The 54,836-nt window shown below is 64.7% G+C and carries 57 protein-coding genes and 1 tRNA gene (2 of these 58 running past the window's edge); 25 read left to right on the plus strand and 33 right to left on the minus strand.

The window, feature by feature from the left end:
* Window positions 1-70: the start of an L-aspartate oxidase gene (nadB, locus tag RAM60_RS14125; RefSeq protein ID WP_369026234.1), read on the minus strand. The gene continues 1,517 nt to the left of window position 1, outside the view; the window shows 70 of its 1,587 coding nt (coding positions 1-70); the start codon lies at window positions 68-70; its stop codon lies off the left edge, out of view.
* Window positions 71-403: 333 nt separating this feature from the next.
* Window positions 404-1,342 carry an ABC transporter ATP-binding protein gene (locus tag RAM60_RS14130; protein WP_369026233.1) on the minus strand — a complete coding sequence of 313 codons (939 nt, stop codon included), beginning with the start codon at window positions 1,340-1,342 and terminating at the stop codon, window positions 404-406.
* Window positions 1,343-1,397: 55 nt separating this feature from the next.
* On the opposite strand from RAM60_RS14130, the gene RAM60_RS14135 reads away from it, so the two are divergent.
* The 3 genes from RAM60_RS14135 (at window position 1,398) to RAM60_RS14145 (ending at window position 3,615) form a co-directional block, all read left to right on the plus strand.
* Window positions 1,398-1,658: a zinc-finger domain-containing protein gene (locus RAM60_RS14135; RefSeq protein WP_369026232.1), complete on the plus strand. Its 261-nt coding sequence runs from the start codon at window positions 1,398-1,400 to the stop codon at window positions 1,656-1,658.
* A 40-nt stretch (window positions 1,659-1,698) separates the two neighbouring features.
* Entirely contained in the window at window positions 1,699-3,123 is a 1,425-nt protein-coding gene (tldD, locus tag RAM60_RS14140) for a metalloprotease TldD (RefSeq protein WP_369026231.1), read from the plus strand.
* A 75-nt stretch (window positions 3,124-3,198) separates the two neighbouring features.
* Window positions 3,199-3,615 (plus strand): hypothetical protein, encoded by a 417-nt coding sequence (locus RAM60_RS14145; RefSeq protein WP_369026230.1) that lies wholly within the window; start codon window positions 3,199-3,201, stop codon window positions 3,613-3,615.
* A 72-nt stretch (window positions 3,616-3,687) separates the two neighbouring features.
* On the opposite strand, the gene RAM60_RS14150 is transcribed toward RAM60_RS14145, so the two are convergent.
* A complete protein-coding gene (locus tag RAM60_RS14150) occupies window positions 3,688-4,140 on the minus strand; it encodes a CHRD domain-containing protein (RefSeq protein WP_369026229.1) in 453 nt (150 codons plus the stop codon).
* A 140-nt stretch (window positions 4,141-4,280) separates the two neighbouring features.
* On the opposite strand from RAM60_RS14150, the gene RAM60_RS14155 reads away from it, so the two are divergent.
* On the plus strand, window positions 4,281-5,249 hold the full coding sequence (locus tag RAM60_RS14155; RefSeq protein ID WP_369026228.1) for an oxidoreductase: 969 nt from the start codon (window positions 4,281-4,283) through the stop codon (window positions 5,247-5,249).
* On the opposite strand, the gene RAM60_RS14160 is transcribed toward RAM60_RS14155, so the two are convergent.
* Complete coding sequence (locus tag RAM60_RS14160) at window positions 5,233-5,943, minus strand: endonuclease III domain-containing protein (RefSeq protein ID WP_369026227.1); 711 nt, start codon at window positions 5,941-5,943, stop codon at window positions 5,233-5,235. The genes RAM60_RS14155 and RAM60_RS14160 overlap by 17 nt on opposite strands.
* A gap of 88 nt (window positions 5,944-6,031) precedes the next feature.
* Between RAM60_RS14160 and RAM60_RS14165 the strand changes: the two genes are divergently transcribed.
* Entirely contained in the window at window positions 6,032-7,282 is a 1,251-nt protein-coding gene (locus RAM60_RS14165) for a cytochrome P450 (protein ID WP_369026226.1), read from the plus strand.
* A gap of 10 nt (window positions 7,283-7,292) precedes the next feature.
* Here RAM60_RS14165 and RAM60_RS14170 read toward each other — a convergent pair whose 3' ends face one another.
* From RAM60_RS14170 to guaA, 3 genes are all read right to left on the minus strand, one after another.
* Complete coding sequence (locus RAM60_RS14170; RefSeq protein WP_369026225.1) at window positions 7,293-8,528, minus strand: MFS transporter; 1,236 nt, start codon at window positions 8,526-8,528, stop codon at window positions 7,293-7,295.
* A 62-nt stretch (window positions 8,529-8,590) separates the two neighbouring features.
* The gene (locus RAM60_RS14175) at window positions 8,591-9,394 is read right to left on the minus strand and encodes a kinase (RefSeq protein ID WP_369026224.1); all 804 of its coding nucleotides are present in this window, start codon (window positions 9,392-9,394) and stop codon (window positions 8,591-8,593) included.
* The gene (gene guaA / locus RAM60_RS14180) at window positions 9,391-10,965 is read right to left on the minus strand and encodes a glutamine-hydrolyzing GMP synthase (RefSeq protein WP_200981961.1); all 1,575 of its coding nucleotides are present in this window, start codon (window positions 10,963-10,965) and stop codon (window positions 9,391-9,393) included. Before guaA ends, RAM60_RS14175 begins: the two co-directional genes overlap by 4 nt.
* A gap of 112 nt (window positions 10,966-11,077) precedes the next feature.
* On the opposite strand from guaA, the gene RAM60_RS14185 reads away from it, so the two are divergent.
* Window positions 11,078-12,298 carry a TCR/Tet family MFS transporter gene (locus RAM60_RS14185; protein WP_369026223.1) on the plus strand — a complete coding sequence of 407 codons (1,221 nt, stop codon included), beginning with the start codon at window positions 11,078-11,080 and terminating at the stop codon, window positions 12,296-12,298.
* Window positions 12,299-12,594: 296 nt separating this feature from the next.
* Here the strand turns inward: RAM60_RS14185 and RAM60_RS14190 are convergent, their stop codons facing one another.
* The 7 genes from RAM60_RS14190 to RAM60_RS14220 form a co-directional block, all read right to left on the minus strand.
* Complete coding sequence (locus RAM60_RS14190; RefSeq protein ID WP_369026222.1) at window positions 12,595-13,113, minus strand: hypothetical protein; 519 nt, start codon at window positions 13,111-13,113, stop codon at window positions 12,595-12,597.
* A 29-nt stretch (window positions 13,114-13,142) separates the two neighbouring features.
* Window positions 13,143-15,179 (minus strand): TIR domain-containing protein, encoded by a 2,037-nt coding sequence (locus tag RAM60_RS14195; RefSeq protein ID WP_369026221.1) that lies wholly within the window; start codon window positions 15,177-15,179, stop codon window positions 13,143-13,145.
* 101 nt (window positions 15,180-15,280) lie between these two features.
* The gene (locus tag RAM60_RS14200) at window positions 15,281-16,837 is read right to left on the minus strand and encodes a class I adenylate-forming enzyme family protein (protein WP_369026220.1); all 1,557 of its coding nucleotides are present in this window, start codon (window positions 16,835-16,837) and stop codon (window positions 15,281-15,283) included.
* Between the two features lie 39 nt (window positions 16,838-16,876).
* Complete coding sequence (locus tag RAM60_RS14205) at window positions 16,877-17,803, minus strand: cation diffusion facilitator family transporter (protein WP_369026219.1); 927 nt, start codon at window positions 17,801-17,803, stop codon at window positions 16,877-16,879.
* Window positions 17,800-18,231, minus strand: a complete 432-nt coding sequence (locus RAM60_RS14210) for a hypothetical protein (protein WP_369026218.1) — start codon at window positions 18,229-18,231, stop codon at window positions 17,800-17,802. The genes RAM60_RS14205 and RAM60_RS14210 overlap by 4 nt, the downstream gene beginning before the upstream one ends.
* 63 nt (window positions 18,232-18,294) lie before the next feature.
* A complete protein-coding gene (locus RAM60_RS14215) occupies window positions 18,295-19,701 on the minus strand; it encodes a M20/M25/M40 family metallo-hydrolase (RefSeq protein ID WP_369026217.1) in 1,407 nt (468 codons plus the stop codon).
* Between the two features lie 22 nt (window positions 19,702-19,723).
* Window positions 19,724-21,106, minus strand: coding sequence for an L-serine ammonia-lyase (locus RAM60_RS14220; RefSeq protein ID WP_369026216.1), 1,383 nt, complete (start codon window positions 21,104-21,106; stop codon window positions 19,724-19,726).
* Between the two features lie 105 nt (window positions 21,107-21,211).
* On the opposite strand from RAM60_RS14220, the gene RAM60_RS14225 reads away from it, so the two are divergent.
* The 4 genes from RAM60_RS14225 (at window position 21,212) to RAM60_RS14240 (ending at window position 25,711) form a co-directional block, all read left to right on the plus strand.
* Window positions 21,212-21,637 (plus strand): PIG-L family deacetylase, encoded by a 426-nt coding sequence (locus RAM60_RS14225; RefSeq protein ID WP_369026215.1) that lies wholly within the window; start codon window positions 21,212-21,214, stop codon window positions 21,635-21,637.
* 63 nt (window positions 21,638-21,700) lie between these two features.
* The gene (locus RAM60_RS14230) at window positions 21,701-22,009 is read left to right on the plus strand and encodes a hypothetical protein (RefSeq protein ID WP_369026214.1); all 309 of its coding nucleotides are present in this window, start codon (window positions 21,701-21,703) and stop codon (window positions 22,007-22,009) included.
* An 82-nt stretch (window positions 22,010-22,091) separates the two neighbouring features.
* Window positions 22,092-24,617, plus strand: coding sequence for a DNA topoisomerase (ATP-hydrolyzing) subunit B (gene gyrB / locus RAM60_RS14235; protein ID WP_369026213.1), 2,526 nt, complete (start codon window positions 22,092-22,094; stop codon window positions 24,615-24,617).
* Between the two features lie 17 nt (window positions 24,618-24,634).
* A complete protein-coding gene (locus RAM60_RS14240) occupies window positions 24,635-25,711 on the plus strand; it encodes an AI-2E family transporter (protein ID WP_369026212.1) in 1,077 nt (358 codons plus the stop codon).
* On the opposite strand, the gene RAM60_RS14245 is transcribed toward RAM60_RS14240, so the two are convergent.
* The 11 genes from RAM60_RS14245 to RAM60_RS14295 form a co-directional block, all read right to left on the minus strand.
* Complete coding sequence (locus RAM60_RS14245; RefSeq protein ID WP_369026211.1) at window positions 25,708-27,660, minus strand: hypothetical protein; 1,953 nt, start codon at window positions 27,658-27,660, stop codon at window positions 25,708-25,710. The two genes, RAM60_RS14240 and RAM60_RS14245, sit on opposite strands and share 4 nt — an antisense overlap.
* Complete coding sequence (locus tag RAM60_RS14250) at window positions 27,657-28,091, minus strand: hypothetical protein (protein ID WP_369026210.1); 435 nt, start codon at window positions 28,089-28,091, stop codon at window positions 27,657-27,659. The genes RAM60_RS14245 and RAM60_RS14250 overlap by 4 nt, the downstream gene beginning before the upstream one ends.
* Before the next feature lie 82 nt (window positions 28,092-28,173).
* The gene (locus RAM60_RS14255; protein WP_246449846.1) at window positions 28,174-28,800 is read right to left on the minus strand and encodes a hypothetical protein; all 627 of its coding nucleotides are present in this window, start codon (window positions 28,798-28,800) and stop codon (window positions 28,174-28,176) included.
* A 79-nt stretch (window positions 28,801-28,879) separates the two neighbouring features.
* On the minus strand, window positions 28,880-29,677 hold the full coding sequence (locus RAM60_RS14260) for a DUF1295 domain-containing protein (RefSeq protein ID WP_369026209.1): 798 nt from the start codon (window positions 29,675-29,677) through the stop codon (window positions 28,880-28,882).
* Window positions 29,674-30,294 (minus strand): lysophospholipid acyltransferase family protein, encoded by a 621-nt coding sequence (locus RAM60_RS14265; RefSeq protein ID WP_200981975.1) that lies wholly within the window; start codon window positions 30,292-30,294, stop codon window positions 29,674-29,676. The genes RAM60_RS14260 and RAM60_RS14265 overlap by 4 nt, the downstream gene beginning before the upstream one ends.
* Before the next feature lie 96 nt (window positions 30,295-30,390).
* Window positions 30,391-30,966, minus strand: coding sequence for a hypothetical protein (locus RAM60_RS14270; protein ID WP_369026208.1), 576 nt, complete (start codon window positions 30,964-30,966; stop codon window positions 30,391-30,393).
* Window positions 30,967-31,040: 74 nt separating this feature from the next.
* Window positions 31,041-32,648 carry a carboxyl transferase domain-containing protein gene (locus RAM60_RS14275; RefSeq protein WP_369026207.1) on the minus strand — a complete coding sequence of 536 codons (1,608 nt, stop codon included), beginning with the start codon at window positions 32,646-32,648 and terminating at the stop codon, window positions 31,041-31,043.
* Window positions 32,645-33,637: an alpha/beta hydrolase gene (locus RAM60_RS14280; protein ID WP_369026206.1), complete on the minus strand. Its 993-nt coding sequence runs from the start codon at window positions 33,635-33,637 to the stop codon at window positions 32,645-32,647. Before RAM60_RS14280 ends, RAM60_RS14275 begins: the two co-directional genes overlap by 4 nt.
* 26 nt (window positions 33,638-33,663) lie before the next feature.
* The gene (locus tag RAM60_RS14285; protein ID WP_369026205.1) at window positions 33,664-34,833 is read right to left on the minus strand and encodes an isovaleryl-CoA dehydrogenase; all 1,170 of its coding nucleotides are present in this window, start codon (window positions 34,831-34,833) and stop codon (window positions 33,664-33,666) included.
* 108 nt (window positions 34,834-34,941) lie between these two features.
* A tRNA-Leu gene (locus RAM60_RS14290) sits at window positions 34,942-35,028 on the minus strand.
* A gap of 92 nt (window positions 35,029-35,120) precedes the next feature.
* On the minus strand, window positions 35,121-35,993 hold the full coding sequence (locus RAM60_RS14295; RefSeq protein WP_369026204.1) for a zinc-ribbon domain-containing protein: 873 nt from the start codon (window positions 35,991-35,993) through the stop codon (window positions 35,121-35,123).
* Between the two features lie 157 nt (window positions 35,994-36,150).
* On the opposite strand from RAM60_RS14295, the gene ftsE reads away from it, so the two are divergent.
* Genes ftsE through RAM60_RS14320 form a run of 5 tightly spaced genes read left to right on the plus strand, consistent with a single transcriptional unit; the run spans window position 36,151 to window position 39,565 of the window.
* Window positions 36,151-36,876, plus strand: a complete 726-nt coding sequence (gene ftsE / locus RAM60_RS14300) for a cell division ATP-binding protein FtsE (RefSeq protein WP_369026203.1) — start codon at window positions 36,151-36,153, stop codon at window positions 36,874-36,876.
* Complete coding sequence (locus RAM60_RS14305) at window positions 36,873-37,805, plus strand: cell division protein FtsX (protein WP_369026202.1); 933 nt, start codon at window positions 36,873-36,875, stop codon at window positions 37,803-37,805. The genes ftsE and RAM60_RS14305 overlap by 4 nt, the downstream gene beginning before the upstream one ends.
* On the plus strand, window positions 37,802-38,332 hold the full coding sequence (locus RAM60_RS14310) for a YdcF family protein (protein ID WP_369026201.1): 531 nt from the start codon (window positions 37,802-37,804) through the stop codon (window positions 38,330-38,332). Before RAM60_RS14305 ends, RAM60_RS14310 begins: the two co-directional genes overlap by 4 nt.
* Window positions 38,333-38,340: 8 nt before the next feature.
* Window positions 38,341-39,021 (plus strand): lysophospholipid acyltransferase family protein, encoded by a 681-nt coding sequence (locus RAM60_RS14315; protein ID WP_369026199.1) that lies wholly within the window; start codon window positions 38,341-38,343, stop codon window positions 39,019-39,021.
* Window positions 39,014-39,565, plus strand: a complete 552-nt coding sequence (locus RAM60_RS14320) for an MOSC domain-containing protein (protein WP_369026197.1) — start codon at window positions 39,014-39,016, stop codon at window positions 39,563-39,565. The genes RAM60_RS14315 and RAM60_RS14320 overlap by 8 nt, the downstream gene beginning before the upstream one ends.
* On the opposite strand, the gene RAM60_RS14325 is transcribed toward RAM60_RS14320, so the two are convergent.
* Window positions 39,562-40,467: a prephenate/arogenate dehydrogenase family protein gene (locus RAM60_RS14325; protein WP_369026196.1), complete on the minus strand. Its 906-nt coding sequence runs from the start codon at window positions 40,465-40,467 to the stop codon at window positions 39,562-39,564. The two genes, RAM60_RS14320 and RAM60_RS14325, sit on opposite strands and share 4 nt — an antisense overlap.
* Entirely contained in the window at window positions 40,464-41,564 is a 1,101-nt protein-coding gene (gene hisC, locus RAM60_RS14330; protein WP_369026194.1) for a histidinol-phosphate transaminase, read from the minus strand. The genes RAM60_RS14325 and hisC overlap by 4 nt, the downstream gene beginning before the upstream one ends.
* Before the next feature lie 94 nt (window positions 41,565-41,658).
* Here hisC and metX point away from each other — a divergent pair, with 94 nt between their 5' ends.
* Both metX and metW read left to right on the plus strand, forming a co-directional pair.
* The gene (metX, locus tag RAM60_RS14335; RefSeq protein ID WP_369026192.1) at window positions 41,659-42,747 is read left to right on the plus strand and encodes a homoserine O-acetyltransferase MetX; all 1,089 of its coding nucleotides are present in this window, start codon (window positions 41,659-41,661) and stop codon (window positions 42,745-42,747) included.
* Window positions 42,744-43,328: a methionine biosynthesis protein MetW gene (metW, locus tag RAM60_RS14340; protein ID WP_200981989.1), complete on the plus strand. Its 585-nt coding sequence runs from the start codon at window positions 42,744-42,746 to the stop codon at window positions 43,326-43,328. Before metX ends, metW begins: the two co-directional genes overlap by 4 nt.
* On the opposite strand, the gene fghA is transcribed toward metW, so the two are convergent.
* Window positions 43,325-44,167, minus strand: a complete 843-nt coding sequence (gene fghA, locus RAM60_RS14345; protein WP_369026190.1) for an S-formylglutathione hydrolase — start codon at window positions 44,165-44,167, stop codon at window positions 43,325-43,327. The two genes, metW and fghA, sit on opposite strands and share 4 nt — an antisense overlap.
* Before the next feature lie 102 nt (window positions 44,168-44,269).
* Between fghA and RAM60_RS14350 the strand changes: the two genes are divergently transcribed.
* On the plus strand, window positions 44,270-45,397 hold the full coding sequence (locus RAM60_RS14350) for a serine hydrolase domain-containing protein (RefSeq protein ID WP_369026189.1): 1,128 nt from the start codon (window positions 44,270-44,272) through the stop codon (window positions 45,395-45,397).
* Here RAM60_RS14350 and RAM60_RS14355 read toward each other — a convergent pair.
* From RAM60_RS14355 to RAM60_RS14365, 3 genes are read right to left on the minus strand one after another with little or no spacing between them, the layout of a single operon-like run.
* Window positions 45,390-45,896: a prolyl-tRNA synthetase associated domain-containing protein gene (locus RAM60_RS14355; protein WP_369026187.1), complete on the minus strand. Its 507-nt coding sequence runs from the start codon at window positions 45,894-45,896 to the stop codon at window positions 45,390-45,392. The two genes, RAM60_RS14350 and RAM60_RS14355, sit on opposite strands and share 8 nt — an antisense overlap.
* A gap of 6 nt (window positions 45,897-45,902) precedes the next feature.
* Complete coding sequence (locus RAM60_RS14360; protein WP_200981993.1) at window positions 45,903-46,283, minus strand: VOC family protein; 381 nt, start codon at window positions 46,281-46,283, stop codon at window positions 45,903-45,905.
* A 54-nt stretch (window positions 46,284-46,337) separates the two neighbouring features.
* Entirely contained in the window at window positions 46,338-47,450 is a 1,113-nt protein-coding gene (locus tag RAM60_RS14365) for an S-(hydroxymethyl)glutathione dehydrogenase/class III alcohol dehydrogenase (RefSeq protein WP_200981994.1), read from the minus strand.
* Window positions 47,451-47,549: 99 nt separating this feature from the next.
* Between RAM60_RS14365 and RAM60_RS14370 the strand changes: the two genes are divergently transcribed.
* The 3 genes from RAM60_RS14370 to RAM60_RS14380 all read left to right on the plus strand — a co-directional run bounded on the left by RAM60_RS14370 (window position 47,550) and on the right by RAM60_RS14380 (window position 49,188).
* Window positions 47,550-47,936 carry a hypothetical protein gene (locus RAM60_RS14370; RefSeq protein WP_369026186.1) on the plus strand — a complete coding sequence of 129 codons (387 nt, stop codon included), beginning with the start codon at window positions 47,550-47,552 and terminating at the stop codon, window positions 47,934-47,936.
* A 73-nt stretch (window positions 47,937-48,009) separates the two neighbouring features.
* On the plus strand, window positions 48,010-48,441 hold the full coding sequence (locus RAM60_RS14375; protein WP_369026185.1) for a hypothetical protein: 432 nt from the start codon (window positions 48,010-48,012) through the stop codon (window positions 48,439-48,441).
* Window positions 48,442-48,516: 75 nt separating this feature from the next.
* A complete protein-coding gene (locus tag RAM60_RS14380) occupies window positions 48,517-49,188 on the plus strand; it encodes a glutathione S-transferase family protein (RefSeq protein ID WP_369026184.1) in 672 nt (223 codons plus the stop codon).
* On the opposite strand, the gene mutM is transcribed toward RAM60_RS14380, so the two are convergent.
* A complete protein-coding gene (gene mutM, locus RAM60_RS14385) occupies window positions 49,189-50,004 on the minus strand; it encodes a bifunctional DNA-formamidopyrimidine glycosylase/DNA-(apurinic or apyrimidinic site) lyase (RefSeq protein ID WP_369026183.1) in 816 nt (271 codons plus the stop codon).
* A 58-nt stretch (window positions 50,005-50,062) separates the two neighbouring features.
* Between mutM and RAM60_RS14390 the strand changes: the two genes are divergently transcribed.
* The 4 genes from RAM60_RS14390 to RAM60_RS14405 all read left to right on the plus strand — a co-directional run bounded on the left by RAM60_RS14390 (window position 50,063) and on the right by RAM60_RS14405 (window position 54,564).
* Window positions 50,063-50,794 carry a class I SAM-dependent methyltransferase gene (locus tag RAM60_RS14390; RefSeq protein WP_369026182.1) on the plus strand — a complete coding sequence of 244 codons (732 nt, stop codon included), beginning with the start codon at window positions 50,063-50,065 and terminating at the stop codon, window positions 50,792-50,794.
* A 4-nt stretch (window positions 50,795-50,798) separates the two neighbouring features.
* Entirely contained in the window at window positions 50,799-52,361 is a 1,563-nt protein-coding gene (ubiB, locus tag RAM60_RS14395; RefSeq protein ID WP_369026181.1) for a 2-polyprenylphenol 6-hydroxylase, read from the plus strand.
* Between the two features lie 65 nt (window positions 52,362-52,426).
* Entirely contained in the window at window positions 52,427-53,473 is a 1,047-nt protein-coding gene (locus RAM60_RS14400; protein ID WP_369026180.1) for a hypothetical protein, read from the plus strand.
* The gene (locus RAM60_RS14405) at window positions 53,470-54,564 is read left to right on the plus strand and encodes a hypothetical protein (RefSeq protein WP_369026179.1); all 1,095 of its coding nucleotides are present in this window, start codon (window positions 53,470-53,472) and stop codon (window positions 54,562-54,564) included. Before RAM60_RS14400 ends, RAM60_RS14405 begins: the two co-directional genes overlap by 4 nt.
* Here RAM60_RS14405 and RAM60_RS14410 read toward each other — a convergent pair.
* Window positions 54,527-54,836 carry the 3' portion of a hypothetical protein gene (locus tag RAM60_RS14410; RefSeq protein WP_369026178.1) on the minus strand. 80 nt of this gene lie beyond the right edge of the window, so only the last 310 of its 390 coding nucleotides appear in the window; its start codon lies beyond the right edge, outside the window; its stop codon occupies window positions 54,527-54,529. The genes RAM60_RS14405 and RAM60_RS14410 overlap by 38 nt on opposite strands.

A 54,836-nucleotide genomic window follows, 5' to 3' on the forward strand; every position in this document is an offset into this window, starting at 1 on the left:
GTGCCAGCGCGGCGGTAAGCCCGGCGGCACCGGACCCGATGACGAGGACGTCATGAGTAGTTTCGGTCATGCTTGCGTCATGCCTCTGGCATCGGCGCGCGGCAAGGAAAGAACGACTCGCCGAAAGCCGGCTTCACAAGCGCGAAAACACGGTTAACCGGCGAATCGCAGGGGATAAAAAGACGGGAAGGGTCGTGGTTTTATGAAATTGGGCATGATTGCCTGCGCGCTCGGTCATCATCGTATCGATCGTGGGGACACCAAGCGCGTGCATGGCGGACACGTCGGGCGTTGCCGCTGCTGCCGGACTCCGATGGAGGAGGTGGAGCCGCACCTCTGGGTGGTCCAGCGCGTCCGCGACGCAGGCCTGACGCACCGCATGCGTTGAGCGCTGCGGGGCGGCTCAGCCCGCCCCGGTCAGCTGTACGAAGACGTCTTCGAGGTCGGCCTCGCGCGTGGTCACGTCCTCGATGGCATAACCGTGCGACTGCACGACGGCGAGCACCTGCCCGGCGCTCGCCTTGTCGCGGTCGTAAGTGATCTCGAGCTTGCGCGGCTCGACCACGTCGGCGCGCACGAAGCCGTCTTCCATGATCGGTCCGGACAGGTCCTTGTCGACCGTGACCGCGACGACCTTCTCGCGCGCCATCCCGACCAGCTCGCGGGTCGGCTTTTCCGCTATCAGTTCACCATGGTTGATGATCGCGATGCGATCGCACAGCTGTTCCGCTTCCTCGAGATAGTGCGTCGTCAGTACCACGGTCACGCCCTCGCGGTTGAGCTCGGTGACGAGCTCCCACAGCTGGCGGCGCAATTCGACATCGACGCCGGCAGTAGGCTCGTCGAGCACCAGGATCGGCGGCGAATGCACCATCGCCTTCGCAATCAGCAGGCGGCGCTTCATGCCGCCCGAAAGCGTGCGCGCATAGGCGTCGCGCTTGTCCGCCAGGTGGACTGCCTTGAGCAGTTCCTCGCTGCGCCGTTCGGCCTTGGGGATGCCGTAGAAGCCGGCCTGGTTCTCCAGCACCTCGAACGGGGTGAAGAAGGGATCGAAGACGATTTCCTGCGGCACGATTCCGATCGAGCGCTTCGCGTTGCGCGGGTTCTCGGTGATGTCGAAACCCCAGATCTCCGCGCTGCCGGACGTCTTGCGTACCAAACCAGCAAGGATGTTGATCAGCGTCGACTTGCCCGCGCCATTGGGGCCGAGCAGGCCGAAGATCCCGCCCTGCGGCACGTCGAAGCTCACGCCCTTGAGCGCCAGCTTGGGCGGTTCGCCGGGGCCGGGCGGGGCATATTCCTTCACGAGATTGTCGATGCGGATGGCAGGCGGCGTGGTCATGGCCGTTCACCTAGGCTCTTGAGCGCCTCGGTCAAACCCATTATCGGCGCAGGCCATGAGCCTGCCTCCTCCCGAAGTCACCAAGGTCACCACCGCCCGCGTGTGGTGCGACGGCGCAACCGACATCCGCACGGGCGAAAACTACAAGCCCGCCGCGCTCGGCCATCCCAAGGTGTACCTGCAGATCGACGAGCATGGCTATGTCGACTGCGGCTATTGCGACCGCCGCTTCGTGCTCGAGGGCGGCCCGGCAGACGGCGTCGACCAGGCGAGCCTGCAGGACATTTCCGAAGGCGGCGACCCGGGCCACGCCTAGGCCCTGTTCGCCGGGGCTTTGCGTGCCTACATAGGTTCGCATGACGCAAGCGAGTGATCCTTTCGCCCTGCTCTACGGCAGCAAGCTCAACCCCGACGAAGCCAAGGCGCTGTCTTCGCGCCTGCTCGCGCCCTGCGACGATGGCGAACTCTATCTCCAGTTCACCGCGTCGGAGAGTTTCGCCTTCGACGACAGGCGGCTGAAGACTGCCGACTACAGCCGCGATTCCGGTTTCGGCCTGCGCGGGGTCTCGGGCGAGACCACCGGCTTCGCCCATGCCAACGAGATTTCCGCCGCAGCGATCGCGCGGGCTGGCGAGACGCTCCAGCTGCTCGATCCGACGAAGCAGGCGCATACCGCTCCGCCGGAGCGCACCAACCGCCACCTCTACACCGACATCAGCCCGCTCGACCTCGTGCCCTTTGCCGAGAAGGTCGCGCTGCTTGAAAAGATTGACGCGGTCGCCCGCGCCAAGGATCCGCGTGTCGCGCAGGTCAGCGCGAGCCTGGCGGCGAGCTGGAGCGCGATCGAGATCGTCCGCGCGGACGGCTTTACCGCGCGTGACCTTCGCCCGCTGGTACGCCTCAACGTCTCGGTCGTCGCCGAACAGAACGGGCGGCGCGAAACCGGGAGCTTCGGCTTCGGCGGGCGCTATCTCTATGATCGCCTGTTCGACGAAGGCGCCTGGCTGCGCGCGGTCGACGAGGCGGTGCGACAGGCGCTGGTCAATCTCGAAAGTGTCGAGGCTCCGGCGGGTGAGCGCACCGTGCTGCTCGGCCCCGGCTGGCCGGGCGTGCTATTGCACGAAGCGGTCGGCCATGGGCTCGAAGGCGACTTCAACCGCAAGGGCACGAGCGCCTTCTCTGGCCGGATTGGCGAGCGCGTTGCCGCCGAGGGTGTCACCGTGGTCGACGACGGCAGCATCGTCGACCGCCGCGGTTCGCTCTCGATCGATGACGAGGGCACGCCGACGAAGGAGACCGTGCTGATCGAGGACGGCATCCTCAAGGGCTACATGCAGGACCGTCTCAATGCCCGCCTGATGGGCGTCGAGCCGACCGGCAACGGGCGCCGCGAAAGTTACGAGCATGCGCCCATGCCGCGCATGACCAACACCTTCATGCGTGGCGGCAGCGACGATCCGGCAGAACTCCTGAGCCGTGTCGACGACGGCATCTATGCGACCAGCTTCGGCGGTGGCCAGGTCGACATCGTCAGCGGCAAGTTCGTCTTCGCCTGCACCGAGGCCTACAAGGTCGAAAAGGGCAAGATCGTCGCGCCGATCAAGGGCGCGACGCTGATCGGCGACGGACCGACCGTCCTCACCAGGGTGATCGGTATCGGCAACGACATGGCATTGGACGAAGGCATCGGCATGTGCGGCAAGGGCGGGCAGAGCGTGCCTGCGGGCGTTGGCCAGCCGACCTTGCTGATCAACGGGATTACCGTCGGCGGGACTGCCTGATCGGGCCGAGGCGCGACTCATCGCAGGTTCAGCATTTCTGATGTATATGCCGATGGTTCGCACAGGAGACTCACCATGCTGAAGTCCGTGATTGCCGCGAGTGCTGCCCTTACCCTGTTTGCTGTTCCGGCCGTGGCCGAAGAGCATGGGGACATGGCCATGACCAAGGGCGAAGTGAAGCTGGCGAAGATGCTGGAAGGCCGCGTCGCGGGCGAGCCGCGGAGTTGCATCCGCACTATCGGCAGTCGCAACCTGATGCAGATCGACGATACGGCGCTTGTCTATCGCGACGGTCGAACGCTGTGGGTCAACCGCACGCGTAACCCAGGGAGCATCGATGATTCCGATGTCATGTTGATCAAGCGATTCTCAGGCACCAGCCTGTGCCGCACCGATCAGATCGACATGATCGACCGCTATGCCGGAATGCTCACCGGCGTGATCTTCCTCGACGACTTCGTTCCCTATCGCTTGCCCGAAGAAGAGGGCTGACGATCCAGTCGAACTATTGAAAAGGCCCCCGCCGAACCAGTCGGCGGGGGCTTTTCATTGGTAGTCGCGAGTTCAGTCGCGCAATTGGCCGCGGATCGCCCCGCCCGGGTATTCGGCCGTATGGACGTTGACATAGAACGCTTGCGGATTGCCCTCGATGCGGTTCTGGGTCCATTCGACGGCGCTTTTGCAGCCCTTCCAACCGCCTTCGTTGGCGGCGTTTAGCGTAAAGACCGGCGGGCCGTTGCTACCTGCGGCGCCGACATGGATATGTGCTGCAGTGATCGTGCCGATATTGCGGATGTTGTTGAGGTCCCAGCAAACCTGGTTGAGTTCGTCGGACACCGTGATCTCGGCCTGGCCGGAACCGTCGGGATCACCACCGCCGACTTCCTGCGCGCCAGTCAGGTCTGCGTGGTAGGTCTTGGCTCCCAGCTCGCCGAGGCCTTCTTCCAGCGTGGCGCAGGCACCCAGCGCGGCGATGCCGACGACGGCGGCCAGTGCCTTGATTTGTGTGCGATTCATTTCGTCTCTCCTATCGGCCACCTGCCCTGGTGGCTGCTCCTCCACCTTCTCCCAACGTCCTGACGACGCATGGGTTTCCGCTTGGCACTGGCGCGGGGCATGGAGGTAGCGCATAGGCTTCGCCCCAGAGGAGATTGCACATGACCAGCACCCAGGCCCCCATCGGATCACCCTTCGGCTATCGTTCGACTGCGCGGGAGGTTGCTGCTGCGGGCAAGGTTGCCGGCAAGACGGTGGTGGTGACCGGCGGCTATTCGGGCATCGGGACCGAAACCGTGCGGGCGCTGGCGGGCGAGGGCGCGCGGGTCATCGTCGGCGCGCGGCGCACCGGCCAGGCGCATGAGGTTCTGGACGGCTTCGAGGGCGACATCACAATTCTCGAGCTCGACCTCTCCGATCCCGCCTCGATCGACCGCTTTGCGCAAGGCGTGGCGGGCGAGACCGATCACATCGACATCCTCATCAACAATGCGGCCATCATGGCGAGCCCGCTGGCGCGCGATGCACGCGGATACGAGGCACAGTTCGCGACCAACCACCTCGGCCATTTCCAGCTGACCGCGCGCCTGTGGCCGCTGATCCTCGCTGCTGCACCGGGTGCGCGCGTGGTCACGCTGTCGAGCATCGGGCACCGGCTGCAAGGCCTCGACCTGGACGATCCCAATTTCGAGCGGCGCGATTATGACAAGTGGCTCGCCTATGGGCAGGCCAAATCGGCCAACGCGCTGTTTGCCTTGCAACTCGACAAGCTGGGCGAACCCAAGGGCGTGCGCGCCTTTGCCGTCCATCCGGGTGGCATCGCGACCCCGCTGCAGCGCCATCTTACCATGGACGAGCAGCGTGCGATGGGCTGGTACGACGAGGAGGGCAACGTCCACGAGGCCTTCAAGTCGACCGAGGAAGGCGCATCGACTTCGGTGTGGTGCGCCACCTCACCGCTGCTTGAGGGCATGGGCGGCGTCTATTGCGAGGACTGCGACATCGCGAAACCGGCCGATCCTGAAAATCCGCGTGCGGGCGGCGTCTGGCCGCATGTCCGCGACGAGGGCCTGGCCGAAGCGCTGTGGCGCAAGTCGGAGGAGATGACCGGGGTCAGCTTCCCGGGCTGACGCGACCCGTCGCGCACAGGGCCTGCGCCGGGCAGGTCGCGCAATCGGGCGCGCTCGGACGGCACCAGGTCTGGCCGAGCTTCTTCATCAGCAGGTGATGTTCGTCGAATTCGGCCGCGCTCCACTCCTCGGGCATCACCGGCATGATTGCCTCGAAAGTGCGCGCCGTGTCGGCCTTGGCAGGGACCAGCCCCATGCGCTGGAGGATGCGGCGGTGGTGGCTGTCGAGCACCAGCGCGCGTCGGTCGAGCGTCGATGCATTCATCACCCCTGCAGCGATCTTGCGTCCGATGCCGGGCAATTGCTCGAGCCAGTCCATGGCAGCGCCTGTCTCCATGGTCGCCAGGTGCGAAAGGTCCACTGCGCCCCGCAAGCCGACCAGCGCGGTGAGGCTGCTCTTCAACCGCTCTGCCGCGATATTGGGATAGGTCTGCGTCACCAGTTCCGCCTGGAGTTCTTCCAGCGGGGCGGCAGCGACCGCCTCCCACGAACCGTAGCGGCACAGGAGCCGGTCGGTCGCGGCATTCGATACCTCGGACTTGGTCCGCGCGCCGATGACCCCCTGGACCAACACCCATTCCGGCTGGCGCCATTCGGCGGCTGCTCTCTCGATGCGTCCGAAGCGCTGGACGAGCAACGCCTGCAGGCGGCGCAGGACGTCGGTGCGCGGGTCGGGGCCGAGGGGAAGCTGCATGGAGCCGCGAGATAGGCACGATCGAGGGCGCTTGCCAGCGTACGGCGAAAGAGGTCTACTCGCGACTCGGGAGACGGAGGAGAGGACAATGGCGACTGCAGTGGACCTGACGGTGAAGGAATCGAGCATCGATCCTATCGATGTCTCTCGCAAGGAACTCTACGTCGAGGACACCTGGCGCGAACCCTTCCGGCAACTGCGCGAACATGCTCCGATCCAGTACGTGCCCGACAGCGATTTCGGCGCCTACTGGTCGGTCACCAAGTACAAGCCGATCCAGCACATTGAATCGCTGCCCAAGCTGTTCTCGTCGATGTGGGACAAGGGCGGAATCGCCATCTCGGGCGACCCGGCACTGCTCGAAAAGTGGAACATGAAGGAGCCGATGTTCATCGCGATGGACCCGCCGCTCCACACCGGTCAGCGGCGCGCGGTCGCGCCCAGCTTCGGTCCCTCCGAAGTCGCCGAGATGAAGGCCGAAGTGCAGGCGCGCACCGCCCAAGTGCTCGACAGCCTGCCGATTGGCGAGACCTTCGACTGGGTCCAGAAGGTGTCGATCGAACTGACCACCGGCATGCTCGCCAAGCTGTTCGACTTTCCCTGGGAAGAGCGCCATCACCTGACCGAGTGGTCGGATTACGGCGGCGATGTCGAGATGATCAAGGACGACGTCACGATCGAAAAGCGTCTCGCCAAGATGCAGGAAATGGGCATGGCGTTTGCCGCCCTGTGGCAGCAGCGGATCGCCAATCCGGGCAAGGATCTCATCAGCGTGATGATGCAATCGGACGCGATGAAGAACATGCCGCCCGAAGAATTCATCGGCAATCTCATTCTGCTGATCGTCGGCGGCAACGACACGACGCGCAATTCGATGTCGGCCTATGCCTATGGCCTGAGCCAGTATCCCGAGGAACGCGCCAAGCTGGAAGCCGACCCTTCGCTGATCCCCAATGCCGTGCAGGAAATCCTTCGCTGGCAGACGCCACTGTCGCACATGCGGCGCACGGTGGTGGAGGACACCGACATGTTCGGGCCGCAGATGAAGGCGGGCGACAAGGTGGTGCTGTGGTACCTGTCGGCCAATCGCGACGAGGAAATCTTCGAGGATGGCGAAGCGATCAAGGTCGATCGCCACAACGCCCGCCGCCACCTGTCATTCGGCTATGGCATCCATCGCTGCGTGGGTGCGCGCGTCGCCGAACTCCAGCTCCACACCCTGCTGGAAGAGATGGGCAAGCGCAGGCTGCGGGTGAACGTCGTTGGCGATCCGGTGCGCGTGCCGGCGTGCTTCGTCCACGGCTACAAGAGCTTGCCGGTGCAATTGGAACACTACTGAGGTTGCGCGGTCAGACCTCGACCGTGCGGATCGGAGGAATGACCAGCCACCACCACACTGCGCCGAAGACCGCGACGCCCGATGCGATCGCGAAGGCGAGGCCGTAGGAGCCGAGCTGGTCCACGATCACCCCGGTGATGATCGGGCCGACGATGCCCGAAGCATTGCCGATGGCGTTCTGGATGCCGACCCAGCCGCCTGCCGCGCGAGCCCCTGCGAAGATCTGCGCAACAGCGAACAGGTTGACCGAGACGATGCCGGTGCCGATGCCTGCGACAACCAGCCACGCCCCGAGCGCCCAGGCATCGCCCGCGTACCAGATTCCCGCCACTGCCGTGCCGAGCATGGCCTGGCCGATCACCATCGACCAGCGCCGCACGCGAGCCTCGTCCGCTCCCCGGGTGACCGCCATGTCCGACACGCGCCCTGCGACCAGCGCTGCGATCCCCTGTGAGGTGAAGCTCAACGTCGTCAGCAGGGTCATCTCGGCGATGGAATATCCGAGCGTCTTCGTCAGGTAGAGCGGCAGCCAGGCGAGAAGGAAGTAGAAGCCATAGTTCGACATGAAGTGCGCAATCCCCATCAGCCACAGGGTCGGGATGGCGAACAGGCGGCGCATCGGCACGGGATCGACGACCGGCGTCGTGACGCTGTCGGAGCGCAAGGGGGCAGAGGCAAGGTGCCAGGGCAGCAGCCAGACGAGCGTGACGAGGCCGAAAATCCAAAAGATCGGCCGCCAGCCGAGCGCCTCAAGAATGGCGCCTCCAGTCAGCACGCCGACTGCCGGGCCGAAGGCGAGCGCTGCGCCGATCAGCGCATTGGCACTGCCGCGATGGTGGGCGGGTACCTCTGCGGCGAAGATCTTGGAGCTCCCGGGAAAGGCGATGCTCTCGCCAAGCCCGAGCAGGAGCCGCAGTACGATCAGCAGGACCAGCCCGTTGACGAAGCCGGTCAGCAGCGTGGCCACCGCCCACAGTGCAATGCCCGCCGCGAACATGCGATAGACACAGAAGCGGTCGCACAGCCAGCCGACGAACAGGCAGAGCGGCGCATAGACCCAGAAAAAGGCGGAAACAGCGGTCCCGAATTCGGTCGCGCTGAACTTCAGTTCCTCGATCATCAGCGGCGCCGCCACCCCGATCGCGCCACGGTCGACATAGTTCAGCAGCACTGACAGGGCGAGCAACGCCACGACCCAGAACAGGCGGATGCCGGATATGCGCGATGGTTGTGCTGCTGTGGTCATGCCCCGTCTCCCCAATCGTCCCCCGCCATGCATATCACGGGGAAGGTTGCTGGCGAGACGGATTAATTCAGCCTCGGCCTGCGCACAGCATCCAGCTCGACGACCAGGTCCGCCGGGGGACTTGCGAGCATGGCCTGCGTTATCCGCTGATAGTGCGCGACGAAGCGGTGCAGAGCGGCCTTGTCCATGGTGCTGCCGACCAGCTTCGCTTCCTGCTCGGACCGCCAGCCTTCGACCACGGCGAAATCGGGTGCCTTGAGGAAGATGCGCAGGTCGATCCGGGCGAACAGCGCCGCGTAGTCGTCCGCCAACCTGTCATTCACCCAGCGCCGCCAGTGACCGTCGGCGTCCTCTTCGCGCTCCAGATCATTGACGGGGTCGGCCAGCGCCTCGCGAGGCTGGGGCTCCGCGCCGATGCACCAGCCTTCGAGCAGGACGAGATCGAAGGGCGGTGTCAGCTTGCGCGGCTCGCCGCGATCGTCGGCGGCCTTGTCGAAGGTAGGAACCGTGGCGGTCGCGGTTCCATGGAGGAGCGCATCGAGCACCGCGTTCAACAGGCTCACTTCGTGGGTTCCAGGCACCCCACGCGTCACGCACAGCGGGTGGACACGTCGTGCGAGGTCGAGGCGCTCGGCCTTGGTGACATAGAAATCGTCGAGTGACAGGACTGCTGTCCTCAACCCGCGCTGCTCCAGCTGTTCGGCCAGCCGGTGAACGAGCGTCGTCTTGCCCGAACCTTGCGCACCGGCGATCCCCACGAGGATCGATTTCCCCACGCGCTCGCGCCGATCCGCGATGGCGTTGCAAAGCGCTGCGTCGGCGGAATGCCAGTCCGCAAATGCTTCGGACCGGCCTTCCTGCGTCACTCCCACTCGATCGTGCCGGGGGGCTTGCTGGTGTAGTCGTAGACCACCCGGTTGATGCCCTGCACTTCATTGACGATGCGCGTGGCGCAGCCGGTGAGGAAGGCGGCATCGAAGGGATAGACGTCGGCGGTCATGCCGTCGGTCGACGTCACTGCGCGCAGGCCGCAGACGCTGTCATAGGTGCGATAGTCGCCCATCACGCCGACGGTCTTGACCGGCAGCAGCACGGCAAAGGCCTGCCAGATCGCATCGTAAAGGCCTGCCTTGCGGATCTCGTCGAGGTAGATCGCATCGGCCTTGCGCAGGATGTCGCAGCGTTCTTTGGTCACTTCGCCCGGAATGCGGATGGCAAGGCCGGGACCGGGGAAGGGGTGACGACCTACGAACATGTCGGGCAGGCCGAGCTCGCGGCCGAGTTCGCGGACCTCGTCCTTGAACAGCTCGCGCAAGGGTTCGACCAGCTTCATGTTCATGCGTTCGGGCAGGCCGCCGACATTGTGGTGACTCTTGATCGTGACGCTCGGCCCGCCGGTGAAGCTGACGCTTTCGATGACGTCGGGATAGAGCGTGCCCTGCGCGAGGAAGTCCGCGCCGCCGATCTTCTGCGCCTCGGCCTCGAACACGTCGATGAAGGTCTTGCCGATGAACTTGCGCTTCGCCTCGGGGTCGGTGACGCCTTCGAGGCCGCTCATGAACAGCTGCTCGGCATCCACCACTACCAGCGGGATGTTGTAGTGGTCGCGGAACATCGTTTCGACCTGTTCGCGCTCGTTCAGGCGCAGCAGGCCGTGGTCGACGAAGACGCAGGTCAGCTGGTCGCCGATCGCTTCGTGGATGAGGATAGCGGCGACCGAGCTGTCGACCCCACCGCTGAGGCCGCAGATGACCTTGCCGCTGCCGACCTGCTCGCGGATCTCGCGCACCTTGGTTTCGCGATAGGCGGCCATGGTCCAGTCGCCGGCGAGGCCGCAGACGTGGCGCACGAAATTGGCGATCAGCTTGCCGCCATCGGGCGTGTGGACGACTTCGGGATGGAACTGGGTGCCGTAGAACTTGCGCTCCTCGTCGGCGATGACCGCGAAGGGCGCGCCGTCGGAAATGGCGACGATTTCGAAGCCGGGCGCGAATTTCGTCACCTTGTCGCCGTGGCTCATCCACACCTGGTGGCGTTCGCCGACCTGCCACAGTCCGTCGAACAGCGCGCAGTCCTTTGTCACGGTGAGGAAGGCGCGGCCGAACTCGCCGCCTTCGCCCGTTTCATGGCCGGGCCGGACTTCGCCGCCGAGCTGGTGGCTCATCACCTGCTGGCCGTAACAGATGCCGAGGATCGGCACGCCCGCCTCGAACAGCATTTCCGGTGCACGGGGCGATCCTTCCTCCGGCACACCTGCTGGGGAGCCCGAAAGGATGATGCCCTTGGGCTTCATCCGGCGGAAGGCTTCCTCGGCCTGGGTGAAGGGAGCGATTTCGGAATAGACCCCCGCTTCGCGCACGCGGCGGGCGATAAGCTGGGTGACCTGGCTGCCGAAGTCGACGATCAGGATTGAGTCGGGGAGGTGCGCGTCGTCCATGACGGGGCCGATAGGCGCTGTGGCGATAGGCTGTCCAGCATCGGCGTTTGCCTTGTCCGCTATGGGCGGATAGGCGTTGCGCCAAGGAAACGCGTTTGGGGTATTCAAGCGAATGAAGGAACACCGCAGCGCGCTTGCCTTCCTCTTCGCGGTGGTTCTGATCGACATGATCGGTTTCGGCATTGTCATGCCGGTCCTGCCCTCGCTGATCATGGATCTCGGCAATCTGCCGGTCGACAAGGCAGCGCTCTGGGCCGGCTGGCTCGGTGCGGGCTATGCCGCGATGCAGTTCGCCTTCGCCCCGATCATGGGCAATCTGTCCGACCGCTTCGGGCGACGCCCGGTGCTGCTTGCCTGCCTGCTGGCATTCGGCATCGACTACATCGTCATGGGCCTCGCGCCGAACCTCTGGTGGCTGGTGGCGGGGCGCGTCGTCGCCGGGATCACCGGGGCGAGCTTTTCCGCCGCCTATGCCTATCTTGCCGATATCACTCCCCCCGAGAAGCGTGCGCAAAGCTTCGGGACGATAGGCATGGCCTTCGGCTTCGGCTTTATCCTGGGACCGGCGATCGGCGGTTTCCTCGGCGAGTTCGGGACGCACATCCCTTTTTACGCGGCCGGCGGGCTGGCCCTGCTCAATGTGGTCTTCGGTTATTTCTTCCTCGAAGAGAGCCTGCCCGAGGACAAGCGCCGCCCGTTCCGGCTGGCGCGCGCGAATGCATTTTCCGCATTGAAGGCATTGTCCGGCCAGAGCCGGCGCGTCCTGTGGCTGGTCGCGGCTCTGGCGCTCTGGCAGCTCGCGCACCTCGTCTACCCGTCCATCTGGGCCTATTTCGCCATCGCCGCTTACGGCTGGAGCGAATGGAAGATCGGCCTTTCGCTGATGATGGTCGGCATCACCAGCGCATTGGTCCAAGGCATCGGCATCCGCCTGATCGTGCCCCGGGTGGGCGAACGCGGCGCGGTCGCGCTGGGCGTGGCTTCGGTCTGCCTTGCGGCATTCATGTATTCCATAGCCTGGGCCGATTGGGTGGTGTTCCTCGCCATTGCGGCGGGAGGGCTCCAGGGGCTCGTCATGCCCTCGATCAATGCGCTCAATTCGCGCGCGGTCGATGCGTCAAGCCAGGGCGAATTGCAGGGTGCGACGCAGGCGGTCGGCAGCCTAGCGGCGATCGTCGGCCCGCCATTCTACACGATCTTGTTCGCGCGTTTCACCGGCAGCGATGCGATTCTTGCTTTCCCTGCAATGCCTTTGGTCGCTTCTGCCGGCATTGCCACCCTGGTGCTCGCCCTGTTCCTCTATGCATCGAGAGGAATGCGCGTCGAAATCTGAGTTGCGCGAAACGCAACACATCTGCGCGTTTTCTCACTTTTGTTCGCAACTGTGGAATATTATTACAAGCCCATATCCGGCGGCACTGACAATCTCCCAGTCTGCTTCCGGACAAAGAACAGCCGGGCCCGCGACCCCAAGCGCCGCCCCGACTGGCCTTCCTCGGCCCCACGGCCCGCCTTCAAGGCCCGCCGTCCGATCGAGGCGATATGGCAGCGAGTAGAGACGCGGCCGCCGACACCTCCTCTCCCCCTCCCCCCTAGTGTCGGCGCCGCGCCTCGAACGCCGCCTCGTCCTCAGTTCGCCTGGTTCGGGCTCTGGTAGGAATAGAGCCGCGAGGTGCCGGTGTTGACGATCTTCGGATCGGCCACCAGCCACTGCCCGCCATCGATCCCGACCTTCACTGCGAAGCAATAGGTATAGACCTTGTTGGGTTGGTTCGCGTTGTTCAGGATGAGCTTGTCCGGCCCGGTCCCGTTGGGAACGCTGAGGTCCCCGCCATTTGGCGAGCCCTTGTTGGTGGCATTCGGCTTGGCATTGCCGGGCAAGACCCAGAAGCTTTCGCCCGGCGGATCGGCAACCACAGCAGGATAGAGATCACCATCGATTTCCACCGCAGTCGAGGCCCAGTTGTAAGTCACCTCGATGGCATCGGTGACCTTCGCCTTGGGCAGGTTGATGTTGCCGAATTTGTCGACGACGATGGGACTGAGCGGGGAGACCTGCTGGAAGATGAAGGTGGCCGCGTACCAGCCCTTGCTCGGGTTCCAGCGGAGGTTGTCCGCCATCACATTGACCACGACTTGAAGCGTCATAACCTTCTCCTCTTTCACGTACTCGTGTTTCAGCTCCTCGGGATTCTGTCGTCGATCGCCGGATCGGCGCGTCGCTCGCGCAAGGTGGCGCGCAACTGCGCCGCGAGGTCCGCCTGGCCGAGCCTCTCGGCGGCAACGGCCCGCAAGGCGAGGGCATTGACGTTCACTCCCTCGCCTTCGCTCTCGACCGCAATGGCGCGCGCATAGGCAGCAGCAGCCCCGGCAGTGTCGCCGCGGCGCGTCTTCGCGAGGGCATCGACAATTTGCGCGGCGATGACCTGCCATTGCAGGGCCGGGTCCTTGCGGTCGAGTTTCTTGAGCCAGCCGCCGGCGGTGGCGGCCAGTTCCTGAGACGATCCGCCGCTGCGATCGGTAAGCGCGCGCGTCAGTTCGAGCGAAGCCGGGCGTTGCAGGTTCCAGTCCTTGTTGGCCGGATCGCGGCGCCTGAGGTCGGCGATGAGAGCCCCCGCACGATCGAAGTTGCGCGTGGCGTCCGCAGTCTTCCCTTCGCGCCAGTCGAGCTGGGCGAGATTCTCGAAGGCAGCGTTGGACATCTCCTTCGTCATTGTGTTTTCGGGGTCCTGCTCGAGGAGCACCCTTGCATCGGCGACGGCCGCTTCGAGGAAGGTCCGCGCCTCGCCGCGCTGACCCATCTGGCCCAGCAGCCAGCCCATCTCGCTGCGCGCAAAAACGCGTGAGCGCATCGCGTCGTAATTGTCCGGCTCGGCTTTCATCACCTCGTTGTAGAGTGCGATTTCCTGCCGCCGCGTGGCAGTCGAAGCGGCAAAGTCGCCGAGGTAGTTCTGCTCGGTCGCGACCCAGCTGAGACCTTCGCCCAGTTCGATCAGGCGTGCGGCCGGTCGCCCCTCTTCCCTGGCGACCTTGCTGATGATGGCCACGCTGCGCTGGAAGAGCGGCAGGGCCTTGGAGAAGCGCCCGGCATCGCTCTCCAGCGTGCCGAGGTTGGAGTAGGAATATGCCTCCTCCATCTGCCAGTCGAGGTTCTTGCGATCCTTGGCGGCCAGCCGTTTCGAGATGTCGGCATAGCCTTCCATCGCGCGCTTCGCCTCGTCCATCTGGCCGCGTTGCCAGGCGATGTAGCCGACCCAGAACATGCTCTGGCCATGGTCGTACATGCGCTGGGGGTCGTCAGGATTGCGCGCCAGCAATTCGCTGGTGGTGCGGGCGGCCTCGCGGAAGGCGGGCAGGGCCTTTTCGTTGTCCCCGCGCAAATTGTGGATCTCCGCGACCAGCTGCACCGCGCGGGCGCGGCGACCCAGTTCGTCGGCATTGAGGCTGTCGAGATTCTGCGCCGCGTAATAGTCCATCGCCTTCGCGCCGACGCCATCGAGCAGGTCGAGCCGACCGACGGGCTCCAACTGCTTGCGCAGGTCGGTGAGCATGTACTCGACCAGCCCGTTCGCCTGCGCCCGTTCGTCGCGCGCGGCATCGCGTTGCTTGAGGGCGTAGAGCGCAAGGCCGATGGCGATGACCATGCCGACCAGCGACAGAGCGGAAATGGCGGCCATTCGCCGGTTGCGCTGTCGCGTCTGGCGATCGACCAGATCGTCGAGTTCGACCCCGGCGATGCCGGCTACCAGCTTCTCGACGCCCAGCCGCCTGCCATCGCCCTCGGGGCGCAGGTCGGCCGCGATGGGTTCGGTCCGCTCCTCGGTCGGCTTACCGTCGTTGTAGTGGACCAGCAGCGGCGGCGGGATGTTGTAGGGCGGCTCGCCATCGACCAGCGCCAGGAATACCCGGCTGTCGCCATGCAGGCGCTTGAAGCAGTCGATTTCCTTGGCGATCCAGGGAGAGACGGCGGCGGAGGGAGAGCACAGCACGATCAGCGCTTCGCTGCGTGCTATTGCACCCTCGATAGCCTCGCCGAGATTGTCCGAGGCAGGCAGTTCCTCGCGATCCTTGAAGATCGGGCGCAAGGCGCTGCGCGAATGGTCGACGAGTCCGGGCGGCAGGCGATAGTTTTCGAGCCGCTTGTGCAGCCACTCCGCCACCTGCCTGTCCCGATGGCTGTAACTAAGGAATGCCCTGTAACGGCGCTCCCCCACTGCTGCGCCTCCATTGCTGCCAATGTAGCGCGACTCGCCGGGCCTGTTGGCCTCCTCCGGCGATTATTCGCGTTAAGTCAGGCAATTGCAAATGGGGCGCGTCAGGCGGGCAATCCGCGCCGTGCGGCTTCTTCGCGCAGTTCGGTCTTGAGCAGCTTGCCGATATGGCTGCGCGGCATTTCCTCGATCGGATGGAGCAGGGCGAGGCGCTGGGTCTTGCCCAGCCGCGCATTGACCGCTGCACGGATTTCCTCGCAATCGCGCGCGCCGGCCCGCAGCGTCACGAAGCCGACCGGAGTCTCGCCCCAGCGCTCGCTCGGGACGCCGATGACCGCTGCTTCGACCACGTCATCCTCCTTCGACAGCTCGTCCTCGAGGTCAACGGGGAAGATGTTGAAGCCGCCGGAGATGATCATGTCCTTGGCGCGCCCGACAAGTTCGACGAAGCCTTCTTCGTCCACCCGGCCGATGTCGCCCATGCGCTGCCACACGTCGCCCGTTTCCGGATCGGTCCAGTATCCCTCGCGCGTCTTTTCGGGCTGGTTCTTGTAACCCATCATCATCGTCTGGCTGCGCCCGATGAGATTGCCCGGCGTGCCCGGCGGGACCGGCTGGTCTTCGTCATCGAGCACTTTCAACTCGCTGCCCGGCGCGGGGCGGCCGACGGTGTGAAGCTTGTCGGTGAACTTGTGCGCTTCGAGCAGGCAGACGACCCCGCCCTCGGTCATCGAATAGATTTCGATCAGCGTACCCGGCATCCGGTCGAGCACTTCGCGCTTGAGGTCCGCGGGAAATGGGGCGGAGGTGCAGTACTTCACCTGCAGTGGCGACAGGTCGAACTCGTCGAAGCGCGGCTCCTGCATCAGGCGGCGGTACTGCACGGGGACCAGCATGGTCACCGTGGTCGCGTCGGCCTGCGCGTGCTCGAGCCAACGGCCCACATCGAACTTGCGCATCACGCGCACCGTCCCGCCAGCGAGCAGTGGCGGGAGGAAGGCCACCATGGTGGTGTTCGAATAAAGCGGGGTCGAGGCAAGGCTGCGCACCGGAAGCCCGCTCTCGAGCCAGCTCGACGCGGTCGCTGCAAACTGGCGCCAACGCATCTGGTGCGAATGAACGATGCCCTTGGGAATACCCGTCGTGCCGGAGGAATAGATGATGTTGAACGGGTCGCCCGGTTGCGGCTCGAAAGCCGGCGCTTTGGTTCCAGCGGGTGCCATCCAGCCGTCGAGCTCCTCGTCGAGGATGATGCGGGTCAGCTGCGGGAAGCAGTCATCGCCCAGTTCCGTCAGCTTCGCCCGGTCGATGAAGATGTGCCTGGCGCCCGAATCCTTCGCCATGCCGGCCAGCTGTTCGGGACTGGCGCTGGTTGTCAGCGGCGCGGCGACGCCCCCGGCGCGCACGGCGGCGAGGAAGACGAGCGCATAGGGGATCGACGAATAGCCGAGGATGGCGACCGATTGCCCGCGCTGCAGGCCATCTTCGAGAAGGCGGGCCGCGATGCGCTCCACCCTCTCGCCGAGTTCGGCCCAGGTAAGTTGGCCCTCGTCGTCGCGCATGGCGATCTGGTCGCCAAGTGCGGACGCGTTCAGCGCGATGATTGCGGGGAAGTTGCCGAAGGGCTCGGCAAGCAAGGCGGCGGTCTGTGTCTCTCCCATGAGCAGCAGACTAACTGCGAATCCGGACCTGTCGAGTGGTCAGCTTGCACCGGCCGGCTCATCCTTCTTGTCGGGTGAAAAGGTTAGCCTTCCCAATCGCCATGCAGGATCTCCACCCATCAGCTCCTTTGCCGGGGGGAGTTGGTCCGGCGTTGCCATGCCTTCGACGCTGGCAAAGAGGTATCGGCCCGATTCCCGGATGCGCACATCGCAATCGGGCCACAAGTCCAGCAACCGCTTCTCGAGCCGCATCGCCTCGCCCGAAATATCCGATCCTTCGAGCTGTCGCGGCGCCCCGTCGAGCAGTTCCGCGCTCGCGATGCGAACGTTGTCGATGCCGTCCTTGAGGATCGACACGGCGATGAACAGCGCCGCCGCGCTGTCCGCCCACCAGTAGCCGAGCCCGATGCCGACGATTCCGAGAATGCCTGCAAGCCCCGTTTGCCAGTCGGCCTTCTGCATCAAGGCGTCGGTATGCAGCACCTTGTCGCGCAGCCGCTGCGCGACTGGCTGTTTCTTGTGGCCTAGGATGACGGGGGGAAAAATCGAATAGACCAGCGCGGCGATCATCAGCCAGCCGAGCCAGATATCTTGCCCGAAGATACTGACGGGTGGGACAGTCGGGTGCTCACCCATCAGCAGCGTGCTGGCGCTCTCGTAGAATACGAAGGTTCCGACGAGGGCCAACGCCACCGCCGAGACAAGGAAGGCGAGGCTGTTCACCCGGACGAAGCCGTAGGGATACTTCTCCGTCGGCGCGCGGGGTTCGAACCGCGCGGCGACCAGCCAGGTGATGGCGGGGATCAGGCTGAGAAAGTCCTCGATCAGCGCGCTCTGCATCGCTTGGCTCGCGCCCATGGTGAAATACATCACCACGATGACTGTGCCGGTCCAGAAAATGGTCCACCATTCGAGTTTCTTGCCGTGTTCGAAATCGTGGCGGATGGGTTGGGGAATGCCGCTCACTTCGCTGCCTCCTCGACCTTGGTGATCCAGCCGTTCTCGCCGAGGCGGAAGGCGAACCGCGCGACGCGCATGGATTTCGGAGGCTTGTCGGGCCCCCCGGGCGGCGTCCCGAAATAGACCGCGGTGGCCCAGGGGGAATCATCGGCGAACCTGCCGTAGACCAGGTCGACGCGGTCCTCTTCGAGGCCTTCGAGCAGTTCCTCACCATGGCCCTTGATGCGGACGATCCTTGCGCCCGTCTCCTGCGCCAGCCGGTCGAGCGTGCGCTCGGACTCTGGGTCGGGTTCCGCGCCTTCGATCTCGCCAAGCCTGATCGTCCCGCGCTCGCGGACCCGGTCGAGCGTTTCACCGGGATCGCGCGGAATATCCGCACAGCCCGAGAGCAAGACCGGGGAAATTATGGACAGCAGCAAACTGGTGAGGCGCATCGGAACATCCTCTTCGACCTGCCGTGCTAACCGCGCGACAGGGCCGGAGGTTCCGGTGGCCTCTCAGTTCGCGAGCTTGGCGACCAGTTCCTGGAGGTAGTCGCGCCCGATCATGACCGAGCGCACTTCCATGCGCTCGTTGAGCCCGTGAACACCGTTGCCGTCGGGATCGCCCCACATTCCCGGGACGCCATAGGTCGGGATGCCGACCGCGCCGAGAAAGGTCGCATCGGTGTAGCCATTGGCCATCTGCGTCACCAGCGGCACGCCGGGCCAGTACTTCGCTGCCAGCGTCTTCATCGGCCCGATGACCTTGGGGTCGAGCGGCGGGTTGGGGGGCGAAGGCCGCTTGGGTGGAAGGATGGTGAAGCTGACCGCAGGATTGTCGACCACCGCTGCAAGCTCGTCGCGAATCGATTCGATGCTGTGTCCGGGGAAGATGCGGCAGTTCACATAAGCTCCGGCACGCTGGGCCAGCGCGTTCCGCGCATGCCCCGCCTCGAGCATGGTCGCGACGCAGGTCGTGCGAAGATTCGAATGGAGGAAGGCATCGGTGTTCACGAGGGCTTCGGCTGCCTTGTCGGTCGGGTCGTTGGCGAGGGCGACCATGGCCTTGCCCATGTCGTCACCGCGCCCGGCGCCCGCATCGCGGAAATAGGCACGCGTGGTGTCGGTGAACTCCAGGGGGAATTCATGCGTCGACAGTTTCACCAGCGCATGGGCTAGGTCGTAGATCGCATTGTCGGGCCGCGGGACCGAGCTGTGTCCGCCCGGATTGCGCGTTTCGAGGAGGAAGGTTGCGAAGGTCTTCTCGCCCACCTGCACCGCCTGCTCGACGACTTTGCCCTTGCCATCGGTTGCCCCGCCGCCGCCTTCATTGAGCGCATATTCGGCATCGATGAGATCGCGCTTGTTGGCCGCCAGCCACTCTGCCCCGTTGAAGGCACCATTGGTTTCCTCGCCGCAAGTCAGCGCCATCTTGAGGGCGCGGCGCGGCTTCTTGCCCGCCGTGCGATACTTCATCAGCGTATCGGCCCAGATCGCGGCTAGCGCCTTGGTGTCGGAGATGCCACGGGCGTAGTAGTAACCGTCCTCTTCGACCATGACGAAGGGATCGCGCTCCCAGTCGGCGCGCTTGGCGGCGACGACGTCGATGTGCGCGATGAGGAGGATCGGCTTGTCCTTCTTCGAGGAGCCGGGAAGCACGGCGACGAGGCCGCCTTCCTCGGGGCTCGCCGCGGTCGCGAAGAGGGTCAGTTCGTCATCGGTGAAGCCCGCCGCCTTCATCTGGTCGGCCATGTAGGCCGCGGCGCGAGTGCAGCTGCCGTTGGGAAGCGAGGTGTCGATCTCCACCAGCCCCTTCATCATCTGCGTGAAGGCCTGCTGGTCGGGGCGCAATTCCTGAGCCTGAGCCGTGCCCGGTGTCGCAAACGCCAGCGCTGCCACCGATGCGAGGATACGTCCGATCATCTGCCTTCTCCCCAGCGGGGCCTCAGCATTCGATCACGTTGACCGCGAGTCCCCCCTGGCTGGTTTCCTTGTATTTGGAGGACATGTCGAGTCCGGTCTGGCGCATGGTCTCGATCACCTGGTCGAGGCTGACGCAGGTTTCGGCCTCGGTCCTGTGGAGCGCGAGGCGGGCGGCGTTGACCGCCTTGACCGCGCCGATGGCGTTGCGCTCGATGCAAGGGACCTGCACCAGCCCGCCGACGGGATCGCAGGTCAGGCCGAGGTTGTGCTCCATGCCGATCTCCGCCGCGCAGGCAACTTGCGCCGGGCTTGCCCCCCACAGGGCCGCAAGCCCGCCAGCCGCCATCGAGCAGGCCACCCCGACTTCGCCCTGGCAGCCCATCTCGGCGCCCGAGATGCTGGCGCGTTGCTTGTAGAGCAGGCCGATGGCTCCGGCGGTGAGGAGGAAGATGCGGCGCTTGTCGGTGCACCGCGCGCCTTCGTCCTCGCAATAGAAGCGGATGACGGCCGGGATGATGCCTGCAGCGCCATTGGTCGGCGCGGTGACGACGCGACCGCCTGCGGCGTTCTCCTCGTTCACTGCCATGGCAAAGCAGTTGAGCCAGTCGAACAATTGCTCGCGCTCGTTCGACTGAGGGTTGGCCGAAAGCTTGTCCCACAGGTCGGGTGCGCGGCGGGCGACCTTGAGGCCGCCGGGCAGCGTGCCGCGCTGGTGCAGGCCGCGGTCGATGCACTGGTCCATCGCCTCGGCGATGCGGTCGATGCCCGCCAGCGTGTCATCGCGTGGCCGCATGGCATCTTCGTTCGCCAGGACGATGTCGGAGATGGCGAGGCCCGTCCCAGCGCAGATCGCCAGGAGTTCTTCCGCCGAGCCGAAATCGTGCGGGACGCTGGTGCCGGTGGCGACCCGGTCGCCTTCCGGCTTGCGCTTCAACTGGGCTTCCGAGGCGACGAAGCCGCCGCCGGTGGAGTAGTAGGTCCGCTTGAGCAACACCTCGCCACCGGCATCGCTGGCAACCAGCTTCATGCCGTTGGGATGCAGTTCGGGAAGGATGTGGCCCGCAAGATCGATGTCTCGGGCAATGTCGAAGCCGATCGGATGCTCGCCGCCCAGCGCCAGGGTCCCGGCATCGCGGATACGGAGCAGGGCGGCAGCGGCATCGTCCGGGCAGGTTTCCTCCGGCACGAAACCGGCAAGGCCGAGCACGCTCGCATCGACAGTGCCGTGCCCGACGCCCGTCAGTGCCAGCGAGCCCTGCAATTCCACGGTGATCCGCGCCACGCGTTCCAGTCTGCCGCCACGTGCCAGCGAGCGCACGAACATCCCGCCAATGCGCATGGGTCCGACGGTATGCGAGGATGAGGGGCCGATCCCGATCCGGAAGATGTCGAGCACTGACAGCATGGCCAAGCGCGATGCGCCGCCCGCCCTCATGCGTCAACCGGTTACAAGCGAAACGGTTTGCGCCCGTCTCCTGACTGCGCGATACCTCAGGCTCGGGAGAGACCAATGAAATATACCATCGCCGTGCTCGCTGCGCTGACCCTGTCGCATTCCGCCAGCGCGCAAGAGGAGCGTGACGCGCCGCGCGAGGTCGCCGTCATCCTCGCCCATCCCGATGACGAGCTGGTCATGGCGCCGGCCATCGCCCGCGCCGCGCGCGAGGGCGCGAATGTGACATTCATCTACGCCACCAGCGGTGACCAGGGGCCGGGAGTCTCCGGCATGGAAAAGGGCGCATCACTGGCCGAGGTGCGCAAGGCCGAGGCGAATTGTTCGGCCCGGGCCCTCGGAGTGCGGACCGTCCTCTTCCTCGATCATGGCGACGGCACCCTTACCGACCGACCGCAGGATTCCGAAAGTCCGGCGCGCAAGCTGGCCAACGATCTCGGGACCATATTGCGCGAACATCCCTATGACGTGATCCTGACCTGAGGCCCCGACGGCGGATACGGCCATGGCGACCATCGCATCGTCAGTGCCATCGTCACGCAGCTGGTGCAGGCATCTCCCGCAAGCGGTGCGGAGCTCTTCTATCCCGGCATAGCCGCTGGCAGCCTGCCGCCGATCCCGCAGATGCAGGACTGGGCCGTGACAGACCCTTCGCGCCTGCCGGTTTCCTATGCCTACAACGCACAGGACCTGGCCACCGCCCGGGCCTCCACGCAATGCCATGCAACGCAGTTTTCGGCCGAGGAGAGGGCACAAATGCCCGACCTGTTCCATGCCACCGTGTGGCAGGGTTCGGTGCATTTTCGCCGGGCATTCGACCGCGGAGGCGCGGAGAGCGTTCCGACTGGCGAATAAGGCCATCCGCCAGTCGTGGAAAACGCCCGGTTGAGGGGCGGGAAAGCTTGGGATTCACGCCTTCGAAGCCTATATACTCGGCATGGACGAGAACACCCAAAATCCCCCTGAAAAACAGCGCCAGAATGGCGAGTATGGCGCAGATTCGATCAAGGTCCTCAAGGGCCTCGACGCGGTTCGCAAACGGCCCGGCATGTATATCGGCGATACCGACGACGGATCGGGTCTCCATCACATGGTCTTCGAGGTTTCCGACAACGCGATCGACGAAGCGCTGGCGGGGCATTGTGACCTCGTTCTCATCGAGCTGAACCCCGATGGTTCGGTCAGTGTCGAGGACAATGGCCGCGGCATCCCGGTCGACATGCACAAGGAAGAAGGCGTCTCGGCGGCCGAGGTCATCATGACCCAGCTGCACGCCGGCGGTAAGTTCGAGAACACCAGCGACGACAATGCCTACAAGGTGTCGGGCGGCCTCCACGGCGTGGGTGTTTCGGTCGTGAACGCGCTTTCCGAATGGCTCGAGCTGACCATCTGGCGTGACGGCAAGGAGCACTGGATGCGCTTCGAGCACGGCGATGCGGTCGAGAGCCTGCGCGTCGTTGGCGATGCGCCGAAGGTCGAGGGCAATTCCGACGCCAACGGCTTCAAGAAGGGCACGCGCGTGACCTTCAAGGCCTCGGAAGAGACTTTCAAGAACGTCATCGAGTTCGACTTCGACAAGCTCGAGCACCGCTATCGCGAACTCGCCTTCCTCAACTCCGGCGTGCGCATCCTGCTGCGCGACAAGCGGCACGAGGAAGTGGCCGAGCACAACCTCTTCTACGAAGGCGGCATCGCGGCCTTCGTGAAGTGGCTCGACCGCAACAAGCAGGCGCTGGTCTCCGACCCCATCGCGGTTTCGGCCGAGAAGGATGGCATCGGCATCGACGTCGCACTCGAATGGAACGATTCCTACTACGAGAACGTGCTCTGCTTCACGAACAACATCCCGCAGCGTGATGGCGGCACCCACCTCGCTGCGTTCCGCGCTGCGCTGACCCGCACGCTGAACAATTACGCGACAGCGTCGGGGATGATGAAGAAGGAAAAGGTCAGCCTCTCGGGCGAAGACATGCGCGAAGGCCTGACCGCGATCGTTTCGGTCAAGCTGCCCGACCCCAAGTTCTCTTCGCAGACCAAGGACAAGCTGGTTTCCTCGGAAGTCCGCCAGCCGCTCGAGAGCCTGATGGGCGAGAAGATGGGCGAATGGCTCGAGGAAAATCCGAACGAGGCCAAGGCGATCATCCAGAAGGTGATCGATGCCGCCGCCGCTCGCGAAGCCGCCCGCCGTGCGCGCGAGATGAGCCGCAAGGGCGCGATGAGCATCGCTTCGCTCCCCGGCAAGCTCGCCGACTGTCAGGAACGCGACGCGACCAAGTGCGAACTCTTCCTGGTCGAGGGTGATTCCGCAGGCGGTTCGGCCAAGCAGGGCCGCGACCGCAAGACCCAGGCGATCCTGCCGCTCAAGGGCAAGATCCTCAACGTCGAGCGCGCGCGCTTCGACCGGATCATTTCGTCGAAGGAAGTCGGCACGTTGATCCAGGCAATGGGCACGGGCCTGCGCGACGAGTTCAACCTCGAAAAGCTGCGCTATCACAAGATCGTCATCATGACCGACGCCGACGTCGACGGCGCGCATATCCGCACGCTGCTGCTGACCTTCTTCCACCGCCAGATGCCCGAGATCATCAAGGCCGGGCACCTCTTCATCGCCCAGCCGCCGCTCTACAAGGTCACCCGCGGCAAGTCGGAGGTCTATCTCAAGGACCAGGCGGCATATGACGAGTACCTGATCGGGGCGGGCCTCCAGGGTCGTATCCTCGAAACGCAGGGCGGTGCGCGTAGCGGGACCGAGCTTGAAGGGCTGGTCCGCCACGGCCTGCGCATGCGCAACCTCCTCGGCTTCGCACCGCGCAAGTATGCGCCAGCGCTGATCGAGGCGATGGCGCTGTCAGGCGCGCTCGACCCGGCGGGTGGCGACCGCTCTGCTGCGCTGTCGCGCGCGGCGGCGCACCTCCAGATGGGCGATCCCGAAGCGCGCTGGAGCGCGGAGATCGGCGCCGATGGCCTCGTCCGTTTCTTCCGCGCCTGGCGCGGGGTGACCGACGTGCACGAGATCGAGCCGGGCTTCCTCGACAGTGCCGAGGCGCGCAAGCTGCACAAGCTCGCCGCCGAATTCGCTGACGTCTATTCCGGCCCCGTCCGCCTGACCCGCGGCGGTCCGGAAGACGCGATCGAGGAGAGCGAAGACGGTGACGAAGCCGAGGTCGAGGCTCCGGTCCAGATCGACGGAGCCATCACCCTGCCGACGCAGTTGCTCGAGGCAGTCATGGCCGCCGGACGCAAGGGCCAGAAGATCCAGCGCTACAAGGGTCTCGGCGAAATGAACGCCGAGCAGCTTTGGGAGACCACGCTCGATCCCGACAACCGCGCCCTTCTGCAGGTCAAGGTCGAGGATGCCGACGTCACCGACGAGATCTTCACCCGCCTGATGGGCGATGTGGTCGAACCGCGCCGCGAGTTCATCCAGTCGAACGCGCTCAACGTCGCCAATCTCGACGTCTGATACGGCAGGGGCGGGGCATGCAGGACAGGTCACTCGAGCGAGGCGGATTTCTCCTTTTCCTCGCTTTGGTGACACTGGCCCTTCTGGTCGTGGTGCTGCCATTCGCGCAGCCGATGCTGTGGGCAGTCCTGGCGGCGATCATGTTCCAGCCGCTGTTTCGCTGGTTTCTCACCCGCAATCCCAGGAGCGAGAACCAGGCGGCTCTGGCGACCTTGCTGGTCATCGCGGTCGCAGTGGTCCTGCCGGCCTTCCTCATCGGCAGCGCCGTGGTCGAAGAGGCTGCCGGACTGGTGGTCGCGTTCCAGGAAGGACGGATCAACGTTTCCGACTGGTTCGAACAGGTGCAGGGCCTCCTGCCGGCGAACATTCGTGCGTCGATGGATGCATCGGGATGGGGCGACCTTGCGGCGCTGCAGGCGCGGGCCCAGGAATTCGTGCAGGCCAGTCTCGGCCTAATCGCGGCACAGGCGCTGGCGATCGGCGGAAGCGTCTTCGGTTACGTCCTCGCCTTCGGCATCGCGCTCTACGTCAGCTATTTCATGCTGCGCGACGGGCGCCGTATTGCGGAGGCAGTCCTCGGCGCCCTGCCGTTCGAACGGGCAATCGCGGACCGGCTGGCAGAACGTTTCCTCGGCATCGTTCGCGCGACCATCAAGGGTTCGGTCGTCGTCGGGCTGGTGCAGGGGGCCCTGGGTGCGCTCACCTTTTGGATAGTCGGCATCCCTTCCATTTTCCTGCTTGGAGTCATCATGGCGATCGCGTCGCTGCTCCCGGCAGTGGGACCGGCGATCGTCTGGGTACCCGCCGCCATCTACCTCCTCGCCACTGGAGCAATCTGGCAGGGCGTCGTGGTCATCGTCTCGGGCGTCGCGGTCATCGGCATGGCCGACAATGTCCTTCGCCCCATGCTGGTCGGGCGCGATACGGGAATCCCTGACTGGCTCATCCTCGTGACCACACTGGGCGGTATTGCGCTGCTGGGCCTGTCGGGGATCGTCGTGGGCCCGCTTGTCGCAGGCCTGTTCCTCGCTTCCTGGGGGATCCTGCGCGAACAGCGCGAAGGATCCCCGGTCGAGGGCATGGAAGAAGCCTAGCCGTAGGACCCGAAGCCGCATTCCTCCCAGCGCGAGAGGGTGCGGTTGTAGCTGAATTCAACCCAGTCGAATGCCTTGTCGAGGACCCGGGTGGCAAGCATGGCCATGTTGACGCTCGCGCCCTTGGTAAAGGTCACGCTGCCGGTGTCGTACTGCTTCACGATGCGCAGCACCTGCCCGTCGGCATAGCCGTAGGCTGCACCTGCGCGCGGATTACCGGGCAGCGTCATTGGCAGATCGACCTCGCTGGCGACTGACACGGCCATTGCAGGACCTGCCGGCTTGAGCACGCCTGCCGCCGAGAGCGTCGCCACCTTGTAGAAGCCATGCGCGGTATAGGCCGTGGTCGCATTGCCACCGTCAAACCGGACAAAGGGGAAGGACAGCGGATCGTCCATGCCATTGGGTGACCGGGCATTGCCGAATTCACCTTCGGCCTGGATGCGGCAGGATCGGTCGATGAACCCGGTCCACAGCACACCGAGCCATTCGCGCCCCACTTCCTGCGCCAGGGCAGAACGGAAGTGGCGCACCTTGGCGCGGATGCCCTTGGGTGGCTGGCGATAGATCCCGGCAGGTGCTCCTTCGACCGGATCGGTCAGCGAAGCGGGGCCATAAAGGGCGAAGGCGTGGATGGCGGACCCGCGGTCGAGCCATGCATCGATCTCAAGGTCCACGTCGCGCAGCGCCTGGCCATGGGTCGTGCTGAGCGCGACGGTCGTGTCGACCGTCCGGATTCGGCCCGAAACCCAGCTGTTGACCCAGACCAAGCCGCAATCCTCGAACCTGCAATCCTGCAGCTGGGTGGAAGGGACTGGCGCGACCTCGTATCGGGTCGGGTACTTGTAGCTGTAGAGGCGCCCGTTCGTCGAACCGCCTCCGATCCAGACATATTCGCAATCCCGCCACAGGCAATTGCGGAAGTGCCCGCGGCGCTTGCCGGTGTCTTCCTGCGCGATCTTGCAGTCGCCGAACTCGCAGTCTTCTGCTGCCACAACCGGGTCGCAACCGAGATTGAGGCCGTTGCCATTGCCCGTCAGCATGCGGCAACGGGTCAGTGTGAGCTGTTCGATCGCGTCGTCGGCACCCACGGCGTAGAAGATTTCGCCGCGCCATCCGATGAAGTCGGTATCCCGGCAGATCACTTCGCCGACGTATACGTCCTGTAGCCAGAAGCCCTTGTCGGTGATGTCCCAGCCGTCCCCAGTCGCGGTGTCGGCGGGATAGGTGTATGTGCCTGTGCGACTGCGATTGCCTTTGAACACCAGCCTGTCGAGCTCGAGCCGGGCAATCTTTCGTGCGGCGGGTTCGGGGCGCTCGACGTCCCCCTGTATGTAGAGACCGCCACCGCGCCACACGGCGGGCGTGGCATCGGTCGAGGACGTCGACACAGCCTGCCAGCTCGTGTCGGGATCGCCGCCGCCATGCGCACGGAAGTCGAGCACGGTCCGTGTGGCGGCGCAGCCGCGCAGGGAGAGCGATCTGCGGACGACGAGTGGGTGCCCGTCCTCGGCGCGGGTCGCGAGCGCAGGCGAACTTCGTACCGGACAGTCGACCCGGTAGCGAGCTGCCTCGAAGCGAACTTCGCGAGCTTCGATGGCTTCGGCGTAATCGATCGCTGCCTGGATCGCATCGCGATCGTCGACGGCCCCGCCGCCTATTGCTCCACCTTGCTCGACCGACAAGGCGCCGGCATCCGGCAGCAGCCTGAAATGACGGCTGTTGGCAGTGGTGAAGGCGAAACGCGGATGAGCAGCCACCAGAGCCGCGTCCGCAAGCGCATCGGCGACATAGCGCGCTGCCCCCTTGCCAGCCTCGGTGTATCCGCCACTCTCCAAAGTGAGCACATCGGCTGCCGGACTACGGTTGGCCAGTTCGGCGTAGAGTGCCGGTTGGAGTTGTGCGGTGCGGCTTGCTAGTCCCAGCGCGGATAGGCCGAGCGCGCTCATTGCGACACCCGATAGGTTATGGTTCCGCTTTTCGGTGCGAGTTCGAGGTAGAGGGCGGCGGAGCTATCGCTTTCGGCCCAGACGGGTTCGCACGCATTGCCCGCGTATGCGGCCCATGAGACCCCGCCGATGGTAAGTGGGTGGAGGGTGGTTCCGCCATCGGTGGATCGCATGACCCTGACCAAGCCCTGCCAATCGCCCGAGAGAGTCAGGTAGACGGGAGCAAATGCGGCCGGAGCGAAGGGCCCGACGACCGTCGAAATTCCTGTCGAGCCTTCAAGCGGGGAGGGTGCAGCGGGAGCGAGGGATACGGTGGGTAGGGGCGCGGCATTCGAAACGAGGGCGATTTTGCCCGCCCCGTCTTCCTGTCCGATCGCCATGACGGGCGCGAAGCCACCGGGGGCTTCGATTGGGACGCGGTGTGGTGACATTGGTTGGCTCCCGAATCAAAAGGAGCCAAATCGGTTAATCACACTCAAGCATGTAGGAAAACGGAATTTCCCTAAAAAGGGTTCAGGCGGCGCGCAGGCCCTTGGTGCCCTTTGCACCGCGGTCGGTCGCGCTTAGCCCGTCGAACAGAGCGTCGATCAGGTAGGCCAGCTTGTCCTCGGTCAGTCGCTCGCCGATCATCGCGATGAGGTAGGGCTGGATATAGGACACGATCGACTGGTTGATCAGCGACAGAACCATGTTGATCTCCAGGCCCTCGAAATGCCCTTCAGCCTGTGCTTCGACGATCAACTCGCAAAGATAGTGGTCGGCGAGGTCGATATAGCCCTGCGCATATTCGAAATAGCGCTCTCCCATCTCGACATAAAGCATGAAGCTGGCGGGGTCGGTCCTGTAGTTCTCGCGCAGCAACTGGAAGCGGCGGACGAAGAATTCGTACATTTTGCGGCGTGGCGGCAGGTCGGTAGCCATGACCTCGTCCATCACGGCGAGCTTGGGCGCGAACCATTCGCCGGTCACGGCCTCCAGCAGGTCCCGTTCTTCGGGAAACACGCTTTCCACCCGCGTGCGGGTAACGCCCAGTTCGGCGGCGAGCTTGGCGCGCGTCACTTCCTCGCCTCGTCGCTCCATCAGCGCCATGGCTTCGCGCGCAAATCGCTGGCGCAGTTCGTCGAGATCCTCATCGCTCAAGGCAGAACACTCCCGTCTCGGCCTGCTGCCCATTTAGGGCTTCGGCGGGGAGGTTAAAGCCCCTTGATTACGCTTTTTCTTACGACTTGCGAGGCGGACGCGGGAAGAACCCCGAAGTACGACGCTTGTATTCCTCGTAACCGGGGCGTGATTTCTTCATTCCACCCTCAAGCAGCGGGGCCCCCGACCACCTTGTCAGCGTGAAGGTCAGGAAGAGCGGGCCGATGATGGTCGCGGCGGCGACCCACCATCCGGCGGAAGAACTGGCAATCCAGATGCCCCACCAGGCGCAGGCATCGCCGAAGTAATTGGGGTGGCGCGTGTAGCGCCACAGGCCGCGGTCCATGACCTGGCCCTTGTTCGCCGGGTCGGCCTTGAACCGGGCCAGCTGCCAGTCGCCCACCCACTCGAAGAAGATGCCGATGACCCAGACGGCGAGCCCGATGAGCGCGAGCCCGCTGACCGGTTCCGCGGATCCCGCTTCGAGGATTCCGTATTGCGCCGGGCTCGACACCATGAAGAGCAGTATGGCCTGGCCGAGAAATATCCGGGTCAGGGCTGCCACGGCGAAATTCCCCTTTTCACGGTCCTTGCGCAGCATTCTCTCGTAGCGCTTGTCCTCGCCTTCGTGGCGCCAGCGGAAGAAGAGGTAGATGCACAGCCGCGCTCCCCAGGCGACGGCCATCGCCATCAGCAATGTGGCCAGTGGACCCGGCTCGGCGAGCTGCATCCAGCTGGCAAAAGCCATCAGCGCCATCCCGCCACCCCAGAAGCTGTCGATGAAGGACACGTCGTCGATCTGGACTGCAACCACCCACAAGATGAGAGTCACGCCGAGCAGGATGGCCGCGTTCGCAATGAGTGCTTCCAGAATCATGCCTCGTTCCCCCGTTCGGCAATCAGCTTGTTCTCGATAATGGCGAAACGATCGCAGTCGGGTCGTTTCGCGCGATAGAAGGCGATGATCCTCGCCAAGTCGGCCGGGTAGTCGCCCGTCGGCATGATCGGATCGCCCAGGCCGCCGCGCATGGTCTGGTTGTTTACCCATGCCGGCACGATCGGCACGCCTGCGGCCATGGCTATGTGGTAGAAGCCGCTCTTCCAGTCACCTTTGAAGGTGCGCGAACCTTCGGGCGCGATGACGAGGGCAAGATCCTTCGCGCGGGCGAAGGCATCCGCCACCTGCTCGACGTAATTGGCGCGCTTCGACCGGTCGACCGGGATGCCACCCATGTCGAGCATGAAATTGGTTGCGGGCCACTTGAACAGGCTCATCTTGCCCATGAAGCTCGGACGGATGCCAAGCTCGTTGGTCGCGCCGAGGAAGAAGATGAAATCCCAGTTCGAAGTGTGTGGCGCGCCGAGGATGATGAACTTGTCGCAATCCGGCCTGCCGCCTTCCAGCTTCCAGCCCTTCCAGCGATAAAGCGCGACGAGCAACCTGCGCACGATGCGGCTGAGCAGCGAAGGCTTGCGGTTTGGATCGGTCGGCATTCTCTCTTCCCCTGCCCGGATGCCTAGCACCAAAAAAACAAATGGCGAGCCCGCCGGGGCCCGCCATCTGTAGAAATCGATCGAGGGAAGCGTCGATTACGCTTCCTCGACGACCTTCGCATCGCGATGTTCGGCACCGACGTCGTCGACGAGGCGGTCGAAGAGGTTCTCGAAATGCGTCATCGCCAGGCGCAGGTCCTCGGTCGAAGCATCGCCGGCTTCGGCGCGTTCGCTCAGCTCATGACCGGCGAGGTAGTGCTTGGCGACATCCCCATGCTCGACGGTGAGGTCGGCGTGACGGTGCTCGAAATCGGTGACGGGATAGCCGCGCGTCTTCATCACCTCGGTGATGAGATCGTCCGACTTGTCGACCGCAGCCGTCGGATCGTTGACGAACAGCGCCTTGGCATCGTGCCACTGACCGGCAAAGCGGTCGTGCTCGGCAGGGGTCAGCGGGCGGATGTCGAATTTGGCAACCCGCTTTTCGCGCGCCTCAAGGTCGGCTTCCGCCTTGCGGGCATTGCCATGCGTTTCGACTACGCGGTCGTATTCCTCGCCGAAATGATTGCGCAGGTGATCTGTGCGCCGCCGCTGCATCAGCAGCCAGCCGGCGATGAGACCGGCAAGCACGACAAGTGCGACGACCAAAATGGCAGTGGTTTGGCCTTCCATGGGAGTTCTCCTGAACCCCGTCCAAGCCCCTCGTATGAAAACGATACGTGCAGGAACGCCGCACGTTCCAAGGGTTACATGCGGAATACGCCGAATTGCGGCCGTTCGGCGATAGGTGCCTCGAGCGCTGCGGCGAAGGCGAGACCGAGGACGTCGCGAGTCTGCACCGGGTCGATCACGCCGTCATCCCAAAGGCGCGCGGTGGCGTAGTAGGGATTGCCCTCGTCCTCGTATTTCTGGCGGATCGGAGCCTTGAATTCCTCGGCCTGTTCAGCAGTCCAGCTCTCGGCATCGCGGTGGACGGTGGCGAGGACCGATGCGGCCTGCTCGCCGCCCATCACCGAGATGCGGGCATTGGGCCAAGTGAAGAGGAAGCGCGGGGAATAGGCGCGTCCGCACATGCCGTAATTGCCTGCGCCGAAGCTGCCGCCGATGACCACGGTGACCTTGGGCACGGAGGCGGTGGCGACGGCGGTCACTAGCTTGGCGCCATGCTTGGCGATGCCTTCGGCCTCGTATTTCCCGCCGACCATGAAGCCCGAGATGTTTTGGAGGAACAGCAGCGGTATGCGCCGCTGGCAGGCAAGCTCGATGAAATGTGCGCCCTTCTGCGCGCTCTCGGAGAACAGCACGCCATTGTTGGCAAGAATCGCCACCGGCATCCCCCAGATATGGGCGAAGCCGCAGACCAGCGTGCTGCCGTAATGCTGCTTGAACTCGTGGAACTCGCTGCCGTCGACGATGCGGGCGATAACCTCGTGCACGTCATATGGTGCGCGGACATCCTCGGGGATGAGCGCGTAGAGATCCTCGGCATCAAACTTGGGCGCGCGGGGTTCGCGAATTTCTACGTCCTTCGCCGCGCCGGCATTCGCGCCGAGGTGGCTGACGATGTCGCGAACGATGGTGAGCGCATGCTCGTCGTTTTCGGCGAGGTGGTCGACCACGCCGGACTTTTTTGCGTGGAGATCGCCGCCGCCAAGGTCCTCGGCACTGATCTCCTCGCCCGTGGCGGCCTTCACCAGGGGCGGGCCGGCGAGGAAGATCGTGCCCTGTTCGCGCACGATGACGGTCTCGTCGGACATGGCGGGCACGTAGGCCCCGCCCGCAGTGCAGCTGCCCATGACGCAGGCGATCTGCGGGATGCCAGCTGCGCTCATGTTCGCCTGGTTGAAGAAAATGCGCCCGAAATGTTCGCGGTCGGGGAAGACCTCAGCCTGGTAGGGCAGATTCGCGCCGCCGCTGTCGACGAGGTAGACGCAGGGCAGTCGGTTCTCCTGCGCGATTTCCTGTGCGCGCAGGTGCTTCTTGACCGTCATCGGGTAGTAGCTGCCGCCCTTCACCGTGGGGTCGTTGCACACGATCATCGTCTGCCGGCCCGAAACGCGCCCGATGCCCGCGATCATCGAGGCGCCCGAAACATCACCTTCGTACATGCCGTTGGCAGCCAACTGGCCGATCTCGAGGAAGGGCGAGCCCGGATCGAGCAAGCGCTCGACGCGATCGCGCGGCAGCAGCTTGCCGCGGCTCACATGCCGTTCGCGGTGCTTCTCCGGCCCGCCCAGCGCCGCATCGGCGACCTTGGCGCGCAAATCGTCGGCGAGGCCCTTGTTGTGCGCGTAACGCGCCTTGGCATCCGGTGCTTCGCGGTCGAGCTTGGTGGTGAGAGCGGGAGCAGTCATTCGGCCTCTGGGTCCAGGTGCTTGGCAAAGAAGGGCAGGAGCTGGCTGCGGAAGCGCTCCTTGACCCGGTTGGTGTGGTCGCCCTCGAAGAGCATGAATTCATGCGTCACGCCGAAATTGTCGAGCTGGGCGTGCATCGCCTTGACCTCGTCGAGGAGGAAATCCTGCTCGCCGACATCCATCGCGATGGCTTCCATCCGCTTCAGGTTTCCACTGTACTGCGAAATCATCGCCGCCGGGGAATTGTGCGCCCAGCGTGCCACGGTCAGCGTATTCGGCGCACCGTCCTTGGTGCCGAGGTCCCAGTAATAGGGCGGGTTCTGCGGGTTGGGCGAGAAAGCTGCCGACCAGGCGAAGTATCCGTAGTCCCAGAACTGCTCTGCCGTCAGCTTGTCCGGATCCATTGTCTCGTACTTGGCATCGCCTTCGCGTGACGGGCGCGGCTGGGTACAGCAGGGCGCCATCGGATAGATCGAGGAGAACACGTCGGGATGCTTCATCCCGATGCGCAGTGTGCCGTAACCACCCATCGAGTGGCCCGACAGCCCGCGGCTCTCACGGTCCGCTATCGTGCGGAACCGTGTGTCGATTGCCTCAACGAGGTCCTTCGCGATGAAGGTCTCGAAATCGCCGACCGTCGAACCCGAGGCATAGAAGCTGCCACCGCGCTTGGTGTGGCTGTCGGGAATGACGACGATCATCTCCTGTCCGCCGAACGACTGCACAGCATCGTCGGGGTCGAGCATTTCGAGGTAGCGGTCGGCGGTCGCGGTGAAGCCGTGGAGGAAATAGACGACCGGGTACCGGCGACTCGTGTCCTCGTCATAGCTCCTGGGCAGGATCACGTGGACCTTGCGCGTGGCTTCGTTGCCTTCGAGATTGCCTTCGATCGAGGGGCCATGAACCATGATCGTCTCGACCCGGGCCGAGGCGGGCGTTCCGATCGCCAGTGAGATGATCCCCAGGATGATGGCAGTCAGTCTGGTCATGGTTCTCTCTCCCCTTGGTCTGGCTCCTAACCGGCAGCCCCGATTAGTTCACGGCCGATCAGCATCCGGCGGATCTCGTTCGTGCCAGCGCCGATGTCGAGCAGCTTGGCGTCGCGCAAATAGCGTTCGACCGGCCAGTCCTTGGTGTAGCCGGCGCCGCCCAGCGCCTGGACCGCCTCGGCGGCGATCTTGAAGGCGTTCTCGCTCGCGAGGAGGATCGTGCCGGCCGCATCGAAGCGGGTGGTTTGGCCCGCATCGCAGGCCTTGGCGACCGCATAGGTATAGGCGCGCGCCGATTGCAGGGCGACATACATGTCGGCGACCTTGGCCTGCATCAGCTGGAAGGACCCGATGGGCTTGCCGAACTGCTTGCGCTCGCGAAGGTAGGGGATGACCGTGTCGAGGCACGCCTGCATTATTCCGAGCTGCAATCCGGCGAGGACCACGCGCTCGTAATCGAGCCCGCTCATCAGCACGCCGACGCCGCCATTGAGCGGACCCATGATGCGGTCTTCGGGGATGTGGCAGTCGTCGAACACCAGCTCGCTCGTGGGGCTGCCGCGCATACCCATCTTGTCGATCTTCTGTCCGATGGAGAATCCCTCGTCGCCCTTTTCGATCAGGAAGGCAGTAATGCCGCGCGAGCCCGCATGGCCATCGGTCTTGGCGTAGACGACAAGCGTGTCCGCGTAGGGGGCATTGGTGATCCAGAACTTGGTCCCGTTGAGAACATAGCCGCCTTGGACCGCCTCTGCCTTGAGCTTCATCGAAACGACGTCCGAACCGGCGCTCGCCTCGCTCATGGCTAGCGAGCCGACGTGTTCGCCGCTGATCAGCTTGGGCAGGTACTTGGCTTTCTGGTCGTCATTGCCCCAGCGGCGGATCTGGTTGACGCAGAGGTTGGAGTGCGCGCCGTAGGAGAGGCCGATGCTGGCCGATGCGCGGCTGACTTCCTCGACCGCGATGACGTGTTCGAGGTAGCCGAGGCCGAGGCCACCCCATTCCTCTTCTACCGTCATGCCATGCAGGCCGAGTTCGCCCATGGCGGTCCATAGCTCTTCGCGCGGAAACCAGTCCTCGCGGTCGGCGCGTTCGGCAAGGGGGGCGATCTGTTCGTCGGCGAAGCGGCCGACGGTTTCGCGAATCATGTTCGCGGCATCGCCCAGCTGGAAGTCGAAATCGGGGGTCGCGCGCATGGTCTCTCCTCGGCGTGCTCGCGTAATATCGTTGCGCGCGCCGATAGCCGAGCGCGCCGCGCGGGGCAAATCGTAAGACTGTGAGACAGGGAGGAATTCAGGACTGTCTGGTGCGGTCGAGAAGACTCGAACTTCCACGGGCTTTCGCCCACAACGACCTCAACGTTGCGCGTCTACCAATTCCGCCACGACCGCACACAGTCCTGCTCGGGAATGCCATGAAGGCGGGCTCCCGTCGGTAGGAGCGCGCCCCTAGCAGCGAGCCGTGAGGCCCGCAAGGACCTTTCTTACATTCCGCGCGGGGCCCAGCCGATATCGGCATAAACGGCCGATTTGGGCACGTCGGTCACGGCTTCGTTGATCGTCATTTCCTCGCCTGGGGCCAGAGTGGGCTGCGGCGGGTTCACGACCCAGCTGTAAACCCGCCGTTCGCGCTGGTCTCGCAGGACGATCAGGATCGGCGGGACATTGCGCGTCTCGCGCGCGGTGTTCTTGACGATGATGCGTGCGCCGAAGAATTCGGTGCCGTTGGGGAGCGTGCGGCGCTCCTGCTGCTCAACCGGGAAAGACAATTCGAGGTCGGGCTGCGCCGCGCCGAACAGCGGCTTCGACATCGGCATCCATTCCGGCACGCCGGCATAATTGACCGCCACGATTGCCCCGGTAGCCAGAACGGCGAAGATCGCCGCCGCATAGGTCCACATCTTGGTGATGTTGCGACGCGGCTTGAACGGCGGGGCGTGGTCGAATTGCGAGGCGTAGTCGTCCTCCTCCGGCTCGGGCGGAGGGGGGAGATCGTCCTGCACGTCGCCATAGGGCGGTTCGGTCTCGTCGAAATCGGGACCGCTCCGGAAATCTTCCGCTGCGGCACCGGCGGCGACACTGCCGCCGTAGCTGAAGTCCTGATCCGCGGCTGCCTCGTCCGCATCGGGTTCTTCGTCGACGACCGGCGCGGCGGGAGGAGGAGGCGGGGGTGGCGGAGGCGGAGGGGCGGGCGCAGGCGACGGAGCCATGGGCGCATCCACCAGGCGCTCCACATCCGGTCCGTCCTGGAACCAGCTGTGCTTGCATTTGGCGCAGCGGACCGTGCGACCTTCGATGCCAATGGCACTGTCAGGGACCACGTAGCGGGTCGAGCAGGCGGGGCATGCAATGATCATCCTGGCTCAATGCCTTAAGCTGCCTCGCGAATCACGACAAGCGAGAGCCCTGTTTGCAACCCCGCATCGCGCCTTTTTTCCACATCGAAGCGCGGTTATAGGCCTTGGTGACGATGGCGGGCGCAATAAAACTTCACGGTGACGGGACAAACGGGCGATGAGCAGCGCGGAAAGCGAGATCGTCCAGTTCAACAATGTCGGGCTGCGCTACGGCACCGACCGCGAGATCCTGTCGAATATTTCCTTCACCCTGTTTCCCGGGCGCTTCTACTTCCTCACCGGGGCCAGCGGTGCGGGCAAGACCTCGCTGTTGAAGCTGCTCTACCTTGCCCAGCGCCCTTCGCGCGGGGCGATCCGCATGTTCGGCACCGATGTCATTACCCTGCCGCGCGACCGCCTTCCCGCCTATCGCCGCCGCATGGGCGTGGTGTTCCAGGACTTCCGGCTGGTCGACCACCTGTCCGCCTTCGACAACGTCGCGCTTCCCCTGCGGGTATCGGGTGTGCGCGAGGCCGACCTGCAGGGCCCGGTCAGCGACATGCTCGAATGGGTCGGGCTGGCGCATCGCGCCGATGCCCGCCCCGCGACGCTTTCCGGCGGCGAGCAGCAGCGCGTCGCCATCGCCCGCGCGGTTATCGGTCGTCCGGACATGCTGGTCGCTGACGAACCGACCGGTAACGTCGACCCCGAAATGGCGTTGAAGCTGATCCGCCTGTTCGAGGCGCTGAACCGGCTTGGCACTACCGTGGTGGTGGCAACCCACGACGTCCACCTAATCCGCAAGGTGCCGGAATCACTGATCATGCGGCTCGACAAGGGCACCTTGTCGGATCCCACCGGAGCGTTGCGTTATCCGCCGCGTCGGGTGGCGGCCGGCACATGAAGAAGCCGCCGGTCATGGCCCGCGCGGTCGAGCGCGGCCTGTCGCCCTTCCGCGGCAAGCGTGCGGCGCACCTGCTTCCCCGCGCCCGGCTGGGCGGTCCGATGCCATGGGTGATGGCGATCATGGTCGCGCTGACCGTACTTGCTGCGGGCGGGGGCCTTGCGCTCGCCAACCTCGTCGAACGGGCGGGCGGCGACCTTGCCGGCGGCGCGACAGTCCAGATCGTCGATGCCAACCGCGAAACGCGCGCTGCGCAGGCGCAGGCTGCGGTTGCCGTCCTGTCGGATGATCCCGTGGTCGCCACGGTCAGCCTGCTGCCCGACGACCAGGTCGAGAAACTGCTCGAACCCTGGCTGGGTGCCGGGGCAAGCGACGAGAACCTGCCGCTTCCCTCGCTCATCGACCTGCGTTTCCGCGAGGAAGCTAATGAAGCGCTCATAGAGGGCCTTCGCGGCAAGCTTGCCCGTGTGGCCCCTTCGGCACGGATCGATGCACAGTCGACCTGGCTGGCTCCGGTCCTCCGCGCCCTGTCGACCTTGCGCTGGATGTCGCTCGGTCTCGTCCTGCTGCTTGCCTTCACCGGGGCGGCGGCAGTCTGGCTGGCTGCGCGCAATGCGCTGGGGACCAATCGCGACACGATCGAGATCGTCCACCTGCTGGGCGGAAACGACGACCAGATCGCCCGCATCTTCCAGCGTTCCATCCTGCTCGACGCAATCGCGGGGGGTGCGCTCGGACTTGTTCTCGGGTCGGGTGCCGTCCTCCTGATGGGGGCGCAATTCGCAGCGCTTGATTCCGGGCTCGTCGCGGGAGGAGGCCTAGGGACCACCGACTGGATCATCCTGGCCACGGTTCCACTTTTCGCGGTTGCGATTGCGGTCTACACGGCCCGCATGACCGTCCTGTCCTCGCTCGGAAGAATGTTGTGATCCTGCGTTTCGTTGCGGCCCTGCTGCTTGTCTACACTTTCGGCTTCCTCGGCTTCGCGGTGACGCTGCCCAAGCCCGTCTCCGGCGAGAAGACCGACGCGGTCATCGTGCCGACCGGCGGACCGGGCCGGATCGCGCGCGGGATTGAGGTCGTCGAGGAAGGGCTGGCGAAGGAACTTTTCGTCTCGGGCGTCGACCCGGAAGTGAAGGAGGGTGAGTTCGCCGCCGAGTTCAACGTGCCCCGGCGGTTGATGAGGTGCTGCGTCAAGCTGGGCTACCTCGCGGTCGATACGCGCAGCAATGCCGGCGAAGCGGCGCAGTGGATGAAGGAGAACGAATTCTCCTCGGTCCGCCTCGTCACCACCGACTGGCACATGGCGCGCGCCGCCTCCGAATTCAGCGAAGCCCTGCCTGAGGGCACGAAGATCGTGAAGGATGCGGTGGTATCGCAGCCCGACCTTGCAACCCTCTACCTCGAATACAACAAGCTCCTCGCCGCATCGATCTCGCAGGGCCTTCCGGTCTGAGACAAGCGATGCGGGTGCTGAGGAATATCGCGTTCTACGTCGCTTTCTACATCGGCTCGCTGCTGATCACTTCAGCATCGCTCCTCTCCCTACCGTTCAGCGTAGACCTGTTCCGAGCCCGCGTGCGCGATTGGCCGCGCTGGCAGCGCTGGTGCCTGACGCACCTCCTCGGCTGCGATATCGTGATCGAAGGCGCGCCGCTCGACGAGCCGGTGCTCTATGCGATCAAGCACGAGAGTTTCTTCGAGGCGATCGATGCGCCGCGCCTGTTCTACCTTCCCTCGGTCTTCGCCAAGCAGGAGCTTTTCAGCATTCCCTTGTGGGGGCGTGCCGCTACTGCCTTCGGGCTGGTGCCAGTGGAACGCGACGCCGGAGCGAAGGCGCTGATGAAGATGATCCGCGCCGCGAAAGCGTTAGCCGCTGAGGGACGTCCCCTGGTCATCTTTCCGGAGGGAACGCGGGTCCCGCACGGAGAGAACCGCGAGCTCCAGTCGGGCTTCGCCGGTCTTTACAAGATGCTCGGCCTGCCGGTGGTCCCGGTGGCTGTGAACAGTGGCCCGGTCTACCATCGCTGGCTAAAGAAGCCGGGACGGATCATCTATCGCTTTGGGGAGCCGATCCCCCCGGGCCTGCCGCGCGATGAGGTCGAGGCGCGGGTGCGGACCGCGATCAACGCGCTCAATGACTGATCGGATCGGGCGCGTCGTCGCGGTCAGCGCGGGCCCCGGCCACAACTTCTCCAAGCCCGTGCGCGATGCGGTCACTCTGATCGAAGGGCTGGGCGTCGAAGGAGATGCGCATCTGGGCCGAACGGTAAAGCACCGCTCGCGCGTCGCAGTCGATCCATCGCAACCGAACCTGCGGCAGGTCCATTTGATCTCAGTCGAGCTGCTGGAGGAGATGGCGAGTCTCGGCTTCGACCTTGCTGCTGGCGACCTGGGCGAAAACATCCTTGTTCGCGGGCTCGATCTGATCGACCTGCCGCGTGGCTCACGGCTGCAGATCGGCGGAACGGCTGAGATCGAGGTCACGGGACTTCGAAATCCCTGTCGCCAGATCGAGAACTTCCGTCCGGGCCTGCTCAAGCCGATGATCGGGCGCGACGCGCAGGGACGCGCGGTCCTCAAGACCGGGATCATGGGCGTGGTACTGAAGGGGGGCGAGGTTCGCGCCGGCGATCCGGTCCTGGCGATATTACCGCCCCAACCGCATGTCAGGCTCGAACGGGTCTAGTGATCCGAGCGCCCGAAGTCGGGGCGCGCGTCGTCCTGGCCTTCCTCGATGATCGACCGGCGGATGGCGCGGGTTCGCTCGAACAGGTCGAACAGAGTGTCGCCGTCGCCGTTGCGGATCGCGCGCTGGAGTGCGGTCAGGTCCTCGGTGAAGCGTCCGAGCACTTCGAGCACGGCGTCGCGATTGGTCAGGAAGACGTCGCGCCACATGGTCGGGTCACTGGCCGCGATGCGTGTGAAGTCGCGGAAACCACCGGCCGAATACTTGATCACCTCGCCGCGGGTCACGTCCTCGAGATCGCTGGCGGTGCCGACGATAGTGTAGGCGATGAGGTGGGGGATGTGGCTGGTCACCGCGAGCACGACGTCGTGGTGCGCCGGGTCCATGATCTCGACCTTGGCGCCGAGGCCTTCCCAGAAATCCGACACCTTGGCCACGGCCTCCTCGCTCGCGCCTGCTGGCGGGGTGACGATGCACCAGCGATGGCGGAAGAGTTCGGCAAAGCCCGCATCGGGCCCGCTCTTCTCGGTGCCCGCGACGGGGTGCGCCGGGATGACGGTCGCGCCGGGAAGCGCCTTGGCAATCGCCTCGCCGACGCTGCGCTTGGACGAGCCGACGTCGCTGACAATGGCTCCGGCGGGTAGTGCCCCGGCTATTTCTTGCGCCGCTTCTCCCATCGCGCCGACGGGCACGCAGAGGATGACAATTTCGGCGTCCGAGACGGCTTCGGCAGCCGTTTCGCAGACCGTACCGACAAGTCCACGTGTCGCGGCACGCTTGCGCACGTCGGCACTGGCATCCCAGCCGGTGGTCCGGACGTTCGGCAGCATCTCGCGAACGGCAAGACCGATGGAGCCGCCGATAAGACCCAGGCCGATGATGGCGACGCGCGAGACGCTCATGCCGCGCCCTCGCATAGCCGGCGCAGGACCGCGGCGATGTCGTCCATCTGCGCTTGTGTCCCGATGGTGATGCGCAGCGCCTCGGGCAGGCCTTGTCCGGGCAGGTGGCGGACTGCATAGCCTGCCTCGCCGATCGCCTCGAGCGCGGTCGTCGCGTCGAGATCGCCTTCGAAAACCACCAGCACGAAATTGGCCTTGCTCGGCAGGCACCGAACACCATGGTTTCCGAGCGCTGTCAGGTCGTCAATGAAGCGCTTCATTGACGCATTGTTCGCATCGCGCGCGTGGCGCACGAAATCGGGGTCGGACAGCGCGGCAAGCGCGGCCATCTGCCCGCTCGCAGTTACGTTGAAGGCTCCGCGCAGCCGGTTGAGCGCATCGACGAGATGCGGCGCTCCGGTCGCCCAGCCTATGCGTTCTCCAGCAATTCCGAAGGCCTTGGAAAAGGTCCGCATCACAAGGACATTGTCGGCCCGAGCGGAAAGCTCCATGCCGCCATCGTCCAGCCCGTCCTCGAGGAATTCGGCATAGGCCTGGTCGACGACCAGCAGGACATCGGCCGGAAGCCCTGCATGAAGCCGCTCGACCTCGCTGCGGGGCAGCCAGGTGCCGACTGGGTTGTTGGGATTGTCGAGCAGCACCACCCGCGTGCGCGGGGTGACGGCAGCCAGCAGCGTGTCGACATTCGGTTCGTAATCGACGGCATCGGCCATCACGACCTCGGCGCCGACCTTCCATGCCAGCAGCGGGTAGAGCGAGAACGAGTAGCGCGGGAACAGCACTTCGTCACCCGGTCCGGCAAAGGCCTGCACCGCGCAATGCAGCAACTCGCCCGAGCCCGTGCCGCAGACGATCCGCGCAGGGTCGATGCCATGAGCGGCACCGATCGCTTCGCGCAGTGCGGTCGCATCGGGGTCGGGGTAGAAGTTCGGCTGGTGCTTGCCTGCGAGCGCCTCCAGAACCTTCGGGCTGCAGCCGAGCGGGTTCTCGTTCGCCGACAGTTTGACGAGCGGGCGCCCGTCGGAAGTCTTCGACTTGCCGGGCACATAGGCGTGGATTGCCTCGATCCACGGTTTCAGGGTTGGTCTCTCTGCCATTCTGGCTTTGCCGCATGAAAGAATATCGGCCCTTCGACAAGCGCAAGGGTTGCGGTTAGAGGCAGGGTTTCATTGTTTCGCCCCAAGGTCCGATTTGAACGCGCATTCCGAAACGCTGGTCTTGCCCGCACCTCTGCCCCTCGACGGCGGGGGCGAGCTTGCGCGCGTCGAGGTGGCTTACGAGTCCTACGGCGATCTGGCCGAGGACGGCTCCAACGCGATCCTGCTGTGCCACGCCCTGACCGGTGACCAGTATGTTGCCTCGCCGCACCCGATCACCGGCAAGCCCGGGTGGTGGGAACGGATGGTCGGACCCGGCAAGCCAATCGACACCGACCGTTTCCACGTCATTTGCGCCAATGTCATCGGCAGCTGCATGGGATCGAGCGGTCCGGCAAGCCTCGCCGAAGATGGCCAACCCTACGCCATGCGTTTTCCGGTCATCACCATCCGCGACATGGTTCGCGCACATGTCGGCCTGCTCGACGCTCGGGGGATCGGGAAGCTGCACGCAGTCGTCGGCGGATCGATGGGCGGGATGCAGGCACTGAGCCTCGCCGCGAACTGGCCCGAGAGGGCGGAGCGCGTGCTCGTCATCGCCTCGACCAGCAGGCATTCGGCGCAGAACATCGCCTTCCACGAGCTCGGGCGGCAAGCGATCATGGCCGACCCGCGCTGGCAAGACGGTAATTACTACGGCGACGAAGCGCCCGACAGCGGGCTCGCCGTGGCGCGGATGGCGGCGCACATCACCTACCTTTCCGAAGAGGCGCTCACCGAGAAATTCGGGCGCAATTTGCAGGACCGGGAGGCGAAGAGCTTCGGCTTCGACGCCGATTTCCAGGTCGAATCCTACCTGCGTTATCAGGGGAGCGGCTTCACGCAGCGCTTCGACGCCAACTCGTATCTCTATATCACGCGCGCGATGGACTATTTCGACCTCGCCGAGGAACACGGCGGCAAGCTGGCCGATGCCTTCGCGGGCACCAGCGCACGTTTCTGCCTCGTCAGCTTCGACAGCGACTGGCTCTATCCCACGCCGGAAAGTCGCCATGTCGTCCACGCGCTCAATGCGGCGGGGGCGGCGGTCAGCTTTGTCGAACTCAGCGCACCGCACGGACACGACAGCTTCCTGCTCGACGTGCCCGCGCTCGACCGGGTCATCGGGGGATTCCTCGGATGATGCTTCGTCCAGACCTTGCCGTCATCGTCAATCATGTGACCCCCGGAAGCAGGGTGCTCGACATCGGCTGCGGCGATGGTGCGCTGATGCTCGCAATGCGCGAGGCGGGCTGTGACGTGCGCGGGATCGAGATCGATGCGGGTTGCGTCGAGCGCTGTGTTTCGCAGGGACTTTCTGTGGTGCAGGGCGATGCCGACCGGGACCTTGCCGACTATCCCGACAAGGGTTTCGACTACGCCATCCTCAGCCAGACTCTGCAAACCGCCGCGAGGCCCGACCGCATGCTCGACGAATTGCTGCGCGTAGGCACTCGTGCATTTGTCTCGTTCCCCAATTTTGCCCACTGGCGCACCCGCGCCGCGCTCATGTTCGGCGGCAAGATGCCGGTCACGCGCAGCATTCCAGTGAGCTGGTACGCGACCCAGAACATCCACCACGTCACCGTTGCCGACTTCCGTGAGCTGGCTCGGGATAAGGGTGCGCGGATCGACAACGAGTGGTTCTTTTCCGGCGGGCGCCCTGTCGGTGCAGCCGCAGCCAATTTGCGCGCTGAATTCGCGGTGTTCGAACTCTCGCGTTAGGCTCCCATTCGCGCTGCATGCCAGGCGACATGCTCGGCCATGAAGGTCGAGATGAAGTAGTAGGAGTGGTCGTAGCCCTCCTGCATGCGGATTTCGGGCTTCATGCCAGCCTTGGCGCAGGCCATGGCGAGGGCGCCGGTCTTCAATTGCTCCTCGAGGAAATTGTCCGCAGTGCCCTGGTCGACGAGCAGGTGGTCAAGCCGCGCGCCGTGTTCGATCAGCGCTACAGCGTCGTATTCGCGCCAGGCATCGCGATCTTCGCCAAGATAGCGGCTGAGGGCCTTTTCGCCCCACGGCACCTGTGACGGGTTCACGATCGGCGAAAAGGCGCTGACCGAGCGGAAGCGGTCGGGATTGCGCAGGCCGATGGTCAGTGCGCCGTGGCCGCCCATCGAGTGACCGGTGATGCCTTGCCGCGACAGATCGACGGGGAAGTGCTCGGCGATCAGGTCGGGCAATTCGCGTTCGACATAGCTGCGCATCCGATAGTTCGCGGCCCACGGTTCGTGCGTCGCGTCGACATAGAAGCCCGCGCCCTTGCCGAAGTCGTATTCGTCGGCTGCGTCGGGCACTTGCTCGCCGCGCGGCGAGGTGTCGGGGGCGACGAAGACAATGCCGTGCTCGGCACAGGCCGCGCGATACTCGCCCTTTTCGGTGACGTTGGCGTGGGTGCAGGTCAGGCCCGAGAGGTACCACAACACCGGCAGCTTCACGCCTGGCATGTGCGGCGGGACATAGACCGAGAAGGTCATCTCCGTGCCAGTCGTCTCCGACATGTGAGAGCAAACGAACTGGTCGCCGTTGAAGGCGCGGTTCTGCGAGAGGTAGTCGAGTGTCATGCCTGTCCCTTGGCCGTGCAGTCTGATCCTCGCAAGTGCGTGCTTGCCGCATGTCTCGCCGCAGGCCATGAACCGTGCGGATCACGCGGTTGGGAGAGCGCGATGGAAGTTCACGGGCATTGTGACGAGAAATTCGCAGCGGTTCGCCAGGTCATGGCAGCGAACCTTGCAAGCGGGGCAGACCTCGGCGCCTCGTTCTGCGCCACCATCGATGGCGAGACGGTTGTCGATGTCTGGGGCGGCTGGGCCGACGTCGAGAAGACGCGGGCCTGGGACGCCGACACCATCGTCAATGTCTATTCGACGACCAAGACCATGTGCGCGATCACCGCGCTGCTGCTGGCCGATCGTGGCGAGATCGACTTCGACGCGCCGGTTGCACGTTACTGGCCCGAGTTTGCCGCCAACGGTAAGGAAGCGGTTACCGTCGGTCACTTGATGAGTCACTCTTCAGGCCTGTCGGGCTGGGAAGAGCCAATGACTGGCGAAGACCTCTACGACTGGGAGAAGGCGACCTCGCTGCTCGCAGCCCAAGCACCCTGGTGGAAGCCGGGCAGTGCACCGGGCTACCACGCGATCACGCAGGGCTACCTCGTCGGCGAGGTTGTCCGACGCGTTGCCGGCAAGTCGATCGGGACTGTGTTCCGCGAAGAGATCGCCGAGCCGCTTGGCGCGGATTTCCATATCGGCTTGCCCGCGTCGGAGGACTATCGTGTTGCCGATCTCGACCCGCCGAACGGGGCCATCGGGGACTTCAGCAGCGAGATCCAGCGCAAGAGCCTCGCCAATCCTCCGATCGATCCGCTGGTAACCCGCACGCGCGAGTGGCGCGGGGCGGAAATCCCGGCGGCGGGCGGTACGGGCAATGCCCGCTCGGTCGCGCGAGTCCATGCCTTGTTGGCGAATGGCGGCGAGCTCGGCGGCAAGCGCATCATGTCGGAGGCAGGTTGCCGCCGGGTGCTCGACCAGCAGGTCGAGGGGCACGACATGGTGCTGCTCAATATGCCGATCCGCTATGGCCTTGGCTTCGGCCTGCCGGGCGAGATGCTTCCCATGCCCAACAAGAACATGGCCTTCTGGGGTGGCTATGGCGGATCGCTCGCAGTCATCGATTTCGACGCCCGCGCGACCTACGCCTTCGTCATGAACCGGATGCACCCCAGCCTGGTCGGCGACACGCGTTCGGCCGGGCTGATGGGCGCGATGTGGATGGCAATGGCGGCTAGCTAGCGACCGTCGGAATTGCCGCGACCTTGGGGACGTGGCCCCAGTGGCGGAGCAACCGCAGAATGGCTGTGCCTTCAAGGCCCAGCGTGCCGGTGTTTCGCAACGGGTGGACATTGACCCGCTTTGCATCGGCGAGCGAAGCGTCGAGCACGACCGTTACGCTGGCCGGGGTGGCATTGATCATCGCTAGCGGGGTGACCGATCCGGGCGAGATGCCCAGCAGCCGCTCCATGTCCTCGGCCTTCCCGAAACTCACCCGCTTGCAGCCGATGGCGTGAGGCAGTGCCTTCAGGTCGACCCGTGCCTCCGCTGGGACGGTGACCAGCCAGAAAGAGCCGGCGGTATCCTTGAGGAAGAGGTTCTTGGTGTGTGCACCGGGGATGTCCCGGTCGACCTTGCGGCTTTCCTCAACCGTGAAAACCGCAATGTGCTCCTGGGACGAAAAAGGGATTGCCAGCGACGCAAGGTCGGCCAGCAATCCCTGTTCGCCGCGTTGGTGCAAGCGCAGTCAGCCCATCCGGTGGAGGGCGCAGAGCTTGTTGCCGTCGGGATCGCGCAGATAGGCGAGGTACATGGCATTGGGAGTGCCTTCGCCGCGCACGCCCGGCGGATCTTCGATGGCAGTGCCGCCGGCCTCGACGCCCGCTGCGTGCCAGGCGTCGGCCTGCTCAGGAGTCATCGCGATACCGATGGTGCAGCCGTTGCCGGCAGTAGCCGGCTCGCCGTCGATCGGCTTGGTGACGAGGTAGGCGCCGCCGTTGTGGAGATAGATGAGGCGACCTTTCTCGTCCGTGATACCTTCCTTGCCGCCGATGGCCTTGAAGGTGGCGTCGTAGAATTTCTTCGAACGCTCGAGGTCGTTCGAACCGACCATCATGTGACTGTACATGGGGACTCTCTCCTTGGGTTTCGATTCGCCACCTTAATGCGGTGTCGAATGCATTCAATAGACCACGACGCTGCGGATCGATTCCCCTGCGTGCATGAGGTCGAAGCCCTTGTTGATCTCTTCCAGCGTCAGGACGTGGGTGATCATCGGGTCGATGGCGATCTTGCCGTCCATGTACCAGTCGACGATCTTGGGCACGTCGGTGCGTCCCTTGGCGCCGCCGAACGCGGTGCCGCGCCAGTTGCGCCCAGTGACCAGCTGGAACGGGCGGGTGGCGATTTCCTTGCCCGCTTCGGCCACGCCGATGATGATGCTGGTGCCCCAGCCGCGATGGCACGCCTCAAGCGCGGTGCGCATGACTTCTGTATTGCCGGTCGCGTCGAAAGTGTAATCAGCACCGCCGTCGGTCATCTCCACCACCTTGGCGACAACCTCGTCGCGGCTCATGCCCTTGGTGTTGAGGAAGTGGGTCATGCCGAACTTGCGGCCCCATTCCTCTCGGTCCGGGTTGATGTCGATGCCGACGATCATGTTCGCACCCGCGAGCTTGGCGCCCTGGATCACGTTGAGGCCGATCCCGCCGAGGCCGAAGACCACGACATTGTCGCCCACCTGCACCTTGGCCGTGTTGACCACCGCTCCGACGCCGGTCGTCACGCCGCAGCCGATGTAGCAGCTGGTCTGGAACGGTGCGTCCTCGCGGATCTTCGCGACCGCGATTTCGGGCAGGACAGTAAAGTTCGAGAAGGTCGAACAGCCCATGTAGTGGAAGATCGTCTCGCCCTTGTAGGAAAAGCGGCTGGTCCCGTCGGGCATCAGGCCCTTGCCCTGCGTCGCGCGGATCGCGGTGCACAGGTTCGTCTTGCCAGAGAGGCACGATTTACACTGGCGGCACTCGGGCGTGTAGAGAGGGATCACGTGATCTCCCGGCTTCACGCTGGTAACACCCGCGCCCACTTCGCGCACGATGCCGGCACCTTCATGGCCGAGCACGCTGGGGAAGATGCCCTCGCTGTCGAACCCGTCGAGCGTGTAGGCATCGGTGTGGCAGATGCCCGTCGCCATGATCTCGACCAGCACCTCGCCCGCCTTGGGGCCTTCGAGGTCGAGCTCGACGATTTCGAGCGGCTGCTTGGGGGCAAAGGCAACGGCGGCGCGGGTCTTCATGGGTACTCTTCTCCTTCGGCCCGACGGGTTAGGCTCGCGGCGCGCGACCCGCAAGCGAAGTTGCTTGCTGTTCATGATGCGCAGCCTAGGTTCGTTGCCATGCGCTTCCTCATTGCCCCCATAGCCCTCGTCCTTGCCGCACCCGGTATCGCACAGGATTCTCCTGCTCCGACCGCACCCGCGCCGACGCTGGAAAGCCTTTCGCTCGAGCAACGCACTTCGCTGCGCTGTTCGGTCGGCTTCGCCATCGTCAACCGTCTACAGGGTGACGGTAGTCCGGAGGGGACCAAATATCCGCCGCTCGGCGAGCGCGGCCGCGAGTTCTTCGTTCGCTCGACGGCCAAGCTGATGGAGGACACCGGTGCCGACCGGGCTGCCGTGGGCGATCTGGTCAATGCGCAGATCGCGGAGCTCGTTGCCGATGAGGGGCAGCTCGATGCCATCCTGCCCGGCTGCATTGCCTTGCTCGATGCCTCTGGTCTTTGAACACGTTCAGCACCGTGCAAGCGTCGCCAACCTACTGTTTGACCCGTTCGCAGCAATTTTCGGGGTCGATCCCATGCGCAGACTGATTCTCCCCGTCGCCGTAATGGCGGCTTTTTCAAGCCCTGCCGCAGCGCAGGACGCGCCCGCTCCTGCGTCACAGGCCGCACCGCTCGCCGGAATGGCTGAGCAGATGCGCGACCCGGAACGGCAGCGCGAAATGGCGATGATGGTCCAGGCAATGACCGAAGTCCTGCTCGACATGCCGATTGCCCCGCTGGCCAAGGCTGCCGCCGATATGGCGGGCGAACAGGCTGAAGAAATCGATCCCAACATGACCCTGCGCCAGATGGCACCCGATGCGGGTGAGGTCAGCAAGCAGGTGGGCAAGAACCTGCCGCGGGCGATGGAAGCCATGGGTTCGATGGCCGAAGGTTTCGCCGCCATGGCCCCTGCATTGCGGGAAATGGCCGAGCGGATGAAGGACGCGCTGCCCGAGCGGCACTGATCCACCGGAAATTTCGAGTGAGTGCGCTGGCTTGCGGTGGACGCGGGTGTGCGCCTCGTGCATGGACGATGCTCCATGTGGCAACTCTACACGTTCCCTCTTTGCCCGTTCAGCCGCAAGCTGCGCCTGCTGATGGGCGAGAAGAATGTCGCTTATGAACTCGTGCGCGAAAATCCGTGGGAAGCGCGCGACGAATTCTGGTCGCTGAACCCCGCCGGACGCACGCCGGTCCTGCACGACCCGCAGCGTCGCGTGACGCTCGCTGACAGCCAGGCGATCTGCGAGTACCTTGAGGAAACGGTCGACCGTAATCCGCTGATCAACGGGAATGCCGTGCAGCGGGCCGAAATCCGCCGGCTGGTCGCGCTCTTCGACGAGAATTTCTACAACGACGTGACCGGCCCGGCGCTGCACGAAAAGATGAAGAAACGCCTCGTCCTGCGGCAGTCACCCGACGCACAGGTGCTGCGCCAGATGGGCCGGATGCTTCACGGTCACCTCGATTACATCGACTGGCTGGTCGACACGCGGCAATGGCTTGCCGGATCGACGCTGAGCCTGGCCGACCTCGCCTGCGCGGCGCAGCTTTCGGTCGTGGAATATCTCGGTGCGCTCGACTGGAAGGGCCACGAACAGGCGCAGAGCTGGTACATGGTCATCAAGAGCCGCCCGAGCTTCCGTCCGCTGCTCAGCGAAAAGATGGAAGGCCTGCCCCCGCCGCGCGAATATGCGGCCCTGGATCTGTAGTTAGCGCTGGCACACGGGGCAGTACCACGTGCTCCGTCCGCCCTGCACGATCCGCTGAATGACGCCTCCGTCCGCGCGATTGCAGGGCTGGCCCTCGCGGCCGTAGACGTCGAATACCTTGGCGAAATAGCCCAGTTCGCCGTCGGGAGCGGCGAAGTCGCGCAAGGTCGAGCCGCCCGCGACAATCGATTCCTCCAGCACCTCGCGGATCAGCGGAACGAGGCGGCGCAGCTGCGGCATAGTCACCTTGCCGCCCGGTTTCCGCGGCGAAATACCGCTGCGCCATAGTGCCTCGCAGACATAGATATTGCCGAGGCCGGCGACGATACGCTGGTCGAGCAGCAGCAGCTTGATCGCCTGTTTTCGTCCGCGTGTCGCCTCGCGCAAATGCTCCGCCGTCAGCGCGTCGCCAAGTGGCTCGGGACCCAGTGCGGCGAAGGGTGTCCACAGTTCGAGTTCGGGTGCCAGCAACAGATCGACCGATCCGAAGCGCCGCGGGTCGTTGAGCGCGAACACGTGGTCGGCAGTCGCCAGGACGAGATGGTCGTGCTTGTCCTCGCTCTCCGGATCGATCCGCCAGCGCCCGCTCATGCCGAGATGGAAGACCATCGCGTGGTCGCGGTCGGTGTGGAGAATGCCGTATTTCGCGCGGCGCGACAGGTTCGAAATGGTCGCTCCGGTCAGGGCCTGGACGAGATCGGACGGGAAGGGCCGGCGCATGTCGGGCCTGTTCACCCGCACGCTGACGATCCGCTCGCCCTGGAGGAACCGGGCGAGCCCGCGCACCGTTGTTTCGACTTCTGGGAGTTCAGGCATGACGCAAGCGCTCTAACACCCTTTGCCCCGCTGACAATTCCCCCTAAGGCACCGCCCCATGACCGACACAGTTTCCTTCGGCTACGAAGATATCGATGCGAACGAAAAGACCGGCCGCGTGGGCGAGGTCTTTTCCAATGTCGCGGCCAAGTACGACATCATGAACGATGCGATGTCGGGCGGGATGCATCGGCTGTGGAAGAACCGCTTCGTGGCCCGCGTCAAGCCGCAACCGGGCGAGAACATTCTCGATATGGCGGGCGGAACCGGCGACATCGCCTTCCGCATGGCCGCCAAAGGTGCCAGCGTCACCGTGTCCGACATCAACCAGGACATGCTCGACGTCGGTATCGAACGCGCGATGGACCGCGGGATCGACGGCCTCGTCTGGAGCCGCCAGAACGCCGAGGAACTGACCTTCTCGAGCCGCATCTTCGATGCCTACACCATCGCCTTTGGCATCCGGAACGTCACCCACATCGACAAGGCGCTGAAGGAAGCGCACCGCGTGCTGAGGTACGGCGGGCGCTTCTACTGCCTCGAATTTTCGACCGTGGAATGGCCCGGCTTCAAGGAAGCCTACGACCTCTATTCGCACAAGCTCGTGCCGCAGATCGGCAAGGCAATCGCCAATGACGAGGACAGCTATCGCTACCTCATCGAATCGATCCGTCGATTCCCCGACATGCCCAGCTTCGAGCGCATGATCCGCGAGGCCGGTTTCGAGAACACGCGGGTCGAACCGATCATGGGCGGCCTCGTCGCGATCCATTCGGGGTGGAAGGTCTGAGGGGATGACCCGACCGCTCACGCATATCCTGCGGCTGGGCCGCTGGGCCCGGGTGCTGGCGCGGCATGGAGCACTACGGGGCATCCAGAACGATCCGAACGCACCAGTTCCCGTAAAACGGCTTATCGGCCTGTTCAGTATCGGCACGATCAAATCGCGCGACCCCGACTATGCGGGAGCCTTCCGCGATATCGGACCGGCAGCGATCAAGCTCGGCCAGACACTGGCGACACGCCCCGATCTCGTCGGTGAGGATGCAGCGCGCAATCTGCTGACGCTGCAGGACGACCTGCCGCCGGTGGGTTTCGAGAAGATCCGCGAAGTGATCGAAGCGAGTTTCGAGCAGCCGCTCGAAGCGCTCTATTCCGAATTCGATCCGGTGCCGGTCGGCGCTGCCTCGATAGCGCAGGTCCACCGCGCGGTCACGACCGAGGGCCGGCCGGTAGCGGTGAAGGTCCTGCGCCCCGGCATCCGCGAGAAGTTCGCCCGCGACATCGAAACCTACGAATGGGCCGCCGCGCATGTCGAGGCCATGGGCGGCGAGGCGGAACGCCTGCGTCCGCGCCTGACCATCGCCAATTTCAAGCGCTGGACTCTGCGCGAACTCGACCTGAGGCGCGAAGCCGCCTCGGCGTCAGAACTCGCCGAACATATGGTCGGCACGCCCGGCTACGAGATACCGGGCATCGATTGGGACCGAACCAACGGCCGCGTGATGACGGTCGACTGGGTCGACGGGATCAAGATCAGCAAGGTCGAGGAATTGAAGGCCGCGGGCCACGATACCGACGAGATTGCCACCCGCCTCGTTCTCGCCTTTCTCAAGCAGGCGATCTCGGCGGGCTTCTTCCACGCCGACATGCACCAGGGGAACCTGTTCGTGAAGCCGGACGGGACCATCGCCGCGATCGACTTCGGGATCATGGGCCGGATCGACCGGCGCGCGCGGATGTGGCTGGCGGAAATCCTCTACGGCCTGACTACGGGCAATTATCGCCGTGTCGCCGAAATCCACTTCGAGGCGCGCTACGTGCCGAGCTATCACAACGTCGACGAGTTCGCGACCGCGCTGCGCGCCGTGGGCGAGCCGATGCGCGGCAAGCCGGTGAGCGAACTTTCGGTCGGCCAGATGCTCGACGGGCTCTTCGCCATCACCCGCGACTTCGACATGCAGACGCAGCCGCACCTGCTGCTGCTGCAGAAGACCATGGTGATGGTCGAAGGCATCGCCACGCAGCTCAATCCCAAGATCAATATGTGGGATGTAAGCGCGCCCTTCGTGCGCGACTGGATCCGCGACGAGCTCGGGCCCGAGGCCGCAATAGCCGACAAAATCCGCGAAGACACCCAGACGCTCCTGCGCCTTCCCGACCTTATCCGCCGGATCGAGGACCGCTACCCGCCCAAGGGCGGAGCGCCCGAACCGCCGCCGCTGCCCGACATCGAATTGATGTGGGAAAAGCGTGAGCGACAGGGGCGTTCGCGCGGGTGGCTGGGCTATGCCGTCGCTGCATTGAGCGGAGGTCTCGCGGCATGGGCGGCGATAACGCAGGGCTGGATCGGCTGACGGTAGGCGAAACGGCCCCGTCGTGGGACCGCTTTGCACATTGGCGCACATGGCCTGCTCGGGTCTTGCTGGCAGTCGTAGCGGTGTTGCTGGTCCTTGCAGCCTTCACACCGCTCACCGCAAGCATGGACGGGACTCCATCCGAAGTCGCGACCTTCGCCGTGACCGCGCCTGCCGAAACCTCGGCGAAGCCCGAACGTGATGAGGACCTCGCCTTCTATGACCGCGTGATCGAGCGGATTGCGGCGGGCGAGAACTACTACGACTTCATCGTCGAAGAGCAGCGCGAGCGTAATTATCCGGTACGTCCCGGCGTAGCGGTGCGTCTCCCGACGCTTGCCTACATTCATGCCTGGCTGGGCGAGCCCGGGATGCTTTTTCTCGCTGTCCTGCTGATGGGTGCGACGATCTGGGGCTGGTGGAAACGGCTCGGCGAAGAAGCCCATGACGAGAGCGTGCGCCGGTTCGGTGCTGCGCTCATGTTCGTCGGAGGATCTCTCGGGCTCAACCGGATGTATTTCGTTCTCCACGAGTTGTGGGCGGGGATGCTGATGGCTCTCGCCTTTGGCCTCCACACGCCGGGTCGTTGGGGTTGGTCGCTGGCAGTGGCAACACTGGCACTTGCGATCCGCGAACAGGTCTTGCCCTTCGTGCTGCTTATGGGCGCGATGGCGGCGTGGCGACGCGACTGGAAAGAAGCCTCGGCATGGGCTGCATTGACGTTGGCCTTCGCCATGGCAATGATGTGGCATCTTTCGCTGGTCAGCCCGCAGGTCCTGCAAAGCGATCCCGTAAGTCCGCCCTGGCTCGTGTTGCGAGGACTGTCCGGGTGGCTCGGCAACGTTGTGCTGTCGTCAAACCTCCGTTTTCTCCCGCATGAAATTGCAGGGCCGCTGGTCCTGCTGATGGTACTGGGATGGGCAGGGTGGAAGACCCCTGCGGGTACGACGGGGACCTTCCTCTATCTCGGCTATGGCCTTGCCTTCATGCTCGCCGGGCGGGCGAACAATTTTTACTGGGGTGCAATCGTCGCGCCGGCGATGTTCATCGGGCTGGCCTTCCTGCCGATGGCGCTTCGCTCGCTCCTGATCACCGCGAGAGGGAGACGATGAGCTTCGACATTCCCCAACGTCCGCTTGGCAAGGCGCCTCGCTGGGTTGCCATCCTCGTGCTGGGATTTTTCCTGCTCGCGGGGGGGTGGAACGCTGTTGCACTGGGGGTGCGTGACACCGCCCATGTTGCTGATATCGAGCAGCGCCTGGACAAGGGTGAAAAGGTCGACATGGACCTCTATCGCCAGGTCCATGCCGCCGTCGCGCGGGGAGAGGACTATTACCAGGTCGCCCTCCAGGGAAATCGCGACTTCACCTTTCCGACCAAGCCTTTCGTTACCGTTCGCACGCCGATCCTCGCATGGGGCGCGGCCCTGTGGGGCGATTTCGGCTGGCGTGCGATCGCCGTCCTGTTGTGGATGGCCAACGCCGCGGCATGGTTCGTGGCGCTTAATGGTCAGGCTTCACGCCGGGAGCGCGATGCAGCAGGTACTTTGTCCCTGCTGTTCGGGGCGGCGGCATTCATTCCCGAGGTCGCCTTCTCGCACGAATTGGTGGGTGGACTGCTCATCTCGCTGGCACTTGCCCTTTCTTCCACGCGTTGGTGGATCGGAGCGCTGGTTGCCGCGGTGCTCGGGATCGCGGTGCGGGAACTCGCAGCACCGTTTGTGCTGGCCTGGGCGGCGTTAGCGCTCTTGACTGGACGCCGCCGGGAATTGGCAGGCGTGCTGATCGCCGGACTGTTGGTGGCGATCGGACTATGGCTCCATGCCCAGGGTGTCGCGGGCGCGAGATTGCCAGGCGACGAGACCTCTCCCGGCTGGCTCGGCATGTTCGGACCCTCTTTGCCCCTCTACGGCATTCACGTCACAACGCTGCTGCAAGTCCTGCCCAACTGGCTGGCCGGACCGCTAGGCGTCCTGCCGTTACTCGGCTGGATTGCGCTGGGTGGGCGCAGCGGCGCGCTTGCGACGCTGTGGTTCGCAGGCTTCATCGCCGCGACAGCGATATTCGCGCGGCAGGAAAACTTTTACTGGATGGGCCTGTTCGTGCCCGCCTACGGGGTCGGTCTCGCCTTCGTGCCGCGCGCGCTGGCCGACCTTTGGCGCGCGATCAGGCCTGCCGCGGTGACCAACCCCACGCCCGCATAGCCAGAAGCAGCACCACGATGTGCGTGCCCTCTACGAACATGGGCACAATCCAGCCCTCGTAGGTTCCCTCGAGCACGAGATTGATCAGACGACCCGCTATGGCGATGGTGAACAAACCCAGCGCCGGCAGCAGCACGTCGCCGCGCCTGCGCCATGCGCCCCAGCCCATCGACATCGCAGCGACAAAGAAGAACGCGGTCATATCCCCTCGAAGTGTCGAACTGCCGTGGGTCGTCAGGATTGAAAGACCGAAATCGCTGCCCGCACTGGCA

Origin of the sequence: Qipengyuania sp. RANM35, from assembly GCF_041021145.2 — a bacterium.
Taxonomy (GTDB): domain Bacteria; phylum Pseudomonadota; class Alphaproteobacteria; order Sphingomonadales; family Sphingomonadaceae; genus Qipengyuania; species Qipengyuania soli.

Coding starts and splice junctions, on each gene's coding strand:
- RAM60_RS14200 (WP_369026220.1), bottom strand. CDS start 16,837: ATGGGAGAGACACAGACCGCCGCCTTGCTTGCCGAGCCCTTCGGCAAC.
- RAM60_RS14185 (WP_369026223.1), top strand. CDS start 11,078: ATGAAGGAACACCGCAGCGCGCTTGCCTTCCTCTTCGCGGTGGTTCTG.
- RAM60_RS14150 (WP_369026229.1), bottom strand. CDS start 4,140: ATGAATCGCACACAAATCAAGGCACTGGCCGCCGTCGTCGGCATCGCC.
- RAM60_RS14350 (WP_369026189.1), top strand. CDS start 44,270: ATGGAAGTTCACGGGCATTGTGACGAGAAATTCGCAGCGGTTCGCCAG.
- RAM60_RS14285 (WP_369026205.1), bottom strand. CDS start 34,833: ATGCGCGCGACCCCCGATTTCGACTTCCAGCTGGGCGATGCCGCGAAC.
- metW (WP_200981989.1), top strand. CDS start 42,744: ATGATGCTTCGTCCAGACCTTGCCGTCATCGTCAATCATGTGACCCCC.
- RAM60_RS14275 (WP_369026207.1), bottom strand. CDS start 32,648: ATGACTGCTCCCGCTCTCACCACCAAGCTCGACCGCGAAGCACCGGAT.
- RAM60_RS14225 (WP_369026215.1), top strand. CDS start 21,212: ATGAAATATACCATCGCCGTGCTCGCTGCGCTGACCCTGTCGCATTCC.
- ftsE (WP_369026203.1), top strand. CDS start 36,151: ATGAGCAGCGCGGAAAGCGAGATCGTCCAGTTCAACAATGTCGGGCTG.
- RAM60_RS14240 (WP_369026212.1), top strand. CDS start 24,635: ATGCAGGACAGGTCACTCGAGCGAGGCGGATTTCTCCTTTTCCTCGCT.
- guaA (WP_200981961.1), bottom strand. CDS start 10,965: ATGGACGACGCGCACCTCCCCGACTCAATCCTGATCGTCGACTTCGGC.
- RAM60_RS14370 (WP_369026186.1), top strand. CDS start 47,550: ATGCGCTTCCTCATTGCCCCCATAGCCCTCGTCCTTGCCGCACCCGGT.
- fghA (WP_369026190.1), bottom strand. CDS start 44,167: ATGACACTCGACTACCTCTCGCAGAACCGCGCCTTCAACGGCGACCAG.
- RAM60_RS14210 (WP_369026218.1), bottom strand. CDS start 18,231: ATGCGCCTCACCAGTTTGCTGCTGTCCATAATTTCCCCGGTCTTGCTC.
- RAM60_RS14165 (WP_369026226.1), top strand. CDS start 6,032: ATGGCGACTGCAGTGGACCTGACGGTGAAGGAATCGAGCATCGATCCT.
- RAM60_RS14250 (WP_369026210.1), bottom strand. CDS start 28,091: ATGTCACCACACCGCGTCCCAATCGAAGCCCCCGGTGGCTTCGCGCCC.
- tldD (WP_369026231.1), top strand. CDS start 1,699: ATGACGCAAGCGAGTGATCCTTTCGCCCTGCTCTACGGCAGCAAGCTC.
- RAM60_RS14380 (WP_369026184.1), top strand. CDS start 48,517: ATGTGGCAACTCTACACGTTCCCTCTTTGCCCGTTCAGCCGCAAGCTG.
- RAM60_RS14160 (WP_369026227.1), bottom strand. CDS start 5,943: ATGCAGCTTCCCCTCGGCCCCGACCCGCGCACCGACGTCCTGCGCCGC.
- RAM60_RS14130 (WP_369026233.1), bottom strand. CDS start 1,342: ATGACCACGCCGCCTGCCATCCGCATCGACAATCTCGTGAAGGAATAT.
- RAM60_RS14305 (WP_369026202.1), top strand. CDS start 36,873: ATGAAGAAGCCGCCGGTCATGGCCCGCGCGGTCGAGCGCGGCCTGTCG.
- RAM60_RS14315 (WP_369026199.1), top strand. CDS start 38,341: ATGCGGGTGCTGAGGAATATCGCGTTCTACGTCGCTTTCTACATCGGC.
- RAM60_RS14325 (WP_369026196.1), bottom strand. CDS start 40,467: ATGAGCGTCTCGCGCGTCGCCATCATCGGCCTGGGTCTTATCGGCGGC.
- RAM60_RS14375 (WP_369026185.1), top strand. CDS start 48,010: ATGCGCAGACTGATTCTCCCCGTCGCCGTAATGGCGGCTTTTTCAAGC.
- RAM60_RS14135 (WP_369026232.1), top strand. CDS start 1,398: ATGAGCCTGCCTCCTCCCGAAGTCACCAAGGTCACCACCGCCCGCGTG.
- RAM60_RS14260 (WP_369026209.1), bottom strand. CDS start 29,677: ATGATTCTGGAAGCACTCATTGCGAACGCGGCCATCCTGCTCGGCGTG.
- RAM60_RS14295 (WP_369026204.1), bottom strand. CDS start 35,993: ATGATCATTGCATGCCCCGCCTGCTCGACCCGCTACGTGGTCCCTGAC.
- RAM60_RS14245 (WP_369026211.1), bottom strand. CDS start 27,660: ATGAGCGCGCTCGGCCTATCCGCGCTGGGACTAGCAAGCCGCACCGCA.
- RAM60_RS14170 (WP_369026225.1), bottom strand. CDS start 8,528: ATGACCACAGCAGCACAACCATCGCGCATATCCGGCATCCGCCTGTTC.
- hisC (WP_369026194.1), bottom strand. CDS start 41,564: ATGGCAGAGAGACCAACCCTGAAACCGTGGATCGAGGCAATCCACGCC.
- RAM60_RS14215 (WP_369026217.1), bottom strand. CDS start 19,701: ATGATCGGACGTATCCTCGCATCGGTGGCAGCGCTGGCGTTTGCGACA.
- RAM60_RS14365 (WP_200981994.1), bottom strand. CDS start 47,450: ATGAAGACCCGCGCCGCCGTTGCCTTTGCCCCCAAGCAGCCGCTCGAA.
- RAM60_RS14220 (WP_369026216.1), bottom strand. CDS start 21,106: ATGCTGTCAGTGCTCGACATCTTCCGGATCGGGATCGGCCCCTCATCC.
- ubiB (WP_369026181.1), top strand. CDS start 50,799: ATGACCCGACCGCTCACGCATATCCTGCGGCTGGGCCGCTGGGCCCGG.
- gyrB (WP_369026213.1), top strand. CDS start 22,092: ATGGACGAGAACACCCAAAATCCCCCTGAAAAACAGCGCCAGAATGGC.
- RAM60_RS14390 (WP_369026182.1), top strand. CDS start 50,063: ATGACCGACACAGTTTCCTTCGGCTACGAAGATATCGATGCGAACGAA.
- RAM60_RS14190 (WP_369026222.1), bottom strand. CDS start 13,113: ATGACGCTTCAAGTCGTGGTCAATGTGATGGCGGACAACCTCCGCTGG.
- RAM60_RS14320 (WP_369026197.1), top strand. CDS start 39,014: ATGACTGATCGGATCGGGCGCGTCGTCGCGGTCAGCGCGGGCCCCGGC.
- RAM60_RS14155 (WP_369026228.1), top strand. CDS start 4,281: ATGACCAGCACCCAGGCCCCCATCGGATCACCCTTCGGCTATCGTTCG.
- RAM60_RS14145 (WP_369026230.1), top strand. CDS start 3,199: ATGCTGAAGTCCGTGATTGCCGCGAGTGCTGCCCTTACCCTGTTTGCT.
- mutM (WP_369026183.1), bottom strand. CDS start 50,004: ATGCCTGAACTCCCAGAAGTCGAAACAACGGTGCGCGGGCTCGCCCGG.
- RAM60_RS14265 (WP_200981975.1), bottom strand. CDS start 30,294: ATGCCGACCGATCCAAACCGCAAGCCTTCGCTGCTCAGCCGCATCGTG.
- RAM60_RS14360 (WP_200981993.1), bottom strand. CDS start 46,283: ATGTACAGTCACATGATGGTCGGTTCGAACGACCTCGAGCGTTCGAAG.
- RAM60_RS14270 (WP_369026208.1), bottom strand. CDS start 30,966: ATGGAAGGCCAAACCACTGCCATTTTGGTCGTCGCACTTGTCGTGCTT.
- RAM60_RS14280 (WP_369026206.1), bottom strand. CDS start 33,637: ATGACCAGACTGACTGCCATCATCCTGGGGATCATCTCACTGGCGATC.
- RAM60_RS14405 (WP_369026179.1), top strand. CDS start 53,470: ATGAGCTTCGACATTCCCCAACGTCCGCTTGGCAAGGCGCCTCGCTGG.